Source organism: Paenilisteria portnoyi (assembly GCF_014322795.1).
In the GTDB taxonomy this organism is placed as follows: domain Bacteria; phylum Bacillota; class Bacilli; order Lactobacillales; family Listeriaceae; genus Listeria_A; species Listeria_A portnoyi.
Genome location: NZ_JAASTT010000004.1, coordinates 113,600 through 171,270 on the forward strand (window position 1 = coordinate 113,600; position 57,671 = coordinate 171,270).

General features: G+C 42.7%; 47 protein-coding genes, 1 CRISPR repeat array and 1 other annotated feature (2 of these 49 running past the window's edge). Of the genes, 1 reads left to right on the forward strand and 46 read right to left on the reverse strand.

Annotated features, from left to right (window positions below):
* On the forward strand, positions 1–130 hold the end of the coding sequence (locus tag HCJ66_RS04585) for a polyprenyl synthetase family protein (RefSeq protein WP_187132074.1). 851 nt of this gene lie to the left of the window's left edge; the window shows 130 of its 981 coding nt (coding positions 852–981); the start codon falls outside the window, past its left edge; its stop codon occupies positions 128–130.
* A gap of 290 nt (positions 131–420) precedes the next feature.
* On the opposite strand, the gene tuf is transcribed toward HCJ66_RS04585, so the two are convergent.
* From tuf to HCJ66_RS04815, 46 genes are all read right to left on the reverse strand, one after another.
* Positions 421–1,608: an elongation factor Tu gene (gene tuf / locus HCJ66_RS04590; protein ID WP_187132075.1), complete on the reverse strand. Its 1,188-nt coding sequence runs from the start codon at positions 1,606–1,608 to the stop codon at positions 421–423.
* A gap of 353 nt (positions 1,609–1,961) precedes the next feature.
* A complete protein-coding gene (gene fusA, locus HCJ66_RS04595; RefSeq protein ID WP_187132076.1) occupies positions 1,962–4,052 on the reverse strand; it encodes an elongation factor G in 2,091 nt (696 codons plus the stop codon).
* A gap of 75 nt (positions 4,053–4,127) precedes the next feature.
* On the reverse strand, positions 4,128–4,598 hold the full coding sequence (gene rpsG, locus HCJ66_RS04600) for a 30S ribosomal protein S7 (protein ID WP_036065477.1): 471 nt from the start codon (positions 4,596–4,598) through the stop codon (positions 4,128–4,130).
* A 213-nt stretch (positions 4,599–4,811) separates the two neighbouring features.
* Entirely contained in the window at positions 4,812–5,225 is a 414-nt protein-coding gene (rpsL, locus tag HCJ66_RS04605) for a 30S ribosomal protein S12 (protein ID WP_036094375.1), read from the reverse strand.
* A 258-nt stretch (positions 5,226–5,483) separates the two neighbouring features.
* The gene (locus tag HCJ66_RS04610; RefSeq protein WP_187132077.1) at positions 5,484–7,124 is read right to left on the reverse strand and encodes a peptide ABC transporter substrate-binding protein; all 1,641 of its coding nucleotides are present in this window, start codon (positions 7,122–7,124) and stop codon (positions 5,484–5,486) included.
* 14 nt (positions 7,125–7,138) lie between these two features.
* Positions 7,139–7,918, reverse strand: coding sequence for a gamma-glutamyl-gamma-aminobutyrate hydrolase family protein (locus tag HCJ66_RS04615; RefSeq protein WP_187132078.1), 780 nt, complete (start codon positions 7,916–7,918; stop codon positions 7,139–7,141).
* 141 nt (positions 7,919–8,059) lie between these two features.
* Complete coding sequence (pbp4, locus tag HCJ66_RS04620) at positions 8,060–10,090, reverse strand: penicillin-binding protein PBP4(5) (RefSeq protein WP_343068958.1); 2,031 nt, start codon at positions 10,088–10,090, stop codon at positions 8,060–8,062.
* A gap of 60 nt (positions 10,091–10,150) precedes the next feature.
* Positions 10,151–11,137: an aromatic acid exporter family protein gene (locus tag HCJ66_RS04625; RefSeq protein ID WP_187132079.1), complete on the reverse strand. Its 987-nt coding sequence runs from the start codon at positions 11,135–11,137 to the stop codon at positions 10,151–10,153.
* A gap of 522 nt (positions 11,138–11,659) precedes the next feature.
* Positions 11,660–15,277, reverse strand: coding sequence for a DNA-directed RNA polymerase subunit beta' (gene rpoC / locus HCJ66_RS04630; protein WP_281368053.1), 3,618 nt, complete (start codon positions 15,275–15,277; stop codon positions 11,660–11,662).
* Positions 15,278–15,581: 304 nt separating this feature from the next.
* A complete protein-coding gene (gene rpoB, locus HCJ66_RS04635; protein WP_425489615.1) occupies positions 15,582–19,139 on the reverse strand; it encodes a DNA-directed RNA polymerase subunit beta in 3,558 nt (1,185 codons plus the stop codon).
* 329 nt (positions 19,140–19,468) lie between these two features.
* Positions 19,469–22,340: a CRISPR direct-repeat array (repeat unit 36 nt; unit sequence GTTTTACAGTAGCTAAAATTCTGAGAGTACTAAAAC).
* A gap of 72 nt (positions 22,341–22,412) precedes the next feature.
* Positions 22,413–23,474 carry a CRISPR-associated protein Csn2-St gene (gene csn2-St / locus HCJ66_RS04640; RefSeq protein WP_187132081.1) on the reverse strand — a complete coding sequence of 354 codons (1,062 nt, stop codon included), beginning with the start codon at positions 23,472–23,474 and terminating at the stop codon, positions 22,413–22,415.
* Entirely contained in the window at positions 23,471–23,779 is a 309-nt protein-coding gene (gene cas2, locus HCJ66_RS04645; RefSeq protein WP_222717407.1) for a CRISPR-associated endonuclease Cas2, read from the reverse strand. Before cas2 ends, csn2-St begins: the two co-directional genes overlap by 4 nt.
* Positions 23,780–23,783: 4 nt before the next feature.
* A complete protein-coding gene (gene cas1, locus HCJ66_RS04650) occupies positions 23,784–24,698 on the reverse strand; it encodes a type II CRISPR-associated endonuclease Cas1 (protein ID WP_187132082.1) in 915 nt (304 codons plus the stop codon).
* A gap of 173 nt (positions 24,699–24,871) precedes the next feature.
* Positions 24,872–28,141 (reverse strand): type II CRISPR RNA-guided endonuclease Cas9, encoded by a 3,270-nt coding sequence (gene cas9 / locus HCJ66_RS04655; RefSeq protein WP_187132083.1) that lies wholly within the window; start codon positions 28,139–28,141, stop codon positions 24,872–24,874.
* 151 nt (positions 28,142–28,292) lie between these two features.
* Positions 28,293–28,904, reverse strand: a complete 612-nt coding sequence (locus HCJ66_RS04660; protein WP_187132084.1) for a class I SAM-dependent methyltransferase — start codon at positions 28,902–28,904, stop codon at positions 28,293–28,295.
* Positions 28,905–29,135: 231 nt separating this feature from the next.
* Complete coding sequence (rplL, locus tag HCJ66_RS04665) at positions 29,136–29,504, reverse strand: 50S ribosomal protein L7/L12 (RefSeq protein WP_036088149.1); 369 nt, start codon at positions 29,502–29,504, stop codon at positions 29,136–29,138.
* 79 nt (positions 29,505–29,583) lie between these two features.
* Positions 29,584–30,084: a 50S ribosomal protein L10 gene (rplJ, locus tag HCJ66_RS04670; protein ID WP_187132085.1), complete on the reverse strand. Its 501-nt coding sequence runs from the start codon at positions 30,082–30,084 to the stop codon at positions 29,584–29,586.
* A gap of 49 nt (positions 30,085–30,133) precedes the next feature.
* Positions 30,134–30,278, reverse strand: a sequence feature (ribosomal protein L10 leader region).
* 61 nt (positions 30,279–30,339) lie between these two features.
* Positions 30,340–31,029, reverse strand: coding sequence for a 50S ribosomal protein L1 (gene rplA / locus HCJ66_RS04675; RefSeq protein ID WP_181677744.1), 690 nt, complete (start codon positions 31,027–31,029; stop codon positions 30,340–30,342).
* A gap of 175 nt (positions 31,030–31,204) precedes the next feature.
* Complete coding sequence (rplK, locus tag HCJ66_RS04680; protein ID WP_036060221.1) at positions 31,205–31,630, reverse strand: 50S ribosomal protein L11; 426 nt, start codon at positions 31,628–31,630, stop codon at positions 31,205–31,207.
* Positions 31,631–31,819: 189 nt separating this feature from the next.
* Entirely contained in the window at positions 31,820–32,389 is a 570-nt protein-coding gene (locus tag HCJ66_RS04685; RefSeq protein ID WP_187132086.1) for a hypothetical protein, read from the reverse strand.
* An 18-nt stretch (positions 32,390–32,407) separates the two neighbouring features.
* Positions 32,408–33,064 (reverse strand): hypothetical protein, encoded by a 657-nt coding sequence (locus HCJ66_RS04690; RefSeq protein ID WP_187132087.1) that lies wholly within the window; start codon positions 33,062–33,064, stop codon positions 32,408–32,410.
* Between the two features lie 396 nt (positions 33,065–33,460).
* On the reverse strand, positions 33,461–33,949 hold the full coding sequence (locus tag HCJ66_RS04695; protein ID WP_187132088.1) for an Imm63 family immunity protein: 489 nt from the start codon (positions 33,947–33,949) through the stop codon (positions 33,461–33,463).
* Positions 33,950–34,123: 174 nt separating this feature from the next.
* Entirely contained in the window at positions 34,124–34,657 is a 534-nt protein-coding gene (nusG, locus tag HCJ66_RS04700; protein WP_036094394.1) for a transcription termination/antitermination protein NusG, read from the reverse strand.
* Between the two features lie 151 nt (positions 34,658–34,808).
* A complete protein-coding gene (secE, locus tag HCJ66_RS04705) occupies positions 34,809–34,988 on the reverse strand; it encodes a preprotein translocase subunit SecE (protein WP_036071365.1) in 180 nt (59 codons plus the stop codon).
* Between the two features lie 20 nt (positions 34,989–35,008).
* Positions 35,009–35,158: a 50S ribosomal protein L33 gene (gene rpmG / locus HCJ66_RS04710; RefSeq protein ID WP_077912489.1), complete on the reverse strand. Its 150-nt coding sequence runs from the start codon at positions 35,156–35,158 to the stop codon at positions 35,009–35,011.
* A 156-nt stretch (positions 35,159–35,314) separates the two neighbouring features.
* A complete protein-coding gene (locus tag HCJ66_RS04715) occupies positions 35,315–35,935 on the reverse strand; it encodes an RNA polymerase factor sigma-70 (RefSeq protein WP_281384387.1) in 621 nt (206 codons plus the stop codon).
* Between the two features lie 86 nt (positions 35,936–36,021).
* Positions 36,022–36,534 carry an NYN domain-containing protein gene (locus HCJ66_RS04720; RefSeq protein ID WP_187132089.1) on the reverse strand — a complete coding sequence of 171 codons (513 nt, stop codon included), beginning with the start codon at positions 36,532–36,534 and terminating at the stop codon, positions 36,022–36,024.
* A gap of 2 nt (positions 36,535–36,536) precedes the next feature.
* On the reverse strand, positions 36,537–37,286 hold the full coding sequence (gene rlmB, locus HCJ66_RS04725) for a 23S rRNA (guanosine(2251)-2'-O)-methyltransferase RlmB (protein ID WP_187132090.1): 750 nt from the start codon (positions 37,284–37,286) through the stop codon (positions 36,537–36,539).
* Positions 37,287–37,301: 15 nt separating this feature from the next.
* Complete coding sequence (locus HCJ66_RS04730; protein ID WP_181677740.1) at positions 37,302–37,700, reverse strand: Mini-ribonuclease 3; 399 nt, start codon at positions 37,698–37,700, stop codon at positions 37,302–37,304.
* 3 nt (positions 37,701–37,703) lie between these two features.
* Complete coding sequence (gene cysS, locus HCJ66_RS04735; protein WP_187132091.1) at positions 37,704–39,122, reverse strand: cysteine--tRNA ligase; 1,419 nt, start codon at positions 39,120–39,122, stop codon at positions 37,704–37,706.
* Positions 39,119–39,751 (reverse strand): serine O-acetyltransferase, encoded by a 633-nt coding sequence (gene cysE / locus HCJ66_RS04740; protein WP_187132092.1) that lies wholly within the window; start codon positions 39,749–39,751, stop codon positions 39,119–39,121. Before cysE ends, cysS begins: the two co-directional genes overlap by 4 nt.
* 528 nt (positions 39,752–40,279) lie before the next feature.
* Positions 40,280–40,918 carry an ABC transporter ATP-binding protein gene (locus HCJ66_RS04745; RefSeq protein ID WP_187132093.1) on the reverse strand — a complete coding sequence of 213 codons (639 nt, stop codon included), beginning with the start codon at positions 40,916–40,918 and terminating at the stop codon, positions 40,280–40,282.
* Between the two features lie 12 nt (positions 40,919–40,930).
* A complete protein-coding gene (locus HCJ66_RS04750) occupies positions 40,931–42,385 on the reverse strand; it encodes a hypothetical protein (RefSeq protein ID WP_187132094.1) in 1,455 nt (484 codons plus the stop codon).
* Entirely contained in the window at positions 42,382–43,188 is an 807-nt protein-coding gene (locus tag HCJ66_RS04755) for a hypothetical protein (RefSeq protein ID WP_187132095.1), read from the reverse strand. Before HCJ66_RS04755 ends, HCJ66_RS04750 begins: the two co-directional genes overlap by 4 nt.
* A 74-nt stretch (positions 43,189–43,262) precedes the next feature.
* Positions 43,263–43,646, reverse strand: coding sequence for a hypothetical protein (locus HCJ66_RS04760; protein WP_187132096.1), 384 nt, complete (start codon positions 43,644–43,646; stop codon positions 43,263–43,265).
* 120 nt (positions 43,647–43,766) lie between these two features.
* Complete coding sequence (locus HCJ66_RS04765) at positions 43,767–44,249, reverse strand: GNAT family N-acetyltransferase (protein WP_187132097.1); 483 nt, start codon at positions 44,247–44,249, stop codon at positions 43,767–43,769.
* A gap of 119 nt (positions 44,250–44,368) precedes the next feature.
* Positions 44,369–45,841 carry a glutamate--tRNA ligase gene (gltX, locus tag HCJ66_RS04770; RefSeq protein WP_187132098.1) on the reverse strand — a complete coding sequence of 491 codons (1,473 nt, stop codon included), beginning with the start codon at positions 45,839–45,841 and terminating at the stop codon, positions 44,369–44,371.
* A gap of 13 nt (positions 45,842–45,854) precedes the next feature.
* A complete protein-coding gene (ispF, locus tag HCJ66_RS04775) occupies positions 45,855–46,328 on the reverse strand; it encodes a 2-C-methyl-D-erythritol 2,4-cyclodiphosphate synthase (protein WP_036060199.1) in 474 nt (157 codons plus the stop codon).
* A complete protein-coding gene (gene ispD, locus HCJ66_RS04780; protein ID WP_187132099.1) occupies positions 46,325–47,020 on the reverse strand; it encodes a 2-C-methyl-D-erythritol 4-phosphate cytidylyltransferase in 696 nt (231 codons plus the stop codon). Before ispD ends, ispF begins: the two co-directional genes overlap by 4 nt.
* 24 nt (positions 47,021–47,044) lie before the next feature.
* A complete protein-coding gene (locus HCJ66_RS04785; protein ID WP_187132100.1) occupies positions 47,045–48,118 on the reverse strand; it encodes a PIN/TRAM domain-containing protein in 1,074 nt (357 codons plus the stop codon).
* A 120-nt stretch (positions 48,119–48,238) separates the two neighbouring features.
* Positions 48,239–49,612, reverse strand: coding sequence for a DNA repair protein RadA (gene radA, locus HCJ66_RS04790; protein ID WP_187132101.1), 1,374 nt, complete (start codon positions 49,610–49,612; stop codon positions 48,239–48,241).
* 145 nt (positions 49,613–49,757) lie between these two features.
* Positions 49,758–52,358 (reverse strand): phosphoenolpyruvate synthase, encoded by a 2,601-nt coding sequence (gene ppsA / locus HCJ66_RS04795; RefSeq protein ID WP_187132102.1) that lies wholly within the window; start codon positions 52,356–52,358, stop codon positions 49,758–49,760.
* A gap of 109 nt (positions 52,359–52,467) precedes the next feature.
* Positions 52,468–53,472 (reverse strand): aldo/keto reductase, encoded by a 1,005-nt coding sequence (locus HCJ66_RS04800; RefSeq protein WP_187132103.1) that lies wholly within the window; start codon positions 53,470–53,472, stop codon positions 52,468–52,470.
* A 132-nt stretch (positions 53,473–53,604) separates the two neighbouring features.
* On the reverse strand, positions 53,605–56,121 hold the full coding sequence (locus HCJ66_RS04805; RefSeq protein WP_187132104.1) for an ATP-dependent Clp protease ATP-binding subunit: 2,517 nt from the start codon (positions 56,119–56,121) through the stop codon (positions 53,605–53,607).
* A gap of 27 nt (positions 56,122–56,148) precedes the next feature.
* Positions 56,149–57,177 (reverse strand): protein arginine kinase, encoded by a 1,029-nt coding sequence (locus HCJ66_RS04810; protein ID WP_036060191.1) that lies wholly within the window; start codon positions 57,175–57,177, stop codon positions 56,149–56,151.
* Positions 57,167–57,671: the 3' portion of a UvrB/UvrC motif-containing protein gene (locus HCJ66_RS04815; protein WP_187132105.1), read on the reverse strand. 5 nt of this gene lie beyond the right edge of the window; 505 of the gene's 510 nt are visible here — the last part of the coding sequence; the start codon falls outside the window, past its right edge — the gene reads right to left on this strand; its stop codon occupies positions 57,167–57,169. The genes HCJ66_RS04810 and HCJ66_RS04815 overlap by 11 nt, the downstream gene beginning before the upstream one ends.

Sequence of the window (57,671 nt, forward strand, 5' to 3'; positions counted from 1 at the left end):
AGAGCAAGCTTTCACATTAGCCGACAAGTATACAAAAAAAGCGTTACGCGAAATCAAAAAACTCCCAGCAGGCGCTTATCGCGATCAAATGTACGAACTCACATCCTCAATTTTAAAAAGAGGAGGTTGAGACAAAACTCAAGACAAAGCTAAAGCGCTCTTCCATTTCTTCGGGTAGGACGAACATTCTGCTTTACACAAATCGAGCGAAAGCGTTTGTATTCAGGGGATTTGGTGGAAGCCGGAAGCGGAGCATACTGGTGTATGTGAGACCCGGAAGTCCGCCAAATCCCCTGAATGCGAGCGCTTGACGCCGATTTATCTGGGTTATGTCCCGAATTCCTCTTTTTCGTAAATTTGATTCCCACATACTAAAAAATCCGATTCCCCATAAAGAGGAACCGGATTTTTAAGTTGAAATTATTTAGAGATAGTCGCTACTACTCCAGCGCCTACAGTACGTCCACCCTCACGGATAGAGAATTTAGTACCTTCTTCAATCGCAACTGGTGCGATTAGCTCAACAGAAACCTCAACGTTATCGCCAGGCATAACCATTTCAGTACCTTCTGGAAGTGTAACAATACCTGTTACGTCAGTAGTACGGAAATAGAATTGTGGACGGTAGTTGTTGAAGAATGGAGTGTGACGTCCACCTTCTTCTTTTGATAAAACATACGTTTCAGCTTTAAATGTAGTATGTGGAGTGATCGAACCTGGCTTAGCTAATACTTGGCCACGTTGGATATCTTCACGAGCTACACCACGTAAAAGTGCACCGATGTTGTCGCCTGCTTCAGCGTAATCAAGTAACTTACGGAACATTTCTACTCCAGTTACAACGATTTTCTTAGTGTCTTCAACAAGACCGATAACTTCAACTTCGTCACCGACTTTAACTTGTCCACGTTCAACACGTCCTGTAGCAACAGTTCCACGACCAGTGATTGAGAATACATCCTCAACTGGCATCATGAATGGTTTGTCAGTGTCACGAGTTGGAGTTGGGATATAGCTATCCACAGCGTCCATAAGTTCGTTAACTTTTTCTTCCCATTCCGCTTCACCTTGAAGAGCTTTAAGAGCAGAACCTTTAATTACAGGAATGTCATCGCCAGGGAATTCGTATTCAGTTAATAGATCACGGATTTCCATTTCAACTAATTCTAGTAATTCTTCGTCATCTACCATGTCACATTTGTTCATGAAGACAACAAGGTAAGGAACACCAACTTGACGTGAAAGCAAGATATGCTCACGAGTTTGTGGCATTGGACCATCAGCAGCAGATACTACTAAGATACCACCATCCATTTGCGCAGCACCAGTGATCATGTTTTTAACATAATCGGCATGTCCTGGGCAATCTACGTGTGCGTAGTGACGGTTTTCAGTTTCATACTCAACGTGAGCAGTAGAGATTGTGATACCACGTTCTCTTTCTTCTGGAGCACCATCGATTTGGTCGTATGCAGAAGCTTCTGCAAAACCTTTTTTAGATAGTACAGTAGTGATTGCAGCTGTTAAAGTAGTTTTACCATGATCGACGTGTCCGATAGTACCAACGTTAACATGGGGTTTTGAGCGGTCAAATTTTTCTTTAGCCATTTTAATATTTCCTCCTTAATGTTTACAAAAATTATTGATAACACGCGGACTATGCCGCGCGAATCTCGTTACTATAGTTATACAGGATACAACAAAAGTTTGCAATCAATAGCGTTTCGAACCGTTCTCTTTCCGCCTAACTCGACCGCGCCTCCGAGCCTCAGTGTGCCGACGAATGCTTAGATTCTAGGCAATACCGAGTACCGGAGCGGAATGTACGACTGTACATCAACTGAAAACAGGGAGGGAGTCTTATCCCCGACCATGTGAGAAGTTATGCGTAGCTCTTCTGCGAAGAAGAGCACCGTAACGCAGGGATTAACGACGAAGATGAGTGTTCGTCGGCACACTGATTAGTCTTCTTTGTTGTTGCCGCCATTGGCTTTAATAATTTCTTCACCAACGGATTTTGGAACTTCTTCATAGTGATCAAACTGCATAGTGTAAACTCCGCGACCTTGCGTACTTGAACGTAGGTACGTAGCGTAACCAAACATGTTTGCAAGTGGAACGAATGCACGAACAACTTGAGCGTTACCGCGTGCTTCCATACCATCTACACGACCACGACGAGATGTGATGTTACCCATAATGTCTCCAAGGTAATCCTCAGGTACAATTACTTCAACATTCATCATTGGTTCCAAGATGACAGGATTACATTTCTTAGCCGCGTTACGAAGAGCCATAGAAGCAGCCACTTTAAAGGCCATTTCATTGGAATCGACATCATGGTAAGATCCGTCATAAAGTTTTGCTTTAATATCGATTAGCGGGAATCCTGCAAGTACACCATTACCTAGCGCGCCTTCAAGACCTGCTTGAACTGCTGGGATGTATTCACGTGGAACAACACCACCGACAATAGCGTTCTCGAATTCAAAGCCTTTTCCTTCTTCGTTAGGACCAAATTCGATCCAAACGTGACCATATTGACCCCGACCACCTGATTGACGAACAAATTTACCTTCGACTTGGGCAGATTGGCGGAATGTTTCACGGTAAGAAACTTGTGGATCACCCACGTTAGCTTCTACCTTGAACTCACGACGCATACGGTCAACAAGGATATCTAAGTGAAGCTCACCCATACCAGAGATGATTGTTTGACCAGTTTCTTGGTCAGTCTCTGTACGGAATGTTGGATCTTCTTCTGCAAGTTTTGCAAGAGCTTGACCCATTTTATCTTGATCGGCTTTTGATTTAGGCTCAATAGCAACCGAGATAACTGGTTCTGGGAATTCCATGGACTCCAAGATGATTTGTTGCTTTTCATCACATAGCGTGTCCCCAGTAGTTGTGTCTTTCAAACCAACAGCAGCAGCGATATCACCACAATATACGATCGAAATCTCTTCACGGTGATTAGCGTGCATTTGAAGGATACGTCCAACACGTTCACGTTTACCTTTAGATGAGTTTTGAACGTAAGAACCTGAGTTCAAAGTACCTGAGTAAACGCGGAAGAAAGTAAGACGACCAACATAAGGGTCAGTCATAACTTTAAACGCAAGAGAAGAGAATGGTTCATTATCATCAGGATGACGTTCCGCTTCTTCTTCTGTATCTGGTAAAATACCTTTAATAGCAGCAACATCAGTTGGCGCTGGAAGGTAATCTAGTACTGCATCAAGCATCGGTTGAACACCTTTGTTTTTGAATGCTGTACCACATACAACAGGGTAGAATTCAACAGCAAGTGTTCCTTTACGGATACCCGCTTTCAATTCTTCTTTTGTAGGCTCTTCACCTTCAAGGTATTTCATCATTAGTTCTTCATCTAAATCAGCAACAGCCTCAACAAGTTTGCCACGGTATTCGTCAGCAAGCTCTTGAAGATCAGCTGGGATTTCACGAATTTCAGGATCATTTCCTACATCATCAAGATAATACAAAGCGTTCATCTCAACTAAGTCAATGATACCTTCAAAAGTATCTTCCGCACCGATTGGTAATTGGATTGGGTGTGCGTTTGCATCTAGACGGTCATGTAATGTTCCGACAGAGTACAAGAAGTCAGCACCGATTTTATCCATTTTGTTTACAAATACTACACGAGGAACCCCGTAAGTAGTTGCTTGGCGCCAAACTGTTTCGGTTTGTGGTTCAACACCTGATTGTGCATCTAGAACAGCAACAGCACCATCTAATACACGAAGGGAACGTTCAACTTCAACAGTGAAATCTACGTGTCCTGGTGTATCGATAATATTTACGCGGTGACCTTTCCATTGCGCAGTTGTCGCAGCGGATGTGATCGTGATACCACGTTCTTGTTCTTGTTCCATCCAGTCCATTTGTGATGCACCTTCATGTGTTTCACCAATTTTATGAATACGCCCTGTATAGAAAAGGATACGCTCTGTAGTAGTGGTTTTACCAGCATCAATATGAGCCATAATACCAATATTACGCGTCTTTTCTAAGGAGAACTCTCTAGCCATGGGTATTTCTCCTTCCATTATTAACGATTTAGTTAGGCAACAAGCGTTGACCTAGTCGCGCGGATAAGACGAATCTTACCAGCGATAGTGAGCGAATGCTCTGTTTGCATCTGCCATTTTATGTGTATCTTCACGTTTCTTAACGGAAGCTCCAGCATTGTTAGATGCATCCAAGATTTCGTGTGCAAGACGTTCTACCATAGTTTTCTCTCCACGTAGACGTGAATAGTTAACTAACCAACGTAGACCTAGAGTTGTACGACGATCAGCACGAACTTCAATCGGAACTTGATAGTTAGCACCACCGACACGGCGAGCTTTTACTTCAAGAACTGGCATGATGTTTTTGATTGCTTCGTCAAATACTTCCATAGGGTCTTTTCCACTTTCTTGCGCGATGATATCAAAAGCAGAATAAATGATAGTTTGTGCTTTTCCGCGTTTACCATCAATCATAAGTTTATTGATTAGACGAGTTACCAATTTCGAATTGTACATCGGATCTGGTAATACGTCACGTTTAGCAACAGGACCTTTACGAGGCATTGGATATCCTCCTTTCAAAGAGTAAGATTTTTTATTCGTGCGCTGACAAACGCTCATTTCCGTCGTTAAAATCTCCGCTCCGATGCTCACGTACACTAGTACGCTCCGCTTCCGTGCTCGACTTTGCCTAGGAACTAAGCATTTGTCAACACACTGGGTTTGGCGATAAATCACGATAATGACTGTTTTTCAGCATTCTTGCTAAAGTTTTTATTATTTTTTAGGTTTTTTCGTTCCGTATTTAGAACGGCTTTGTCCTCTATTTTCAACACCAGCTGTATCTAGAGCACCACGTACGATATGATAACGTACCCCCGGTAAATCTTTCACACGTCCTCCGCGAATAAGTACAACACTATGTTCTTGTAGGTTATGTCCGATACCTGGGATATAAGCAGTTACTTCAAGGCCGTTAGTCAGACGTACACGAGCGTACTTACGAAGCGCCGAGTTAGGTTTCTTCGGAGTCATTGTACCAACACGAGTACATACACCACGTTTCTGTGGAGATGATACGTCTGTTAATGATCTTCTGAAAGTATTTAGGCCTTTGTTAAGTGCTGGAGAATCAGATTTCTTTGATTTAGATTGACGCGGTTTGCGAACTAATTGATTAATTGTAGGCATTTTTTGGTTTCCTCCTTCCGATTTTTCTAGAGCCACACATCCAGGTGGTTCATTTTTTCTTTAAAATAAAATTGCTGACAGGATATTTCCTAGCAACAGTTTCTATTCTCTATACCTCGTCACGAAGGAAGAGGCACCTTGGATATAATACCATTCTTCTTAGTGGATTGTCAAGCATTTCGACTATGTTTGTTGAGATAGAAAAAACAAGCGACAAACAGCGCTTTAATCGGCGTTTGTCGCTCGTCTTGATATAGGTTATTCGTCAACGTATGCGAGTCTATAGGAGATGTTTCTGCCAAATGGGTAGATTTGTACTCCTTTGACTGTTGGATCAAGTAGATACGCTGAGGCTCCTTGATAAAATGGTGCAATAACGGCGTCTGTTTGAATCAATTGTTTTTCGAGTTTGAGCATCTCATTCCAACGTTTTGCAGGAGCCGTTGCATAGGTGCTCTTGGCGTTATTTAATCCGGCATCATAGGTTGCACTGTCATACTTCGAAAAATTTAAACCACCATCCGATTGGTACACTTCTAAAAAGTTGATCGGATCGCTGTAGTCTGGTGACCACGTTCCGTAGAAAATGTCGTAATCTCCTGCGGTTGTCAGAACTAGCCTATTTTTTAATGGCACGCTTTTTAGTTTGATTGTGATGTCTGGGAGGTTCTGTTGGATTTCATTTTGTAGAAATTCGACGGTTTTCTTAGAGACTTCAGTGTCAGAAGATAGAACCTCCAAAGTGAGTTTGTCAACGCCGAGTTCTTTTTTTGCTGTTGCCCATTCTGATTTTGCTTTGTCAGGGTCGAATGTGACAAGGTCTCCGTTTTCGGTGCGGAAGTCTTTGTCGTTGCTTGGGTCTTTTGCAAAACCTGATGGGATGTAGCCATTTAGTGCTTTGGAACCGTCGCCGAGAATCGTGTCTGTGTATGCTTCTTTGTCAAATGCCATCGAGAGGGCTTTGCGTAAATGGATGTTAGATGTTGTTTTGCCGTCTTCGTTAAATCCTAGGTAGCCGATGAGTGATTTTTCTTTGGAATGGTAGGCTTGGTTGGCTTGGTATTGTCGGGCGAACTCGTCGGTGAGTGCGGTGTATTGGGCATCGCCTGTTTGGTAAAGATTGACCCCTGCGCCGGTGTCTTTGGCTACTTGGACGTCTACTTTGTTTAATGTTACATTATCTGCATCCCAGTAGTCTTTATTTTTGACGTAGGTCCATGATGTGCGGATTCCTGACCAGTTTTTTAGTAGGAATGGACCGTTTGATAGGACTGTATCGGCGGATGTGCCGTATTTGGAACCTGCTGCTTTCACGAATTTTTCGTTTTGTGGCAGGAATGGTGTGCCCGTGAGTAGTTTTGGTAAGTATGGAATTGGGTTTTCTAAGGTGATTTCGAGCGTTTTGTCATCGATTGCTTTGACGCCTAGCGTGTCTGGTGATGCTTTCTCGTTGCGGATTTGATTGGCGTTTTTGATGACGTCGAGTTGGTTCGAGCTTGGTGATGCGGTTTTTGGATCGACTACTTTTTGAAATGCAAAAACGAAATCGGCGGCTGTGACTGGATCGCCATTCGACCATTTGGCGTCGTCGCGAAGTTGGAACGTGTAGACTTTTTTGTCAGCGCTCACGGTTGGTTCTGCTTTGGCAATGCCTAGTTCCGCGTCGTTGTCTGGATTAACGCGGTACAGTCCTTCTGAAATTTGACCGATGGCGTCTGAGCTGAACGTGTCGCTGTACAGCGCGCTATCGAGTGTTGCGATTTCACCGGCCGATGTGACTTTGATTGCTTGTTTCGCGCCGTCATTTGCCAACTGCTCGTTTGCCTTGTCTCCTCCACCACATGCTGCAATGACAACACCGATGAGTGCTATTATCGTGATAAGTATCCCCGTTTTCATGTTGTTTCCCCCTTTTAACGTGATGTCGCTATTTTTTTAAGCTTGGCAGGTGCATTGTAAACCTGCTTTAATGCGCCCAGTTCAGCGTTTCTCACAAATTCTTGAAAAAGGCGTTGCATCGAGGCGTCGGTTTCCGAGATTAATTCGGGATGCCACTGAACGCCGACAACGAATGGTGCGCCTTCTTTTTCTATCGCTTCCACAACGCCGTCTGGAGCTGTTGCCGTGATTTTTAGACCAGTTCCTACTATATTAACTGCTTGATGATGAAATGAATTGACTTGGGCGGTGTTTCCGAGAATGCTCGCGAGTCTGGAACCTCTTTCGATTCGGATTCCATGTGTCGCTCTCGTCGCGCAATCTTGTTGCATATGTGATAAATTCGCGGTTTCGATGTAGCTCGTGTCTTGGTGCAGCGTTCCGCCAAGCGCGATATTGAGTAGCTGTGCACCGCGGCAAATTGCCAAAATCGGTTTCTTTTGAGCTAGCGTTTCTTTTAAAAGTGCCAGTTCGAAGTCGTCGCGAATAGCGCATGTATCGCCGAGTTCTGCTTGTGGCGTCGTGCCATATAGAGCTGGTGAAACGTCCTGACCACCGGATAAAATGAGGCCGTCCATCTGATCCACAAAAGTCGCGATAAGACGTGTGTCTGTCACAGGAATTACGAGTGGTGCCCCCCCGCTATTAGCAACGACGGATATGTAATCACCGCCGACATACGTGCCATTGCGTGAGATTGTGTTCGGGACTTGCACTGTCAATTGCGCCGCCGATATTCCAATAATTGCAGTCATTCGCTTCACCCACCTTTTCTAATTCGCATCTTTTTACTCGGAATTAATATTTTATTTATTATACCGTGATTGAAATGGAAAGTAAAGTGATTACACAAAAAAGCCTGAAAAGTCATACAGACCTCTCAAGCTCTCCGGAGTTTATTTATAAAACGATTCAATTACTGGTTTCATCTTGTCAATCACGAGTCCACTGCCACCGCGACCGTTAACGCCATCGATCATCGCAAGCACGAGATAATCCGGTTTATCGCTATCGAACGCAAGTAGGAATCCATTCTCAAGACCACTTTCGCCTTGTTTTTGTTTCAGTTCCGCGGTTCCTGTTTTCCCAGCAATATTATGCCCTGCAATTTGGAGTTTGTGCACGGTTCCTTCTGGTTTAGAGACTGCCTGCACGAGCGCTGATTTGACGGTATTTGCTGTCGCTGCACTCATCGAATCTTTCGCGGCTTTCGTCTCTTCGGTTGCTGTCAATTTCGGATAAACCATCTTACCATTGTTCGCGAATGGCGTGTAGGCAACGGCTTGCTGGATTGGCGACATCAGTAGTTCACCTTGTCCATATGCCGTATCCGCTAGCAAAATATCTGATTTAATGCCATCGTTGGAAACTTGTGCTGGCTCCATGTTGAACGGTAAATCAAATTCCTCGCCGAAATCGAATTTTTTCAAGCCGTCTTGGAATTTCGTTGCACCCATCGCCAAGCCTTCTTGCGCAAAATAAATATTATCGGAGTTCACAAGTGCATCAACCATGTTCACTTTTGGAATATCATGGACACGCGTCACGAAATACTTGCCCCATGATTTATCTTTTTGCCATTGTAAACCAGAGATTTCGCGTACTTTATCTGGTTTTGTCGTGCCATTTTCCAACCCAACTGCCGCCGTAATTGTTTTAAAAGTCGAACCTGGTGCGTAGCGTGTCGCGTAACGAGCGAGGAATGGGAGTTTTTTATCGTCGGTGTATTTCTTGTAATCTTCACTCGAAATCCCCGCTACCATTTGGTTCGTATCATAGGATGGTGAGCTGACTAGCGCTGTTAGATTGCCGTTTGTCGGATTGATAACCGTCACGGAGCCGACCTCGCCTTTTAGCGCGTTGAAAGCGTCTTGCTGCACTTGACTGTCGATTGTAAGCTTAATCGTGTCGCCGTCCTTCTTCACATTTTGTTGCAGAACGGTTTCTTCTTTCGTTTCGTCATTTACAATCAGGATACGACCGCCGTTCACGCCGCGCAATGCTTTATCATAATAACGCTCTAAACCGGCTTTTCCGATTAAGTCGCCCGCGTTTAGTAGTTTATTTTTCTCGATATCCTCCGCGCTCACTTCACCAACATAACCGATTAAGTGCGCCGCCGCCTGACTTAGCGGGTAATAACGCGTTTCAATCGTCGCATAACTAACACCCGTCATCTGCACCGGCGAACCAGTCGTCAGAACTTTAATTGGCACAAACGTATCCGGATGCACCCAACTTTGCGACAATTTCTTCTCCAAATCAGCAACTGGAATATCGAATTCTTTACTAATTGCCGCCAAATTCGTCGTCTTCGCTGCGCCCTCACCAAGATCATTCGGAACAATCCCAGCCTCACTCACATTTTTATTAATCGCGAGCCCCTTGCCGTTCACGTCCTGAATTTGGCCACGTTTCGCCTCATCCGTCGTCAAGCGAACCTTATCCGATTTCACCATCCCTGGAAAAATTAAATTCGGCTGCCAATCCACTTTCCAAGCATCATCCTCACTTGAAATCGTCGCCGTATATTTCTGCTTAGCCATCTTACCAAGCGTCGTCGTCATCTCCAGACTATACGCCAATTTATAGTTATTATCCCCATCATTTGGCGTCACTTTTAAGTCGGAAACCTTGATATCACGCGCATCGATGCCATTATAAACAGTCTCATACTTAGCTTCCATTTCCTTCGCCGTGAAACCACTTTTCTTCAGCGATTCCTTCGTCACATCGTCCGAAAGCTCCGTAAATTTCTGGTTCTTAATATTCGTCGTGAAATTCTCCGCGGCCTCGTTGGCCATTTTCTCATGCTTCGCGCTACTATACATAAAATAGTAAACCGCGCCCCCTCCAATAGCAAGAACTAAAACAACGATAAGACTAATCCAAATCCATTTCTTATTACTCTTCTTTTGTCTACGCACCTTGTTCCCTCCAGTTTTGTTTCACGTTTTCACTGCCTCTTTATTATAGCAAAGGATGCCTCAACCAGCACTAATCTTTACTAATTCTTTACCTTTTTCAAATTGCTTCGTGAAATCGCGTTTCAATTCTAGCAAATAACGCAAATCATTGAGAAACTGGAAAAGCAACGCCCGCCCTTCAAATTCCTCCCGCGTCTTCGGCAACTCACTTTTGCGAAAATCAGCCAGCATCACATTCACATCCACAATCAAGTCCTCCGCCGGGTTCGCCTCTGACAGCGATAAAGCCGTTTTCTCAACCAAGCTCGCCATTTGCCCCGCATGATCCGTCAAAATTCCAATCTGGCGCACCGACAAATTCATCTGCCTAATCACGCGCAATTGCACCGTCCGCATATCGATATATTTAATATAATACCGCGAATCCGCAAATAACTGGTTATCAAAATGACGCCGCGACTGATCATTGGCCTCCGTCAAGTACTCCGCCAACTGCTTAATCAGCTTCTTCTCATCCAAATAAACCGGCTCACGTTTCAAATCCTGCGCGAAACAAAAGAAAATTTGGCGCATCACCGACTCAATTTTTTGGCGTTGCTGCTTCATTTCCGTGTCCATTTTTGGCATGTATAAGTTCAGCAGAATCCCGATTCCCGCGCCGACCGTCATGAGTAGCATCTCGTTTGTAAACCAAAATAGCGAGAGCGACTGCTCCACTAAAATATGCGTCACGAGTACCGAGCTGACCACGATGCCGTCCGTTACTTTGAGTCGGACCGCGATTGGGATGAATACTAGGAGATAAAAGCCGAATGCAATCGCGTTAAAGCCTAGTAACATGAAAAATATGGCCGAGATTGTTAGCGCGATTACTGTCGAATATACGCGCTGCATCGCGAGTTGTATCGAGCCTTTTTTCGTGTTTTGAATGCTGAGAACTGTGATTAAACCTGCTGAAACGGCGTATTCGAGACCCCACCATTCGGCGATGAGGATCGCGAGCGTCGCGCCAACAGCTGTTTTCACTGTACGCAATCCAATTTTCAAAGTTTTTCACCTCTTTTTTCTATTCTTTTTTATTTTACACTATTTTATGGGGATAAAACAGTTTTTTGGGGAGGGACTGGGTATGTATTTTGGGTGTTTTATAATTAAAAAGTCACCTGCGAAACTTTTGGTTTCGCGGGTGACTTCTGTGTTCTTTATCGAGTTTCGCGTGCCAGGACTTCGGAACTTTCACCCCCTACGCAAAAATCAAAAGAGGATTTTCACTGCGGCGGCTCCAAGTTCTTTCAGTCCTGACGGGCACGCTCAACATCTAAGTTTCAATCGAGCTTCGCGTGCCAGGACTTCGAAGTTTTCTCCCCCTACGCAAAAATCAAAAACAGATTTTCACTGCGGCGGCTCCAAACTTTTTCAGTCCTAGCGGACACGCTTAGCATCTAGGTTTATCAAGCTTCTCGCGCCAACCCTTCGGAGCTTTCACCCCCTCCACAAAAGTCAAAGGAGGACTTTTATTGCGGCGGCTCCAAGCTCTGTCAGGGCTGAACGGGCGCGTTCAGCATCTAATTAAATATGCTTCGTTTCTTCCAAATCTGCAACTTCTTGCTCTTTACCTAGTACGGATGATTTCAGCTTGCGGTAATGGTGGATACCGGTACCGGCTGGGATCAGTTTACCTAGGATTACGTTTTCTTTCAAGCCGAGCAATTCATCGGTTTTACCTTTGATTGCTGCATCTGTAAGAACTCGTGTTGTTTCTTGGAAGGATGCGGCGGACAGGAAGGAATCTGTTTCAAGGGATGCTTTTGTAATACCTAGCAATACTGGGCGTCCAGTTGCTGGTTGTTTGCCGGCAAGTAGTGCGTCACGGTTAGACTCGGTAAATGTGTGCACATCCATTAATGTTCCTGGCAAGATATTTGTATCACCAGTGTCCATTACGCGGATTTTACGCAACATTTGACGAACCATAACTTCAACGTGTTTATCGCCGATTTCAACCCCTTGCATCCGGTAAACTTTTTGTACCTCAGCAAGTAGATATTCTTGTACGGAAAGAACGTCGCGAACGCGAATCAATGCTTTCGGATCAATCGAACCTTCTGTTAGGGCTTCCCCACGGTCAACAATGTCTCCGATTTTAACGCGCAGGCGGGCAGTATAAGGAATACTGTAGCTACGACGGTCTTCATCTTTACCTTGTATCACGATTTCTTGTTGACGATCGCGTGCTTCTTCAATAGAAACAACTTCACCCTCAACTTCGGTAATAATCGCTTGACCTTTAGGATTACGTGCTTCAAAAATCTCTTGGATACGTGGAAGACCTTGCGTGATATCGTCTCCGGCTACCCCACCTGTATGGAACGTACGCATTGTAAGCTGTGTACCTGGTTCCCCGATGGATTGCGCGGCGATAATACCAACGGCTTCTCCGACTTCGACTTCTGTTCCTGTTGCCAAGTTTTTACCATAACATTTCTTACATACACCGTGTCGTGTGTTACATGTGAACGCAGAACGGATAGTTACTTTTTCAATACCAGCTTCGATAACAAGACGTGATTTAGCCTCTGTAATCAAGTCATTTTCAGCAACGATAACTTCGCCTGTTTCTGGGTGTCTGATCGATTTACGAGCATAACGACCTTCCAAACGTTCTTCCAAAGGCTCGATAATCTCCGTACCCTCGCGGATAGCTTCAATTTCAAGACCGCGGTCAGTGCCACAATCGTATTCACGAATGATAACATCTTGCGCCACGTCAACCAAACGACGAGTAAGGTAACCTGAATCGGCTGTTTTAAGGGCTGTATCGGTAAGACCTTTACGCGCACCATGGGTTGAGATAAAGTATTCCAAGACAGTTAGTCCCTCACGGAAGTTCGATGTGATTGGAAGTTCTACGATACGTCCAGATGGATCGGCCATCAGACCACGCATACCTGCAAGCTGTGTAAAGTTGGAGATGTTACCACGAGCTCCTGAATCTTGCATCATGAAGATCGGGTTTAAGCGATCCAAACTCAAGATCAGTTTGCCTTGGATAACGTCTTTCGCTTCATTCCAGACAGCAATAACACGTTCGTATCTTTCGTCATCGGTAATCAAACCACGACGGAATGTTTTCGTAATTTTCTCTACTTTATCATGCGCTTCTTCAAGAATGTCATGCTTTTCTTCCAGCGTCAAGATGTCGGCGATACCAACTGTCATACCAGCTTTTGTAGAGATTTTGAAACCTAGATCTTTCATGCGATCGAGCATACGAGAAGTTTCAGTGATATGGAACTTTTTGAAAACTTCCGCGATGATGTTTCCTAGGATTTTTTTCTTGAATGGGTCAACGATTTCTTGTTCTTGGATGAATTTTTTCACATCTGTGTTCGTATCCACGAAATATTTCTTAGGCGTTTCAACTTCAAGATTGTAATCTGTCGGTTCGTTAATATATGGGAATGTCGTTGGTAAAATTGTATTGAAAATTAGTTTACCAACTGTCGTAATTAATAATTGTTTGCGTTGCTCATCGGTAAATCTTTCGTTGTCAATCGATCCTGCAACAACGGCGATACGCGAATGCAAATGAACATAACCGTTTTGGTATGCTAATTGCGCTTCGTTAATATCCGTGAAGACTGTACCTTCCCCAACTGTACCTTCCCGTTCAAGCGTCAAGTAGTAGTTACCTAGTACCATATCTTGAGAAGGCGTTACAACCGGTTTACCATCTTTCGGGTTCAAAATGTTTTGGGCAGCGAGCATCAAAATACGCGCTTCTGCTTGTGCTTCTGCGGATAGTGGGACATGGACAGCCATTTGGTCACCATCAAAATCGGCGTTATAAGCTGTACATACTAGCGGATGCAGACGAATCGCACGGCCTTCAACAAGTGTAGGTTCGAAAGCTTGGATACCTAGTCTATGCAAAGTAGGCGCGCGGTTAAGAAGTACTGGATGCTCACGAATAACTTCTTCTAATACATCCCAAATTTCAGGTGAAGAACGTTCGATTTTGCGTTTTGCACTCTTAATGTTATGCGCAAGGCCACGACCAACCAATTCTTTCATCACGAAAGGCTTGAATAGTTCGAGTGCCATTTCTTTCGGAAGTCCACATTGGTACATCTTAAGGTTCGGACCAACTACGATAACGGAACGACCAGAATAATCGACACGTTTACCTAGTAAGTTTTGACGGAAACGACCTTGTTTACCTTTCAGCATGTGAGACAGTGATTTCAGTGGGCGGTTACCTGGTCCTGTTACCGGACGGCCACGACGACCATTATCAATCAAAGCATCGACTGCTTCTTGGAGCATCCGTTTTTCATTTTGCACGATGATGTTAGGCGCTCCTAAATCAAGCAAGCGTTTCAGACGGTTATTCCGGTTAATAACACGGCGATAAAGGTCATTCAAATCACTTGTCGCAAAACGTCCACCTTCAAGTTGAACCATTGGGCGGATTTCCGGCGGGATAACTGGAAGCACGTCAAGAACCATCCAACTTGGATCATTGCCGGAATGACGGAATGCTTCTAGAACTTCTAAACGACGAATCGCACGAGTTCTACGTTGTCCTTGTGCCGATTTCAATTCTTCTTTCAAGCCATTTACTTCTTTTTCAAGTTGAATGTCTGCAAGAAGTTTTTTGATTGCTTCAGCGCCCATCCCAGCTTGGAACGATTGGCTATATTTCTCACGGTAAACGCGGTACTCTTTTTCAGAAAGCAATTGTTTCTTTTCAAGCGGTGTATCGCCTGGTTCTGTTACAACATAGGAAGCAAAATAGATAACTTCTTCTAAAGCACGCGGTGACATGTCAAGAGCAAGTCCCATACGGCTCGGAATACCTTTAAAGTACCAAATATGTGTTACTGGTGCAGCTAGTTCAATGTGTCCCATACGTTCACGACGAACTTTGGACTTCGTAACTTCAACGCCACAGCGGTCACAAACTACGCCTTTATAGCGAACACGTTTGTATTTCCCACAAGAACATTCCCAGTCTTTCATTGGTCCGAAGATTCTTTCGCAGAACAAACCATCACGCTCAGGTTTCAGCGTACGATAGTTGATTGTTTCTGGTTTTTTAACTTCTCCGTGTGACCATGAACGAATTTTATCTGGAGACGCAAGACCTATTTTCATATACTCAAAATTTTTCACATCTAAAACCAATGGTCTACCTCCTATATTTGACGAGTGGCATATCCCAAGTAAATCGGCGGCAAGCGATCGCATTCTGCCACTTTTGCGGACTTCCGGTTCTCACATACGCAAGTATGCTCCGCTTCCGGCTTCCACAAAACTGACAGAATACAATCGCTTTCGCTCGATTTGTGTAAAGCAGAATGTACGTCTTACCCAGCAGTTCAAAAGCTGATTTGGCGCTTTTCACTCGTCTAACGTTTTTGTTATTCCTGTTCTATTTTAGCTTCGCGCATTTAGTTCTCTAGAAAATTAAATGCGCTTGGCTTATATATTATTGATTCGAGTCGATTATACCTGCTGGCTTCGTTGGTTCGGAGACGATGTTGAAAGCGTCGTTTTGGGCGCCGAATTCTTCGTCTTCTAGGTCGCGTAATTCGATTTCTTCTTTGTCTGCGGAGAGGATTTTTACGTCCATTCCTAGACTTTGAAGCTCTTTAATTAGTACCTTGAAGGATTCTGGTACGCCTGGTTCTGGGATGCTTTCGCCTTTGACAATGGCTTCGTATGTTTTCACACGGCCTACCACGTCATCGGATTTGATCGTCAGGATTTCTTGAAGCGTGTAAGCGGCACCGTATGCTTCTAGTGCCCATACTTCCATCTCTCCAAAACGTTGTCCACCGAACTGTGCTTTACCGCCTAGTGGTTGTTGTGTTACTAGTGAGTAAGGTCCAGTTGAACGAGCATGTAATTTATCATCAACCATGTGGGCTAGTTTAATCATATACATAATACCGACAGAAATACGGTTATCAAAAGGTTCACCTGTACGTCCATCATAAAGCGTGGTTTTCGCATCTGGTGCCATACCGGATTCAGCAACTGTGCTCCATACGTCGTCATCGTTCGCGCCATCAAATACTGGTGTCGCGATGTGAATGCCGAGGTAACGAGCTGCCATACCTAAATGAAGCTCAAGTACTTGTCCGATGTTCATCCGTGATGGTACACCTAGTGGGTTAAGCATGATATCAACTGGCGTTCCGTCTGGCATAAATGGCATATCTTCTTCTGGTAAAATACGAGAGATAACCCCTTTATTTCCGTGACGTCCGGCCATTTTATCGCCTTCATGAATTTTACGTTTTTGAACGATATAAACACGAACGAGTTGGTTAACGCCTGGTGGTAACTCATCGCCAGCTTCACGTGTAAAGATTTTCACGTCAAGGACAATGCCGTCGCCGCCATGTGGTACGCGTAGAGATGTATCGCGAACTTCACGGGCTTTTTCACCGAAGATTGCGTGTAGTAAACGTTCTTCTGCTGTCAGCTCGGTTACACCTTTTGGCGTTACTTTACCAACGAGCAAGTCGCCGTCTTTTACTTCTGCTCCGACACGGATAACGCCACGTTCGTCAAGATCGCGCAATGCGTCTTCCCCAACGTTTGGAATATCACGAGTCATTTCCTCAGGTCCGAGTTTCGTATCACGAGCTTCTGATTCAAATTCTTCAATATGAATCGACGTGTAAACATCATCTTTTACAAGACGTTCACTCATGATAATCGCATCCTCATAGTTATAACCGTCCCAAGTCATGAATGCTACAAGAACATTACGACCTAGAGCAAGCTCACCAGAGTCCATCGAAGGACCGTTACCAAGGATTTCGCCTTTTGTTACGCGGTCTCCTTCTGCAACGTTTGGCGATTGGTTATAACACGTACCATGATTCGAACGAACAAATTTGCGCAGTGTATATTTATCAATACCACCGCTAACTTCTTTGCCATCCACTTCAGAAATACGGCGAACCCAGATTTCTTTGGCTTCCACGTGTTCCACAAGTCCATCATGCTTACATACAACAGCAGCACCAGAGTCACGGGCAGAAACGTGTTCCATACCTGTTCCAATGATTGGCGCTTCTGGATTTAAAAGTGGAACCGCTTGACGTTGCATGTTGGCTCCCATTAACGCACGGTTGGAGTCATCATTTTCAAGGAACGGGATACATGCCGTCGCAACCGAAACAACTTGTTTTGGCGATACGTCCATGTAATCGATACGTTCTTTTTCAACAGCTAAATTGGCAGAACGGAAACGCGCCATAACTTCTTCTTCTGTAAAAGTACCGAGCTCATCTAATTTCGAGTTCGCTTGGGCCACTACATAGTTATCCTCTTCGTCCGCAGTCAGATAATCAATCGTATCTGTTACGCGGTTCGTTTCAGGATCAACGCGACGATATGGTGTTTCGATAAAGCCAAACTTGTTCACTTTTGCAAAGGAAGACAAGGAGTTAATCAGTCCAATATTCGGTCCCTCAGGCGTTTCAATCGGACACATACGACCATAGTGGGAATAATGCACGTCACGTACTTCATAACCAGCACGTTCACGCGTCAAACCACCGGGTCCAAGCGCTGAAAGACGACGTTTATGCGTCAATTCGGCAAGCGGGTTCGTTTGATCCATAAACTGTGATAACTGCGAGCTACCAAAGAATTCTTTTATGGATGCCACAACTGGACGAATATTAATCAATTGTTGCGGTGTCACGGTGCTCATGTCTTGAATCGACATACGCTCACGAACGACACGCTCCATACGGGACAAACCGATACGGAATTGATTTTGTAAAAGCTCTCCAACTGAACGCAAACGACGGTTACCAAGATGGTCAATATCGTCCGTGTCGCCTACTCCGTGAAGTAGGTTGAAGAAATAACTGATAGAAGAAATAATATCGGCTGGCGTAATGTGTTTCACGCTCGCATCAATATAAGCATTACCAATAACATTGATAATTTTTTCTTCTTCGCTGTTTGGTGCGTAAATTTTGATAGATTGAACAACAACGCTGTCTTCCATAACGCCATCAGTTGGACGGAGTGTTCGGAATCCGACGCCATTTTCAAGATTCTCAATAATAGAATCCAATTTACGACGATCTAAAATCTCACCTTTAGACGCGATAATTTCACCAGTTTCTGGATCAACTAACGTTTCTGCCAGTGTTTGGTTAAATAGACGGTTTTTCAGATGCACTTTTTTGTTGATTTTGTAACGACCAACATTCGCTAAATCATAACGTTTTGGATCGAAAAAGCGCGATACTAGCAAGCTCTTCGCATTTTCAACTGTCGGTGGTTCACCAGGACGCAAGCGCTCATAAATTTCAAGCAATGCTTTGTCCGCATTATCGGTATTATCTTTCTCAAGTGTGTTGCGTAAGTAGTCATTCTCCCCGATTAACTCCAAGATTTCGCTATCGGAGCCAAATCCAAGCGCACGTAAAAGAACAGTAACTGGTAATTTACGCGTCCGGTCGATTCTTACATGAACAACATCTTTCGCGTCTGTTTCATACTCAAGCCACGCCCCACGGTTAGGGATGACAGTAGAACCAAAACCTTTTTTACCGTTTTTGTCGAGTTTTCCGTTAAAATAAACACCTGGAGAACGCACTAATTGCGATACAATAACACGCTCGGCGCCATTGATAACAAACGTCCCCATCTCGGTCATAAGCGGGAAATCACCCATAAATACTTCTTGGTCTTTCACTTCACCCGTCTCTTTATTAATAAGACGTAACTTCACGCGCAATGGTGCTGCATAATTAGCATCGCGGTTTTTCGACTCTTCTACTGAATATTTCGGATCTCCCAAATTGTAGTCGATAAATTCTAGTGACAAATTCCCAGCAAAATCCTCAATTGGAGAAATATCGCGGAACATTTCACGTAATCCCTCATCCAAAAACCATTGGTAGGACTTCGATTGAATCTCGATTAAGTTTGGTAACTCCAACACTTCACTAATACGAGCGAAACTTCTACGTTGGCGATGTCTTCCGTACTGAACTAGTTGACCTGACAACTCATTCACCCTCTCAAATAAACTAAATTTATTAAGCACATTGCAGCAAAAATAGTACAATGGAACTTGGCAAAAATACCTAAAAAAGACAAAAAGAAAGCGGGTTCCTCAAAGAAAACCACTATTTTCTTGCTATGTGAACCAAACAGGCTAAAACTGCAATTCCTCGCGTACGCACCGCTAAATATGGTGATATCGATTCTTTTGGCATCTTACTATAATAGCATAGCGAAAAGACAGAGTCAACGATTAGGACTCCATCTTTTTTGATTTGTTATAAAGTTCTGAGAGTACTAAAACCGGACGCAAGCATGGCGTGACTTGCGGACGTTTTACAGTAGCTAAAATTCTGAGAGTACTAAAACAACACCATTGTGTTAATCCCGAACAATCAAGTTTTACAGTAGCTAAAATTCTGAGAGTACTAAAACGCAAATAATTCTTCATAAATCCTGTGTTCGGTTTTACAGTAGCTAAAATTCTGAGAGTACTAAAACTATTCAGATGCAGTTTTCTTTTGAGTGAAAGTTTTACAGTAGCTAAAATTCTGAGAGTACTAAAACATCATTTACGATTACTGATTCTGATACGATGTTTTACAGTAGCTAAAATTCTGAGAGTACTAAAACAGAATATCAAAAAGGCAAGGTAACAGCCGCGTTTTACAGTAGCTAAAATTCTGAGAGTACTAAAACATGTCACTTAAAAGTTCTTTTATACGTGGCGTTTTACAGTAGCTAAAATTCTGAGAGTACTAAAACAGTATGTGGTTAATTGTCCGTCTGATACGTGTTTTACAGTAGCTAAAATTCTGAGAGTACTAAAACAGTAGCGTAATTGCGGATTTAGTGAGAGAGGTTTTACAGTAGCTAAAATTCTGAGAGTACTAAAACCGACGGAACCTATATACCGCTCACCGTGAAGTTTTACAGTAGCTAAAATTCTGAGAGTACTAAAACACAGAGAGCAGTACGCAGAACCCGCTAAATGTTTTACAGTAGCTAAAATTCTGAGAGTACTAAAACTATAGTTGTAGCCAGCCACTCGCACTAGAAGTTTTACAGTAGCTAAAATTCTGAGAGTACTAAAACTAGCCGCACGTCCTATTAAAGCAAGACCAAAGTTTTACAGTAGCTAAAATTCTGAGAGTACTAAAACAGAATGTTACGAACGCACTTCCCAACGCCGGTTTTACAGTAGCTAAAATTCTGAGAGTACTAAAACTGCAGGTTATTTGTTAAAAGCGATGAATCAGTTTTACAGTAGCTAAAATTCTGAGAGTACTAAAACAGATACGTCTGTTGCTGAAAACGTGAGCTAGTTTTACAGTAGCTAAAATTCTGAGAGTACTAAAACAACGATACCGTTCTGATGTGATCCAACGTAGTTTTACAGTAGCTAAAATTCTGAGAGTACTAAAACCAGGTATCTGGCAATCGCTCCACTTGAAAGTTTTACAGTAGCTAAAATTCTGAGAGTACTAAAACTGCGCTATAGGCTTTCTCTAGTTGTTGTTCGTTTTACAGTAGCTAAAATTCTGAGAGTACTAAAACCCTATGTTTGGGCTAGATATTATCAATGTAGTTTTACAGTAGCTAAAATTCTGAGAGTACTAAAACGATGGTGCCTGCGCTTGGCTTTATCATTCGGTTTTACAGTAGCTAAAATTCTGAGAGTACTAAAACATTTATTTGTTCAAGATTATACGCAGCTCAGTTTTACAGTAGCTAAAATTCTGAGAGTACTAAAACGTCAAAAAAAAGGCGGACGAAGTAACAGCTGTTTTACAGTAGCTAAAATTCTGAGAGTACTAAAACTAGAGATAGCGTTAATAGCGCGTAACTGGAGTTTTACAGTAGCTAAAATTCTGAGAGTACTAAAACGAATCAACGTCCTTTGGGCGTTACAGGCTTGTTTTACAGTAGCTAAAATTCTGAGAGTACTAAAACAAGTGTTAGTGATGGCAAAGTTTCGAGGGAAGTTTTACAGTAGCTAAAATTCTGAGAGTACTAAAACGCATTCGCAGAAAGCGATAAATTGAATGTTGTTTTACAGTAGCTAAAATTCTGAGAGTACTAAAACGAAGTTTCATTACAATTCACCTTCCTCACCGTTTTACAGTAGCTAAAATTCTGAGAGTACTAAAACGCAAGTACATCCTTTTTCCGAATAACATCAGTTTTACAGTAGCTAAAATTCTGAGAGTACTAAAACCCGTATCCTTTGGAACCACGAATGTTAAGGTTTTACAGTAGCTAAAATTCTGAGAGTACTAAAACGCCGTTAATTATCAACGCAGGCATACAAATGTTTTACAGTAGCTAAAATTCTGAGAGTACTAAAACATTCAAGTGATCCCTCAGAGACATATTTCTGTTTTACAGTAGCTAAAATTCTGAGAGTACTAAAACCATAACCTGTCAATTCTATCACCTACCTTTGTTTTACAGTAGCTAAAATTCTGAGAGTACTAAAACGTAGAACAAAGGGAGATGCAGATACTCTAAGTTTTACAGTAGCTAAAATTCTGAGAGTACTAAAACGATATGGGGTAGGCTTATTATCGGTGCTGGGTTTTACAGTAGCTAAAATTCTGAGAGTACTAAAACAATAGCGATATTTTGCCATGCTCCACCGTCGTTTTACAGTAGCTAAAATTCTGAGAGTACTAAAACATATTCTTAATCGTGTTCTTAAGAAGATTTGTTTTACAGTAGCTAAAATTCTGAGAGTACTAAAACATGGACGTGAAGAGGGAAGCGGGAAAGCTTGTTTTACAGTAGCTAAAATTCTGAGAGTACTAAAACACCGTACCTACCACTAGCCCGCAAAACGAGTTTTACAGTAGCTAAAATTCTGAGAGTACTAAAACCAGTTGACGGCAATCAATTTCAAGAACGATGTTTTACAGTAGCTAAAATTCTGAGAGTACTAAAACCGCGACATCTCAAGAGTTGTACTAGAAAGTGTTTTACAGTAGCTAAAATTCTGAGAGTACTAAAACTAAGGTAGAAGGCAACATCTTTAGCTTGCTGTTTTACAGTAGCTAAAATTCTGAGAGTACTAAAACGTATATCTACCGCCACGCTGTTGCACATAAGTTTTACAGTAGCTAAAATTCTGAGAGTACTAAAACTTGTAGTGGTGTTTCTTACTACTCTCTTAGTTTTACAGTAGCTAAAATTCTGAGAGTACTAAAACCTCAAATCACACTAAGGTTCCTAGTAAAAACTACTGCTCCTTCATTATAACACAGGCTTCAACATCCTGCTATTACTCACTATACAGGAATTCATACTCCAATTGTGTATACGTATCGATCATTCCTGCCTCAAAATCATAATAGCAAAACAGCTCATTTATAATCTTAATCAAGACCAGCTCCCGTAGAGACATTTGAATACTTTGTTTTTTATTTGTAAACAGATACGGTGCCACTGTCTTCAAGTAGTTCATAAAATCAACATAGCTCGGCACAGACATGTCAGGATAATTATTACACACCCGCTCATACAGAACTTCACTTTCAACAAGCGCATGAACTTCCCGTCCAGCCACTAAAATATTCTCAATATACCGCTCACTCACATAGACATAGCCAATCTGACTGGGAAATATAATACTAAAAAAATGCGGATGTCTCTCTGTTAAAATCTCTATTTGCCTCATAATCTTTTCGTATTCATCATAATGCAACGTATCATCAATATTTTTTATCATGAGTAAGATAGGTTGCGCAGAGTTCTCTAAATTAATATTAAGAATTTCCAACAATAACAAATACTTCGAATAGCCATCAATATATTCAATTGCATAACTCAAATCTTGAAACTCCGGTAACATCGAAACATTTTTTTGTAATAGATTGAGGGCATTAATTTCTTCAACCAAAATTCCCCACTCAATATTTTGTCCACTATTAATTTGCTCCAACGCCCCATCAGCATTCATTTTTCTAGCGATTTCATCTAGCTGATAATTAATCGCCTCAATATTTTTAGTTATATCGAGATTTTGAATGATTCGATTCATCATTTCGAAAATCGGCGTTCCTTTTTTCACATTCAATAAATCATGAATATCCGTTACCGACTCAATGATTAACGTCTGGAATTTATTCCTTGATAAACTCTGCCCATCTTCAAAAATTTCAGGCTCTTTATATTGAAGTATGCTAAGTTCCGCCTCCGTGTATTTATGTTTACTCAAGAACCAAGATAAATTCTGCCATAACTGCTGTTTCAATTCACTGTTATCCCCAACAACCTGCATTAACTGACCAAAATTCATCTCTATTTGAGCCAGCTTCGGATGTGAAAAAGTCCACAAATTCATATAACCACCATCCTATTAGCACCAATTTTATCTTCGTGACGCGCTTTTTTACCGACAATCAATACCATATCCTCAAATTGTTTCTCCGTCACCATCAGCAACCGAATATGTCCCTCCTCCGGTGCCTGAACACTGATTCGCTTATAATATTTTTTAGCAAAAACGCGATTTGGGCAAGTTCTAACATACACAGAGTATTGAAGCATTTCAAATCCATTCTTTAATAATAACTTACGAAAATGACGATACCGCCTTTTTTGCGTACTCGTCTCCACCGGCAAATCAAAAAAGCATACTACTCTCATAATGTCATACCTCACTTTTTGCACCTTCAAAGCTCTTTAAAACAGGATTATTGAGTTTACTGAAATCGCCTGTTTCCATAAATTGAATGAAATCAATGATATATTTCTCCATAATCACTCCTAACGTATAGTTTCCTTTTTTGTATACCGCTCTTTTATTTAGCAAATCTACCAATGCCACGCGATTTTCAAATGTAAGAAATTTGGCATCTCGCATATTTTGGAATACCCAAGAATCAACAAATGGTCGAAAAGGCTCCATTAAATCATCTACCAAATTGAATTGATTATACTCGCTTTTATGAAATACACCAATCATCGGCACTAAGCCATAAGCAACCGTTAATCTGGCAAATTGCGCGCGTACGATAGAGTATCCGTAGTTCAAAGCGGCATTGATAGCAAAGTCATCATTTTGCCGACTAAATTCATTACCAAATAATGCATTAAAATATACTTTGGCAGCGTGCCCTTCACGATTGGTATTGTCATAATGCTGAATTTCTTGTATATAGGTACGAAGCTTTTCAACGGCTTCTGGGCTCGCTTCATTCAAACGCAAAACCTCTAGTTGGTTCTTTATTTTATGTTTTATTATTTCAGCCCAAATAACTCCTTTTACACCATCATCCCACAACAACTGTTTTTGCAGCATTTTACTTGCTCGTGAATGCCCATTGTACGCATGATAGATTCCCACCGGCGTGTGCGTATGATCGCAAATAACCAAACTAATATTATATTTAGTCAACGCAGACAGTAATCTCGTTGTCAAAGTAGTTTGCAAACCTTCCAAAACAATAATCGAAATGTCACTTAACGGAATAACATATTCATAATCTTCTTTAAAAATAACTACATTATCTAGTTTTAACTTCAGGTATTCCCCATCTTTTATTAAGACCGTTCGCCAGCTCATATCCAACTCTCCTTAACGAAATAGATTAAAAAAGCTCTCCCAATTAATTGGGAGAGCTGATTTCGGCATAAAGCCTTATTTCAGTAGGTTCTCAGAATTTTAGCTACTGTAGCAAGCGTCCTTGCTAACCATATTATACCTCCCACAATATAATACGTCAATAGTTTATTGTTTTATTTTTCACGTGGATCTTTTTCATGTTTTGCTAAATATATATTCCCTAGAATATCGGTTGTGTATTTGTTGAAAATACTTGTCTTTCTTGTTATCGTCTTTAGCCCAATTGCTTGTTTTTCATAATTTGGAATATCGATTGGTTTTACTTCTATCCGATTCTTCCCACTTTCATTCCTTGACCAAAAACGATATTTTTGAACGGTATTTTCATCACCAAACTCAATAATATCCCCGCGATATAAGGAAAATAAGAACTTATGATTTGCACCAATTTTTTCAGCCTTAAGTAATTTCCCATATACTTCTTGATTAATACTATAGCCCTCTCGACTGCCAAAATCAAAAGCCGCATACTTTACTCCAACTACATCAAATTGCTTCTTCTCTTCATCAAAAAAGACATCTGCTCGATACGGCGCGATTGACAACAATACTACTTTTTTATCTTTAGGCACCGCTACTTTATTTTTGTCACTTACATCAATATGTTGCCCCAACGTACCGTCAATATACTTTAAATCATAGATTGCCGGCCCCGTCCCTTTCTTACTATATTTCTGAATAGCTCCATATTCTTTCTTATATGCTGCGAAAGGATTTTTAACATCTGGATAGGTGGTCATCACTTCTTCTAAAATCGCAAATGTTCGACGGTCATGCTGATACATCAAAAATTGCTCCTTATTTTTATCGTAACGCTTCTTAAATTGCGAGTATGAGGTATCATCGTATATATTCTTAATCTTTCCCACAACCATCTCTTTATTATCGACACTCCGCGTAGAATAGATTGTCGCATCGCTTATTTTACGATTTGACTTCTTACTAACCATATGCGAATACTTAATTTTCGCCTTTATATTTTGAAGCTGGTTTTTAAAATTATCCACTGGCGGAGCGCTGGTCAACTCCAAGAATTCTTCTTCCTTGAGTTTTGGTAAAATTTCTCCTGTCTCCATATCAACTGCATATCCGGCTTGCGTCACAGTATAAAATGATGCTTTTTCCCACAGTTTCATTCGATCCGTTGCCGCAATCACCAGAGCGTCCAATGCATGGTGTGAATAGCTCTCATTTCGGTCCTTGTGAATATTCCATTTGCGTCTTTGTTGTGCCGTAAATTTCCCACGAACAACTTTTACTTTTGTATTGCGTCCATGAGCCTCAAAGAAATCCTCCAAGCTATTCAAAACCACTCGCGAAGCATAGCGTGTATCGACTAGATTGCGCGCTATGAAACCACGGCGAACTTCCCACTTATTAATGTCATCTTCCATTAGCAATAATTCTTTTTTGGTCCGGCTAATCGTTCCTCTTCCATCCTTGTATAACTCCAGAACAAACTGTTTAAATTGCAGGAATTCCCATCCCCCACTTTTGTTTTTGTAGTATTGAAATGGTGAACGCTGGCCTTTCTGTTGGTTTTCATCTTTATAGCAAAGCACTTTATTATTTAAGCCGTCATCAAGAGATATGGATTGCGGAATAACATGATCGATTTCAAAGAGACTAGGCTTCTGCACTAAATCGACAACAGAAATAGTTTTTCCACTATAAATACAGCGCTGTTGCTGCTGGTACCATAATCGTAATTTCGTCGCCAGTTCTTTATGATTATGAAAAACACTTTCCTTGAAACTATAATCCATTTGCGCTCGCATTATCGCATTTTTCTTTTCATCTTCATTTTTCTTTTGCATTTTTTGCAGCTCTTTTTTCTCTTCATCACTTGAAATATAGTCACGTGGTAATTCGACTACAATAGATGAGAATTCACCGTATGTTTTTAAAGTTTTGTTTACGATGTTTAAAGATTGGCGAATGGAACGCTTCGCAATAGGGTTATAAATATCTTCCAAAATTTTTTCCACAGGGATGTACTTATGATCCGCAAAATGCGCTTTCTTATCTTGATGAAGACCGCGTTCATGAATAATCTGCATCTGATTTTTCGAGGTAGCATACAATTCTGGAATCATTTCATTCATCGCTTTTAACGAGAGTGCGTGCCATTTGGTAGAGAAGCTCCCTTTCTTTTTCAACGCAATACAAACTTCCATCATTTCCTCGCTTATTTCAAGCCCACCATCTTTTATTTGATTGCGAATTTCAGATGCTTCTGTATTTAATGTCAAAATGTGCGCTAATTTATCATACGTTTCTCGCGAGAGCTGTTGATCCACGATTCCAGCTGTTAGTGCTGCTTTTTGGATTTTACGATATATCTCAAATGTATGGAATTCCGGCTTTTCTTTTTTATCAATCCGATACCCTTTTATGTCGCTTTCAGGGCAGCTAGCAACTTTCGCAATTAGTTTCATCATTTTTGCAGATCCAAAATCTTTACTGTCTAAAACTTCAGAAATAATCTCTTCTTTTTGCTCCTTATTTAACCGTTCATCTTCCAAACTACTGATTCGTAGGTTATTCAAATCGTTCAACACATTGAATTCTTGCGCAGTGTAAGAAGCTCTTGCTGCTCGTAATTCCTCTGGGTAAACACTGCACTTTCCAATCAGTATTTCAAAAAGATTTTTCAATGTCGTTCCATCTGTTTTAAAACGTCCATAGTCTGTTCTGGAGTTCTCACTACCCGGTCCGTCATAATATTTCCGCTTGCCAGTCAAGATACTCGTATATTCTTGCCGAAATTCCGCATTCAATTTCGGATAAAATTCAGCTTGCTTAGCTATGATTGTTCGCGCTTCCATTTCGTATGCTGATGTCGTGAAAATATTAACAAGAGTCTGTGATGTTTCTGCGCCATCCTCGCTAGGAACTTCGATAAGCCCCCGTACTTTTCCATATGTCAGAAAACGTTCCAACTGAATTTCACACGGATGCTGTTCTTTTAATAAATCTGCATTAATTTTCAAATTGCCTTTTACTTCGCTCTCATCAACATCATCCAGGTAAGAAATTCCACGACGCTTCGCTAAGTGAAACAGCGCGACATACAATTCTTCTGGACTGAGACGTTCTTGCAAACCCTTCACCCTCAGTGCATAAGGATTATAATCATCACGAATAATCGGTTCCTTTATTCCTGCACCAACTAGCAATTTAGCAATCCGCTCACGACGATGTTTTTTTCTTCTAGTTAGGCGCCTTGCTCCTCTTGCATCTCTACGCTCTTCATTTTGCGACGCTGCTGCACTATTAAATAAACGTACCCCTGCATCAACAATTTCTCCATTGCTACCATCAATAATTCCCCAACCCACTGAAGCGATACCAATATCTAATCCTAATATTAAATCTGCCATATGTAAGTTCTCCTTATTCCGTTAATTTTTAACTGCCATTCATCCTGTTAATTGTATCACATTTGAATCTATTTCACCATAATATTCCTTGTAGTATATTAAAATCCATAAAAAAAGCCGCCATCTTTTTCAAAATAGTAGCTTCGCCGAACTAGTATACTTCTTTCACACTCCGATAAATAAAATATCCCTTATCCTTCGCAACCACTTCCACATTCCCGAAAACCTCTTCCATTTTCGCAGCAGCAGAAGGTCCGCCTTGTTTTTTCTGAATCACAATCCATAAGCTTCCACCAGTTTTCAATCGCTCGAAGCTTCCAGACAGAATCTCATGAACTATTTTTTTGCCTGCACGAATGGGAGGATTACTAATAATATCCGTATAATCGCGATCTACCACGCCGTCATACACCGAGCTCTCAAACACACGAACATTCGCCAAGCCATTATTCGCCGCATTCTCTGCTGATAGTTCCAAAGCGCGGTCGTTCACATCAATCATATCAATTCGCGCCTCGGGATAACTCTTCGCAAAAGCAAGACCAATTGGACCATAGCCGCAACCAACATCGAGCATTTTTCCAGATGGATTACTTGCTTCAAAACTCTCGATCAAGAGACGCGAACCGAAATCAACCGTTGTTTTGGAGAAAACGCCAGAGTCGCTGATGAATTTGATTGAGTTTCCTCGTAGTTCGAAACTCCAGGTTTTGCGATTATGATTGAGATCGCTATTTTTCGTATAATAGTGTTTGTTGCTCATATTTCTGCCACCTTTCTATGTATAAAAAAACGAAGAGCGCCAAGATCAGCGTAAGGCTAATTTGGTGCTCTCCGTGTCTAGTTCCATACGCTAGCCTCTCGGAAATTTGTTGTGGTTCTTTGGAAGCGTTTTGTGATTCCTTAGAACCTCAATATGAGTTGTGGATGAAATGAACATTCAATCATTACTCTAACAAATTCTGTCAAGGCTGACGGGCACGTTCAACTTTTCTTACTTAACAGCTACGTTAGCGCCAACTTCTTCAAGTTTAGCAACGATTTCGTCTGCTTCTTCTTTAGTAACGCCTTCTTTAAGAGCTTTAGGAGCGTTATCTACAACTTCTTTAGCTTCTTTCAAGCCAAGACCAGTGATTTCACGAACCACTTTGATAACTTTGATTTTTTGATCTCCAGCAGAAGCTAGTTCTACTGTGAATTCAGTTTGCTCTTCAGCAGCAGCGCCACCAGCAGCAGCACCAGCAGCTACAGGAGCAGCAGCAGTTACGCCAAATTCTTCTTCGATTGCTTTTACTAAGTCATTTAATTCTAGTACAGTTGCTTCTTTTACGGAAGCAATGATTTCTTCAATGTTTAAAGCCATTTTGAAATTCCTCCATTATAATATAATTTTTTCGGTCTATGCCGATTTGGTTGTTGGTGAAAATTCACCGGGTTGAAAATTAAGCGCCTTGTTCTTCTTTTTGAGTTGCAACAGCTTTTGTTGCAAGTGCCAAGTTACGAACTGGAGCTTGAAGTACGCTAAGCAGCATAGAAAGTAGGCCTTCGCGTGATGGTAGAGAAGCAAGAGCTTTAACATCTTCAACAGAAGATACTTTACCTTCGATGATACCAGCTTTAATTTCTAGTGCTTCATGTTTCTCTGCAAATTCATTAATGATTTTAGCAGGAGCAACAACGTCTTCATTACTGAAAGCGATAGCGCTAGGACCTGTCAATACTTCGTTCAAGCCTTCCAAGCCAGCAGCTTCAGCAGCACGACGCATTAACGAGTTCTTGTATACTTTAAAATCAATACCAGCTTCACGTAATTGTTTACGTAATTCGGTGATTTCAGCAACTGTTAAACCGCGATAGTCAACGATTACTGTAGAAGCACTGTCTTTGAATTTCGTAGTGATTTCATTAACAGCACCTTGTTTCAATTCTAAAATTGTACTCATCTTTGTTTTCCACCTCCATCATGATTGTTTTAAGCCGAAAAAACGACTCAAAGCATATAAGAAACCCCTCACACCGTAGACGTGAGGGGTTCACAAGTCAGCTTCACAATGGAACTAACTTTACAAAATCCTCGGCGGGCGAATTTAAGCGTACAAGACGCGCCTGCTGTCTACGGTTAGGATATTCTGTTTTGTTTCGACTTTGTTATTCTACCAAAATAGCACAACGCCGTCAAGTTCATTTCTAAGAAAAACTTAGAATGAAGATGGATCTACTTTGACACCAGGACCAAATGTAGTTGTAACGGTTACGTTTTTTACATATACTCCTTTAGCCGCAGCAGGTTTCGCTTTTTGAAGAACATCGTTAATAGTACGGAAGTTCTCAACCAGCTTAGCAGCATCAAATGATACTTTACCAATCGCAGTGTGGACATTACCAGACTTGTCAACGCGGTATTCTACTTTACCAGCTTTGATTTCGTTCACTGCTTTTGTTACGTCCATTGTTACTGTTCCTGTTTTAGGGTTTGGCATTAAACCTTTTGGTCCTAAGACACGGCCTAATTTACCAACTTCACCCATCATATCAGGTGTTGCAACGATAACGTCAAAATCAAACCAACCTTGATTAATTTTAGTTACGTAATCGCCTTCTCCAACGAAATCAGCGCCAGCAGCCTCAGCTTCTTTTGCTTTTTCGCCTTTCGCAAATACTAATACGCGTTGTGTTTTACCTGTTCCATTCGGAAGTACAACAGCGCCGCGGATTTGTTGATCTGCTTTTTTAGGGTCAACGCCTAAACGAAATGCTACTTCAACAGTTGCATCGAATTTAGCGAAGTCTGCTTTTTGAGCAAGTTCGACAGCTTCTTCAACGGAATAAGCTTTCTCAGTATCGATAAGCTTTACAGCATCTTGATACTTTTTACCTTTCTTAGCCATTCTTTTTTCCTCCTATTCTGTGGTTATATCGGAATTTCCTCCCACGTAAATCAGACCGAAATCTGATTTGAAATAAGAAAAGATGAACGTATTACTCTAATATGATAAACGGTTCGACCCGCTTCGTTCAGTTGTTCTTTTTCTTATTCCTGATACGCGTAATACATGATTGGTATTAGTCTTCGATCGTAATACCCATGCTGCGCGCAGTACCTTCAACCATACGCATTGCAGATTCAACACTTGCTGCGTTTAGATCTGGCATTTTTAGTTCAGCGATTTCTTGTACTTGAGCACGTTTCACAACCGCAACTTTATTACGGTTCGGTTCACCTGATCCTTTTTCAACTTTAGCTGCTTTTTTAAGCAAGACTGCTGCTGGCGGAGTTTTAGTGATGAATGTGAAAGAACGATCTTCATACACAGAAATCACAACAGGAATAATTAGACCAGCTTGATCGCTTGTGCGCGCATTGAATTCCTTACAGAATCCCATAATGTTAACACCCGCTTGACCTAGTGCTGGACCAACTGGTGGAGCTGGATTAGCTTTACCTGCTGGAATTTGCAATTTTACCTCTTTGATTACTTTTTTAGCCACGAGACACACCTCCTTAAGTCCGTGATGTGGTTTAATGGGGTTAATCATTTCCCCTCCCACGTTAAAAAGTACAAATTGTACCTCATATAGAATAACACTAAGCGCGAGGGATTGCAAGATTTTTTTGTGTTTTTTCAAATCCTTCGCAATATAAAAAGTCAGCATGCTTTTATGCTGACTTCAGACTTCTCACTCTTCAGACCAAATCATCGTTTCTAAATCATTCCATTCAGATAATGACCCCGCTTCATTTGCCAGTTGAATCGCGTTGTTCAAGCGTTTCTGTGATTCTTTCTTAAAATCAGGAGCAGCAAAGCCAGCATATTCATTTTCATTAAAATAGGACAACATCTGCGTGTCTAGCGCCCCTTCTAAGTACATTTCTGATTTGCTCACTGTGGAATTCATAAAGGCAGCTGTTCCCTTATCAGCAAATCCTATAAATACTATTGGAAGGTCCAGATTTTTCAAAAAGGCTCGTAATTTTTCTATATCTACATTCTTAAAAAAATCTGCAGTAATAAACAAGGCATCATACTTTTCTATCTTTTGCTTACTACTCTCACCAAACTTTAAGTAATCATAATCAAAGTATGCCGAGTTCGAAACATCACTACCCAAAACTGCAATATCTGTTTTCGGCAAATTCGTCTCTGCAGATGCTTCTATAGGTTTTTCGGTTGCCGCATTTGGAACAACCATCAAAATAAGACATACCAAAATACATAGTTTAAATACTCGGAAGTAACTCTTCTTCATTCAAACCCCTCCAAAAATTTACTGGGCATAAAAGTGTCCATATGTATAAACATATTTATACGCTGCGGATGCCTTTGAAACTGTATGACTAATGGAAGCTACTGACCCAACATTGAGTGTGACTGATGTCGATGTACTGGTAGTACCCTTATCATAAAAATCTCCGTTAATACTCCAATACACATTGTTTTTGTTGATAAATTTCACCGTGAATTTACCACTAAATTGTTTGGTTACCCCCATCCATGAACGTACCAAATTATAATCAATCACTTTATTAAATTGTCTAAATGAACCTTGCGACCACATTTGCACGTAAACATCCACCTTAGGCTTCCATAGTCCGCCTATACTCACCTCTTTGGTTAGATGTTTGTAGGAATACGGTGAAGCCTTTAACAGTCTAACGCTCCCAGTTTCCGGCGTAATAACCTCCGTTACATCACTCTCGTTTACATTCTCTCTCTTTGCAATGGCTTGAACCATTTCATTGTAAGTAACTGTTTCAACAACTGCCCCGTCCTCCGTTACAAACTCATCTTGAGCCCAGTCAACATTTCCTAAGTCAGTATTTTGTTCAACGCCAACCTCATCACTTACCTCTGCCGCACCTACTTGTATTGGTGAAATAAACAAACCCAAAACTAATAACAATGCAAGATACCCTTTTTTCATAAATATCATCTCCACTCTTATGTAGTAAGCGCTCACTTAAGTTCACCTTATCACAAGGGAAGTAAAAAAACAACATATATTACAAAATAGTTGAATGGATTTAAATTACGTTATTAACAGTTATCTCTGTGAGTACTGCTATTTCAAAATAATTTGATTCAGCAAGCAAAAGTTACATTTCTACCTCGCTATAATATTGTAATTAAAACTACATTTCTATAAACTTCTCCAGCACTTCTAAAAAAACACTGTATAGGTTATCGCTTTTTCATTCACAATTAACAGCACAAATATCCATCGCTATTATTGATAATAACTTTTCTCGCACATCCTCCACTTGATATATTCTTTTAGACCCCATCTAATTTACCATTTGCTTCTTTGTCCAGCTAACCTTTAAAACTTCTTTGTAATAAATGTTCCAGTCTCAAAATCATACGTAACGTTCTTTTCAGTGCGCCACATGTTGAGATATTCCGTGTAATGTAGCGCGGCTTTCGCTGCCCAATCGTTATCCATCGTCGCTAGAAGCCTGATCGTTTCTTCAAACGCTACTTTCCTAGTGTCGCCTTGTAAATCGTCTTCGTTTTTGCGAATGTAGCTGAGGTCGCGGTGTTTTAATTCATATTCTAAACCCATTCGAAAAGCTAGATGGAGAAAAACTTCATATTTAAAGGTGTCGAAATCCTGCGTTTTAAACAAACTAAGCCTTTCACCGCGTTCGTCGCCGTATAAAAGGTAGCCGTCCACGTCATTCCAATCCATGCAAAGCTCTCCAAATCCGCCTGAACTTTTGAAGTAGAGGTGAAAATCAATATCATAAAGCGATGCGATGCTTTTTAGTTGTAGGTAGATTGACTTGGCGTATTCCTCATTGACCGACATTCGCGAAAACCTCCTTTAGACAAAGAAAGACCTGGACGCGTTTGATCCAAGTCTCTCTTGATTATTTTTTTAATGCGCGCCATATGATGGAACCGCAAATAAACATTGCGATAATTCCGATGACTACGATAAGAGCTGAAACAATGGCAGCAGTTAGACTGAAACTCATTTGTTTTACAGTCTTTCGATTTGGTCGAAATCAACTTCAACCGGTGTTTCGCGTCCGAACATGTTAACCATGACTTTCGCTTTTGCTTTATCGTTGTCGATTTCTTCTACTTTACCGGAGAATTCAGCAAATGGCCCTTCTTTGACCATCACTGTTTCGCCAAGCTCGAAGTCCGCTTCTTGACGTCGTTCGTTCATGCCCATGCTCTTCAGAATCCGATCTGCTTCTTCTGGAAGTAGGGCTGTCGGTTTTGAGCCAGCCCCTGCTGAACCAACGAAACCAGTTACCCCCGGCGTGTTTCGGACCACATACCAAGAGTCATCCGTCATAATAATTTCAACTAACACGTAACCCGGAAAAACTTTACGCTTCAATGTTTTTGTTTTACCGTTCTTCACTTCCGTTTCTTCTTCTTCGGGAACCATAACGCGGAAAATTTTGTCCGACATCCCCATTGATTCCACACGTTTCTCAAGGTTTGCTTTGACTTTATTTTCATAGCCAGAATAAGTGTGTACAACATACCAACTTTTATCCATTTGTCTCATTTGACCGCCACCAAATTGGGGTCATCCTCCTTTTGATATTAATTTCAGATACAAAAACTATCCAAAATAAAAAACCCGAAAAACGTCTCGGGTTCTATCTCAATAATTGTATTATAGCATTCTTTGTTAAAAAAGCCTAGTATTATAGCATAAACTGAATAAGCATCTCGATTAAAAAGTCCACAACCATGAAGAACACAGCCATACAAGCTACGGCAATGATTACAGTGATTGTATACGTTCTTAACTCTTTACCAGTTGGCCATGTAACCTTGCTCATTTCAGACTTTACGTTACGGAAAAACCTTGAAACTGCTGACATCTTATACCCCTCCAAACCCACTATTTTGTTTCGCGATGAAGTGTATGCTTATTACAGTGTCTGCAAAATTTCTTCACTTCTAACCGTTCTGTTCGCGCTGTACCGCCGACACCAATGGAATAGTTTCGTGATCCACACTCTGAACAGGCAAGTGATGTTTTCTTTTTCATAATCACAATCAACTCCGCTTATTTCTATGCTTTTAGCGCCGAACTCTCCATTCAACACTTTACATCTATAATAATATACCATTAAATGCTGATTCGAGTCAAGACCGAAAAAAATGCCTACATCATCCTGATTTGGTGATCAACCTCTCCACAGAATCACAATGACTCATCCACTTGCTTCATCATCTTTTTCTTTACCCGCTGAATCGCATTATCAATCGCTTTTTCTTTTTTATTAAAGTACGCGGCCATTTCTTGATAGCTTTTTCCTTCTAAATATTGATAGAGGACTTCTCGCTCGAACTCACTTGTTACTTTTTCCAGTTTTTTCGCAACGCCCGCTAAATTCTCATTCTGAATCAGGAAATCTTCTGGGGTCATAGCTTCTTTTTCTGAAATAACATCGAGTAGTGTCCAGTCAATCGCATCACCGTCTTCTACTGGTGTATCAATGGAAACCGAGCTATTGAGCGCATAATTCTTCTGACGCATCGAACGCTTCACCGCTGATAATATTTGCCGATTAATGCAAATCTCCGCAAACGAACGAAATGAAGCTTCCCGATCTTCTTTATAATCCCGAATCGCTTTGAACAGACCAATCATCCCCTCCTGAATCAGGTCATCACGCTCTGCCCCTTGCAAAAAATACTGTGTAGCTTTCCAATAAATGATAGACTGATATGCCTTAAAAAAATGTTCAATGGCCTCTGTATCGCCCGATCTAGCAAGCTGCAACATTTTCATCTCTGCTTGTTTACTGTCATTTGTTTTCAATGGAACTATCAGAAAGCCTCCTTTGTCACGCTTCGTACTTCCTTGTAAATCCCATTATACAAGGGTTAGCGAGCGCTAGTCAATGACTATTTTCGGCCTCTTCGTAGCTTTTCTAAGGCCTGAATTGTCTCAAAATCGATATTTAGACCTGTTTTAGGCTGATTTTCTTGGATTTGCTTCACTTTGCGGGTAACTTGATGGGCCATTTCCTTAATTTCAAAAACTAATTCACGCGCCGAAATCCGTAAAGCTCCTTGCCCAAAAATCGCCCATTGTTCCGTATAATCACTCGTCGCAACCATGACTTGCGTTTTGACATTTTTGTATTCGATTGCTTTTTGTTCAATATATTCGTCTGCCGTTTCATCTTCTTTTGTAAACACAATCTCAACTTTATTTTTCTTATATTTGCGTTCTTTAGCACGGACGTATTGAGCGTCAAACACAACAACCACTCGGTATCCAGTGTAACTCTGGTATTCCGCCATCCACTCCACCAGTTGATTGCGCGCTGACTCTAAATCTCCAGCTTTCAAACGCGCTAGTTCAGGCCATGCCCCAATAACATTGTACCCATCCACTAGCAAAACGCGATTCATCTCTATTCACCGAGCGGCAGACGTTTGCGATAAATCTCGTACATTAATACGCTCGCCGCGACCGATGCATTTAGCGAAGTTACCGCGCCACGCATTGGTAAATGGACAAGAAAATCACATTTTTCGCGAACAAGACGGCTCATTCCAAAACCTTCGCTACCAATCACTAAAGCAAGAGGCATATTCGCGTCCATCGTCCGGTAATCACTGCTACCACTCGCATCCGTACCAAAAATCCACAATCCACGCTTCTGCAAATCTTCCATTGTACGGGTAATATTCGTCACACGCACCACCGGAATATGCTCGATTGCACCCGTTGAAGCCTTCGCAACCGTTTGTGTCAGGCCAACCGCGCGTCGTTTCGGTATAATAATTCCGTGCGCCCCAACCGCATCCGCCGTACGCATGATAGATCCCAAATTATGCGGATCCTCCAACTCATCTAAAATCATGAAAAATGGCATTTCTGCGCGTTCTTCCGCCTTCGCAAACAGATCATCTAATTCTGCATACTGATAAGCCGCCACTTGCGCCGCTACCCCTTGATGCGAGCCCTCTACTAATTTATCGATTTTTGATTTCGGCACGATTTGCACTTGAATTTTGCGTTCCTTTGCCGCGCCAATAATCTGTTGCATACTTCCCTTTTGCGAACCTTCCGCGATGAGAATTTTATGGATATCACGCTCTGATTTCAATACTTCACTCACTGGATTTCGCCCAGCAATCCACTCTTGATCTTGCTCCATTTTGCCATTTCCTCCTTATTTTGCTTTAATAATTTCTGTCGCCAAATCCAGCCACTCGTTCAAGCGCTCCGATTCGCCACCCAAATATAAATAACCAATCACCGCTTCAAAAGCCGATGACAAACTGTATGTCTGCAAATCCGTATTTTTCGGCACACTATGAGACTTCGCATTCCGGCCGCGCTTTGCAATCCGGTCCTCTTCCTCCGTCAAAAAGCCATCCGCATACATCGCCTGTAAAATATAAGCCTGCGCTTTCGCCGAAACGTATTGCGTCGCCGTTTTGTGTAGCTGATTCGGCTTCGTCTTACCTTCCGCCAGCAGCAACTCGCGAATATGACGTTCATACACCGAGTCACCCATATAAGCAAGCGCCAGGCCATTTAGCTGTTTATAATCCTTCACAATCGCCATCCATTAACCCCTTTTCCAGCGCGTACCTTGAGCCGTATCTTCCAAAATAATCTGCTTTTCCTTCAACATATCACGAATCTCATCCGATCTCGCAAAATCACGCTCATTCCGCGCCTGAATCCGCTCCTCAATCAAATCCTCAACCTCTCCCTCCGTCAAACTATGATCCGCCGCATCCACATCCAACTTAAATCCAAGCACATCCGCGAACAACGTCATCATCCCTAAAAACTCACGCAAAACCGTAATCGAAATCCGCTCATTCGTCAAATAGATATTCGCCCGTTTTGCCAATTCGAAAAAGACCGATATCGCGTTCGCCGTATTAAAATCATCATCCATCTCGTCCTCAAACTGATGCATCAACTCCGTCAATTGCTCCAGCCAATCATCCTCTTCCGGCGTCCCAGAATAATCCTCTTCCGCCACCTGAATCCGATGATCCACATTTTGATACGCCGTCCGCAGCCGATCCAAACCATTTTCCGCATCCAGAAGCAACGCCTCACTATAAGAAATCGGTCGACGATAATGCACAGACAGCATGAAAAACCGCACCACATTCGCATTATGCTTTTCCAAAACCTCATGCAACGTAATAAAATTCCCCAGCGACTTCGACATTTTTTCTCCATCAATATTCATATAACCATTATGCATCCAGTAATTCGCAAACGGCTTGCCCGTAAGCGCCTCCGACTGCGCAATCTCATCCTCATGATGCGGGAAAATCAAATCTTGCCCACCCGCATGAATATCAATCGTGTCTCCAAGGTATTTACGAGCCATCGCCGAACATTCAATATGCCAGCCCGGACGCCCCGCTCCCCAAGGACTTTCCCACGAAATCTCACCAGGTTTAGCCGCCTTCCACAACGTGAAATCAAGCTGATCCTCCTTGCGATCATTCGCCTCCACACGAATCCCATGCTGCAATTCATCCAACGGTTGCTGCGACAATTTGCCATACTCCTTAAACCGCTTCGTACGGAAATACACGTCGCCCGCCGATTCATACGCATAATCCTTCTCAATCAGTGCATTAATAAACGCAATAATATCATCCATATCCTGCGTCACACGAGGGTGCACATTCGCATCCCGGACATTCAACTGATGCACATCCTCAAAATAAGCCCCAATAAAGCGCTCCGCAACCTCAGGCACCGTAAGCTCCAACTCATGCGCCGCGCGAATCAACTTATCATCCACATCCGTAAAATTCGACACAAAATTCACATCAAATCCGCGATATGTCAAATAACGACGCACCGTATCAAACACAATAATCGGCCGCGCATTCCCAATATGAATATAGTTATAAACAGTCGGCCCACAAACATACATCTTGATCTTCCCATCTTCCAGCGGCGTGAATGCCTCCTTCTCACGAGACAATGTATTAAAAATTTGCAAAGTCATTGTTCATCTTCTCCTTTTTGTGTATTATTTTTCAATTTCTCCAATGCCACTTCTATTTCAGAAAGCCTGCGCTTGAGATCCGCGACTTGCGGCTCCGTATGCTGCGTCACACGCCCATTCAAGCGCACCACTTTTGCAGGAACACCAACAACCGTTGCGCCCAGCGGTACATCCTTGATAACCACCGCACCAGCACCAACTTTAGCATTCTCACAAATCGTGATTGGCCCAAGAATTTTCGCGCCCGCCGAAATCAGCGCCCCATTTTTCACCGTAGGATGGCGTTTCCCCTTATGTTTCCCCGTTCCACCAAGCGTCACCCCATGAAAAAGTACCACATCATCGCCAATCTCCGCCGTTTCACCGATTACAATCCCAGCCCCATGATCGATAAATAAACGCCGTCCAATCGTTGCCCCCGGATGAATCTCCACATTCGTCAAAAACCGAGCCACCTGCGACAACCACTTCGAAAAAACAACCATCCCGTGCCTGTAAAAAAATTTCGCAAATCGATGCCACCAAATCGCGTGCAATCCCGGATAATTCAAAAACGCATCCACATACCCGCGCGCCGCCGGATCATTCTCCAACACCGACTTCATATCCTCTTTCATGCGACTAGCCATTGTAATCCCCCCTTATCTACTCCGAATTAAAACGCAAAAAAAGACCCCTCAACAGAGACGTCTTCACGTGGTTCCACTCTGATTCAGATTTAGCGGTCCATTCCTAGTAATCGGCGACAAGCGTTCGCATTGTTGGTACTGTTCGAAATGTAATGAGTTACAGTACCAATATAAGCGCGAACAAGGTGAGCGGTTAATCCACTCAAACGCTTTCGCTCGATTCGCGTGAAAACACCAGCCGGCGCTCCCTTCCTTTTAAAGAAGTCGGGCGTGCCATTCATATCTCACGTTAAGAACCTATCACTAAACCTATCTCAATTGAATAACGGTCAGTCACCGCTTTGCGATACTCCAATTTTCCCGCAAAGATTCCGAGATGCATTTCAGAATACGCGCGCTAAGCCACTTCCAGCCTTCGTAGCTCTCTCTATTAAGCCGCCATATTTCCTACTTCTTCTCATCAACATTTTAACTTATTAAGAGCCATTATACCACATAAGCACGCCCACCGTCATTAAAAATATCCCACTAAATCCTAGGAATAATTTTATACTGATCAATCAAAAAAACAGCATCACAAAGAATATCCAAATCCTCTTTATTATGACTCGTTAAAATAATCGTCTTTCCCCGTTTCTTCAAACCCAATAAAATAGCGCGCACCGTCTCCACACCAGAAATATCCAATCCATTAAAAGGCTCATCTAAAATCAATACCGACTGATCTTCCATAATGGCTTGTGCGATACTAATCTTTTGCTTCATACCAAGAGAGTAATTTTTCATTTTCTGTTTTAAATTAGGATCAAGATTCACTTGTCTCATTACCTCTTCAATTTTATCGTCAGAAATATCATTTTTGATACTTGCTAGTTCTTTTAAATTCTCAAATCCAGTCTTATTCGGAATATAACCTGGACGGTCAATGATGATACCGAAATCCTTAGGAAATCTGGCCTTACTATCCAAAAATCTCGAGTCAATCGAAACCTCACCTACATCTGGTTTAACAAACTGGCACATCATCTTGAACAGAACCGATTTCCCAGAACCATTTGGCCCCATAATACCGTAACACTTGCCTTCTTCAAACGCCACACTGACATCATCAAAAATCGTATACCCCTTAAATGTTTTCGATACATTCTTTAGCTCAATCAAACTCATCATCATATCTCCTCAAAATTTAATGTCCTTCTTTATTAATAGGCAAAGAATAATTATAAATTCCACAACTACATATATACCTAACTTCAACGTAATCATGAAAATATTGAGCCCTTCCACCAAATAACCTACCGAATTCAATCCAAAAGGCATCCAGTAACCTATATTAAAAATCGGCAAAACAAACGCCAAAATAATTCCCAATCCGGCTAAAGTATTGTTAATATTGCCCGCATACCAATAGATGATAAATAGCAATAACATATATACCAACACTTGAAGAAAACCATTGACCACTACTTGATACGAAATAGAAAAAGAAATCACATCCCATTTTCCATTCATTATAAAGTACGCCAAATAACTAACTACTAAAAGTCCTGACATTGTCCCAAAAACTAACACAACATACGGTCGAAAAAATTTGACGAACCACTTTATCAAACCTGTATGCCGAATTATTCGATAATATGTTTGTTTTTCAAATATTTCTTCCCAACGTAACAACATCAAATACAGCAAACCCAAGAACACAATCACATAATAAGAATATGACATCATTGTGAATCCCTCTTTTGAAACTCCCCAGAAAATCATCATCACATACTCATTTAATGAGCTAGCTTGAGAAATACCAGGAAATAAAAACAGGCCTAGCAAAACTAGTATTACATATAAAATAAATGGCACACATCTACTTGAAATACGAATCGATTTTCTATCAAATAACATCAGCAGAACCGTACAAGCCGTAACAACGCCTATCATGACGAGCAACGGAACTACCAAATGCGGATAACTAGCTACCGAATGATATAAAAACACATAGTTACTCAAATTAACAATTCCCCATGATGCGGGCAACAGTTTAAAACCGATTCCCATGTAAAGAAGAAGGAACAGCATTACACTCGAAATCACCCATTTCTTCTCAAAAAAAGCAAAGCAAGTCGCTAATACAAAAGCAGTAATTGAAAAAAATATCCAGTAAAATATCAATTGTCCCATTAGCGCTAGAAATGGATAATTAACAAATTCCATTAGTGAAAAAATAATCTCACCACTCCGAACAGAAGTGACGTCCACACGCCAATAAAGAGAAAAAACACTCGTCAATGACGTACTTATTCCTGCCAGTAACAAAAGAAACACCAAACAAACAGTATATACTTGCGAACGTCTCACAATATCCAACGCCCAGCTTAGACTACTTTCCCATCTGATAATATATTCTGGATATTTTTTAGTCAGAAGCATTTTATAAAACAAAAACAACCAAACGGGAAAAATAAAATAAAGAAACAAGTACGGATCACTTACAATCGTCACCACGGTCTCAAAAAAGCTTTCCATCTGTAGCAAGGGCAATATCAATCTAACATAATACGCGTAGGCAACCATCACCACGAAAATAACTATGTATTTCCACGTTAAAAAATCTTTCTGAATCTCCTTAAAAATTGTCATAACAAGCTATCCATTCTACTTACATTCTTATGAACATAAAGCACCATCCCCGTAACTACTGCCACAAGAATCACAAACGGAACAAATGGGTCCCAAAAGGAAAGTTGACCAATATTAAAAGGGAAAATCGCTATCATAGATGAATACTGTGGAAAGCCTAGCATAGCACAAACAAAATTCATAACTTCATAAACAACAAACGGAATAGAAATGCCTAGAAAAACATTATTTAAAATCAGCGTTAAGTAAAAAGTTACTAGCGACCACAATACACCGTTAATAGCTACCCAAATGGAGTAAACAAAACCATAAAAAAACGGCGAAACCCCAATAAGCTGCGTAAAAGCGTACTGATCAATTTGAGCTTTCAAAATATCAGCAGCTGTAAACAAATAAGAATTTTCAGGAACATACTTAATTATTCCCAAAATAGGTTCTATGTATACATAAAAAATAAAAGGTATAAACATCATTAGAAAAACAACACTAAAAACGAGGCACACATTTGTAATTATACTTATTTTAACAGTCTTTTTAATATCACGCCTTGTTCGAGTATAGACAATAAATCTTTTAGATAACTTTTCATGAAAATAAATAAGATATAAAAATGACACAATTAGAGGAAATAGTAATGCTAAAATCCCACCTACAGTATTGGCGTACACACTTAGCCAATCAGAATAATCATATTTTTTTAAATTTACAAAAGTATATATCATAGGAACAAAAATTAGTATCCCTGATATTATTATTATTTTTTTATCCAGACTTTTCTTCATCTCTGTTAAAATCAACTTCATTATTGTCTGCTCCCATCAGATTAAGAAAACTTATTGATATTATAATCAATAAGTTTTCATTCATATTATAATTATTAATTTGAACGCCAGCTACCGCTAGCCTGAACATTTACAGTGGTAGTAATATCATTACTAAATTGTAATCTCACATTAGTCCCTTTATTATGACTGTTGGATAATTGTCTTGTCGTAGCATTATTAACATCTCTCGACCAAGTTCCATTCGACCCCGAAGAAGTCGTTCTCACATCTACGTTATAATTCCCAGTTTTTAAAGAGTAAAGATCTGCTTTTGTACCCGCCGTTGTTTTTGCTTGATAGCCAGTATAACCGCTTCCATTAAGTTTCCCAACCGTGGTACTGTAGTTCACCTTAGTTGTTCCAGCATTTACAAAACCTGAAACAGTAAACACCCCTAGAAAACCAAGTACTAAAGTTGCTGCAATCATTTTCTTCATTGTTAATCTTCCCTATTCCTCTGTATTTATCTTTCATTAAAATAATACTATGTAATCTAATAAATGTCAATCGAATTCCATTAAAATGAATAAACAAGTCAAATAGACCATCTTTTTACTTCATTTCGCCAATTCAACAAGCGTATCCCCAGCAACCCGATACACCGTCCAATCCTCCATCGGCTCCGCGCCCATCGCCAAATAAAAATCAATGCTCGACTGATTCCAATCCAAGCACCACCATTCCAAACGGCCACACCCACGCTCCACCGCAATCTCCGCCAACCGCTTCAAAAACGCCTTCCCAAATCCCTTCCCGCGCACAGCTGGCCGAACATACAAGTCCTCCAAATAAATACCCGCTCGACCAAGAAATGTCGAAAAATTGTGGAAAAACAGCGTAAACCCAACCGCTTCCCCATCATATTCCCCAATAATAACCTCTGCCTTCGCCTTTTCAAAAAGCCATTCCCGCAGCAACTCTTCCGTAGCCACTACCTGATCCAGCATCTCCTCATATTCCGCCAATTCCCTAATAAACGCCAAAACAAGCGGCACATCTTCCTCCACCGCATACCTAAACTGCAATACCTTCTCCGTCATCTTCCTACCCCCAACGCTGATTTTCTATCCTTCTGAATATTCCTATTATACAACATTCCCAACCAATTCATCGAAAAAAAGACCTACCCACAAAAATGGATAAGCCTCTCTCAAAAATACTATTTAGCTTCCTTCAAACGATTTTCTAAACGGTTCACGACTTTTTCGCGTCCTAAAACTTCAATTGATTGCGGTAATTCCGGACCGTGCATCTCGCCAGTAACAGCAATACGAATTGGCATAAACAAACCCTTACCTTTCGCGCCTGTCGCTTTTTGCACACGTTTAATCGCAGCCTTCACTTCATCCGCAGCAAACGGCTCAATCGTCGCCATCTCTTCCTTAAACGCCGCTAGAACCTCAGGAACCTGCTCTCCCGCAAGAACTTCCTTCTCTTCCGCATCAAACGCCACGTCATCCGTAAAGAACATCGCCGAAAGTTCCACGATTTCCGCGCCATAACTCATTTGCTCGTGATAAAGCGCTACAAGTTTACGAACCCAAGCTAGCTCATCCGCGTCAGCCGTAGCCGAAACAACGCCTGCTTTCACTAAATGCGGTAAGCTCAAATTCACCACTTGATCCAAATCTAATTTCTTCACGTATTGGTTATTCACCCACGTCAACTTATGCGTATCAAACAACGCCGGCGATTTCGACAACCGCTTCGGATCGAAAATTTTGATAAACTCGTCTTTCGAGAAAATCTCCTCTTCGCCCTCCGGTGACCAACCAAGCATCGCCACAAAGTTAAACAACGCATCTGGTAAATAGCCTAAATCTTTATACTGCTCAATAAACTGAATAATCGACTCATCACGCTTACTCAATTTACGCTTGCTTTCATTCACAATCAGCGTCATATGTCCAAATACAGGCGGCTCCCAACCAAACGCTTCATAAATCATCAACTGCTTCGGCGTATTCGAAATATGATCGTCACCACGCAACACATGCGTCATTTCCATCAAATAATCATCAATCGCTACTGCAAAATTATACGTCGGAATTCCGTCTTTTTTCACGATAACAAAGTCACCAATACCATCTGATTCAAACGATACATCGCCTTTTACCATATCATTAAATGTATACGTCTTGCCCGGTTGTACCGCATAACGAATACTTGGCTCAAGACCTTGCGCCTCTTTCTCCGCGCGCTGTTCATTCGTTAAATGACGACATTTCCCGCTATAACGAGGCATCATGCTGTTCGCTTTTTGCTCCTCGCGCTCCGCTTCCAGCTCCTCAGCCGTACAATAACACTTATACGCCTTGCCTTCCGCCACAATTTGCTCAATCAGCGGGTTGTATAAATCTTGACGTTCACTTTGGCGATACGGACCATATTTACCGCCCTTATCCACGCCTTCATCCCAATCCATACCAAGCCACGCCAAATTCTCAAGCTGGCTCGACTCCCCGTTCTCGATGTTTCTTTTCAAATCCGTATCCTCAATGCGAATCACGAAATCCCCATCATTATGTCTTGCAAACAAATAATTAAATAACGCCGTACGCGCATTCCCAATATGCAAATGCCCCGTCGGACTTGGCGCATAACGAACGCGCACCTTTTTAGCTTCACTCATATTTACCACTCCTTTATTTTTCTAAAAGTACAACAGCAAGGCTTGCAATACCCTCGCCACGACCTGTAAATCCTAATTTTTCCGATGTCGTCGCCTTCACGTTCACCTGTTCTGGCGTCGCGTGCAAAAGCTCCGCAATTCGAACTTTCATCGCGTCCACATAAGGCGCCATCTTCGGTTTTTCCGCTATAATCGTGCAATCAATATTGCCCAACTTATAGCCATCCGCCTCAATCTCCGCCCAAACAACACGCAACAACTCCGCCGAATCCGCATCCTTATAAGCCATATCCGTATCCGGAAAAAAATGACCAATATCACGTTTACCAACAGCACCAATCACCGCGTCCGTCACCGTATGCAACAACACGTCCGCGTCACTGTGTCCCAGCAAACCTTTCTCATACGGAATCTCAATCCCGCCAATAATCAACTTGCGGCCTTCCACTAATTGGTGCACATCGTACCCTTGCCCCACTCGAATCATACCCGATTCCTCCATTTCTCCTGCAAAATCGCTTCCGCAAAAGCAACATCCTCAGGCGTCGTTACCTTGATATTATTGTAACTGCCCTCAACCATATGAACCGTCACACCAAGCCGTTCCACAAGACTCGCCTCATCCGTGCCAAGAAAATCCGCCTCGTGTGCAACCTTGTGTGCCCGTTTCAAAATCTCCGTCCGAAAAGCCTGCGGTGTCTGCACTTGCCATAACACCGAGCGATCAATCGTCTCTTCCACCATGCCATCACGCACCCGTTTCATCGTATCCTTCACAGGCATCCCACAAATCGTCGCGCCGTGCACAGCAATGTCATCCAACAACCGATCAATCATCCCCTGATCCACAAAAGGACGCGCCCCATCATGCACCAACACAACATCCGCCATTTGACCACATTCCGCGAGCCCCTTCGCCACACTATACTGCCGCTCCGAGCCTCCCATCACAATCAAAATCTCCTTTTCCACATGAAGCGCATCAATCATCGCCTGCACATACGCAAGCTCATCTTCCTTGACCACAACCACAATTCGGCAACAAGCATCATCCTCTAAAAACGTCCGAATCGTATGCAAAAACAAAACATGCCCCGAAAGTTCCAACCACATTTTATTCCGTCCCAATTCCATCCGTTTTCCCTGACCCGCGGCCAAAAGAATCAATTCATATTTCATCAAGCATTACTCCTAAAGTCCAAATTAAGCCGGTTTTGCAAAAATCATCCGACCAGCAGAAGTCTGCAACACACTCGTTACCTCCACCTGAATCGTATCATTAATAAACTTGCGACCATCCTCAACAACAATCATCGTTCCATCATCCAAGTAAGCCACACCTTGATTGTGCTCCTTACCATCCTTCACAACGAGAACCGTCATCTTCTCACCTGGTAACACGACAGGTTTCACCGCATTCGCCAAGTCATTAATATTTAAAACCGCGACATTCTGAAATTCACAAACTTTATTCAGATTATAATCATTCGTCACGACTTTTCCTTGCATCACTTTTGCCAATTTCACAAGCTTGCTATCCACTTCCGAAATCTCCTCAAAATCGCCCTCATACATCTCGACCTTGATCGATTCCTCTTTCTGCAATCGGTTCAAAATATCCAATCCACGACGACCACGCGTCCGCTTCAAAGTATCCGACGAATCCGCAATATGCTGCAACTCCGCCAAAACAAACAACGGAATCACAATCGTCCCATCAAGAAAACCCGTCGCTAAAATATCCGCAATACGACCATCGATAATCACACTCGTATCCAAAATCTTATACTCACGCGCTGCCGTAGCCTCATCCTTCACTTCTTCCGGCGTCTTCTTCTTCACACCACGAGTCGCAAAAAAATTGCCCCAGTCCGCACGCCTACTAATCCCCACCCGAAAGCCCAGATACCCAAGCACCAGCGTCAGAATTATCGGCACAACCGAATTCAAAAGTGGAATTTTTGTCTGCGTCAATGCATTTCCCGCAAAAAAAGCAAGCACTAAACCAATCATAAGCCCCAGACCGCCATAAATAATCACTGTGTTAGAAGTGCTCGTAAGCCCGTTTTCCAACCAGTTCAGAGCAGCAACAACATACTTCACCGCCCAAAAAGTAATAAGATAAAATATAAGTGCACCAACCAAAGCGTCTGTATAAGGATTATTAATGACAAAAATATCAGCTACACCAACAGCTTCCCAAAGTTCAGGCAAACTAATCACGCCGATCGTACCGCCAATAATCATAAAACAAATTCTAATGACCCATTTCAGCATTATCTCTCCTCCTTTCCCATCTTTTTAATTATGTTCATACCTCTTCATTCTACACTACTTAAAGGCTCTACGGCAATTAAAACGGGACTGTTTCAAACAAATAACAGCCCCACATCAAAATTATTTCGGCAACGCCTTGTTCAGCGCATCTCCAAGCGTCGTCACCCCAATAATACTAACATCTTTCGGAATCTTCCACTCCCCTTGATTATTCGCCGGAATGAAAATCCGTTTAAAGCCTAATTTCGCAGCCTCTTGCACACGCTGTTCAATCCGCGAAACCCGTCTAATCTCACCAGTCAAGCCAATCTCACCGATAAAACAGTCTGTACTTTTCGTAGGCTTATCATTATAACTCGACGCAATACTCACAGCCACCGCCAAATCAATCGCCGGCTCATCCAGCTTCACACCACCAGCCGCCTTCAAATAAGCATCCTGATTTTGCAACAACAATCCGACCCGCTTCTCAAGCACCGCCATAATCAGCGACACCTTATTGTGATCCATCCCCGTCGCCATCCGTTTCGCATTCCCGAACATCGTCGGCGAAATCAACGCCTGAATCTCAACTAGAATCGGCCGCGTGCCCTCCATCGAAACAACCACCGTCGAGCCCGAAGCCCCGTCCAGCCGTTCCTCTAAGAAAACCTCCGACGGATTCGCGACTTCCACTAACCCAATATCGCGCATTTCAAAAATCCCGATTTCATTCGTCGACCCAAACCGGTTCTTCACCGCCCGCAAAATTCGGTACGCATGATGGCGCTCGCCTTCAAAATAAAGCACCGTATCCACCATATGTTCGAGCATCCGAGGCCCAGCAATCGCGCCTTCCTTCGTCACATGCCCCACGATAAACACCGCAATATTGCCGCCCTTCGCGATCCGCATCAACTCCGCCGTACACTCCCGAACCTGCGACACACTTCCCGCCGCACTCGTCACATCCGGATGATACACCGTCTGAATCGAATCAATAATCACGAAATCCGGCTTCACATGCTGAATCGTCTGCTGAATCGCCTCCAAATTCGTCTCCGCATACACATACAAATTGTCCCCCGTCACAAGCAACCGTTCCGCCCGCAACTTCGTCTGTTTCACCGATTCCTCACCAGAAATATAAAGCACCCGTTTCCCCGTCGTCGTCAGTTGCGCCGAAACTTGTAACAACAACGTCGATTTCCCGATTCCCGGATCCCCACCAACGAGCACCATCGAGCCCTGCACAACTCCGCCGCCAAGCACCCGATTCAGCTCCGGCATCTGCGTCAAAAACCGCGGTTCATTGTCACTCGTAATTTTCGTAATAGGCACAGCCGCAGAAGGTTCCTCCGTATGCGTAAACGATGACCGTCCCTTTTTCGTCGGCTCAAGCATTTCCACCATCTGATTCCACGCCCCACAATTCGGGCATTTCCCCATCCATTTCGGCGACTCATATCCACATTCCTGACACATAAATTTCACACTACGCTTCGCTTTCGCCATGCTAAAAATCACCTTCCAATTTTCATATCTGTCCCTATTTTACCACACTTCCCGCCACAAAAATCACCCAACATCAAAATTCCATTTTCAAGCCTGATTCTCCCGTTTTCACGCAAAAAAAGAAGGCAATCACGCCCTCCAATTTTCACAAAATTTCTATATAACCTTCCGTTCCATGAACACGAATCCGCTGGCCATCTTGAATCAATTTCGTAGCGCCTTCCACACCGACAATTGCAGGCAAGCCATACTCACGCGCAATCACCGCACCATGCGTCATGACCCCACCAACTTCCGTCACCAAGCCTTTAATCGATACAAAAAGCGGCGTCCAACTCGGATCCGTGAAAGCCGTCACCAAAATATCGCCAGCCTCCAAATCCGCATCCGCCATATCCAAAATAACCCGCGCGCGCCCCTCAACCGTTCCCGCTGAAACAGGCAAGCCAACAATCGCCTCATCCGGAATATTCTCACGCGTATAACTACCCGAAATAATCTCCCCATCCGACGTAATAATCCGCGGCGGCGTCAATTTTTCATACAACTCATACGCATCCTTCCGCTCCTCAATAACCCGATAATCCACTTTCCCCGTCACAACCACATCACGAAACTCCTCAAAATGAAGATAAAACGCATCCTCTTTTTCCCGAAGAACGCCCAATTCCACTAACTTCTGTGCCTCGCGCAATAATCCCTGCTTATATATGAAGTAACGATTAATCATCGCATATTTCGGATACTCGCGATAGCCAATAAAATTCCGAGTCAGCCCAATCACACGCTCCGTTTCATCCGCCTTCCGATCACCATCCGCCAAAGACCGCAACTGCTCTAAAACGTCCTGCTCTTTCGCCAAAGCCTCGCGTCTCCCTTGCTCAAATTTCTCCGCACTCGCACCAGCCTCGAAATTTTTAATATTACTCAAAATCATCGGAATCAGAATCGTCGGTTTTTCCATCCAGCGCGCTTTCGTCACATCAATCTCCCCCGCACAACGCATCCCATACTTACGAAGATAATCCTGAATCGCTGCCACAGCCTCTTTCCCGCCATCAAAACGACCCAACTCAGACAAAAAATCCTCCTCCGTCACATCTCGCAAATACGCAATAATCTCCGGATAAGGCCGAATCAAATCCGCAACATCCAACAATTCCAATCCCATTTCCGAAGTAATATTGTTCGGCACCGACTGAGAAATCAGATCCGCAACATTCTTCTCACCTAGCCACGCTTCCATTTTTTCATTCAGCCAAACCGAAGCCTCCATTGCCGTCATGAAAACAGCACTACTCCGCGGATCCATCAAATACTTTTTCAAAACCTGAAAATCCGCCACAATAAAATCAAAGACATCCAATCCAGATTTCTTCTCCATCTCACGCGCAGCTTCCGCAATCGAAGCCTGACTATCTCGTATCAACGCCGCAGGAATCTCCGGATCATTCTCCATCCGCGCCTCAAAAATATCAGAAGACGTAGCATCCACACTCGGCGCACGCTCATCGCCCGGCACAGTCTTAATAAAATCACGCGCTATAATCGTCTCAAACGCATCTTTCATCAAAGGATCCGACTGGCCCAAATTATTCACTAAATTATCGCGCCCAGCCGAAGTCGCCAACATCCCCGAAATATCAACAAACAACCTCCCGCCAGCAACACGCATCGGCGCCGGCGTCGTCATCAAATAAAAATCCGAACCAAGCGGCTTCATCGCATCCGTCATCATTTGCTGATGCCCAACCGACACGTACACATGATTCCCTTGATCCCCCGCCTCTGGAATCGGATACAGCGTCGTAATCGCACGACTTTGCACAATATAAAACGCCCCATCCACTAAACACCACTCAATATCCTGCGGTCGTCCAAAATAAGCCTCAACCAGCCGTCCAATCCGCGCCAGCTCCAAGATTTGCGCCTCCGTCAACGTCTGCATCCGTTGCTGCGCCACATCAATTCCCCGCGTTTCTGTCCCGCCAGCTTCCAGCCCATAAATCGCCAGTTTCTTCGTCGCGATCACCTTCTCAACAACTTCACCATCTCGCACCCGATAAGAATCCGCCGACACCAAGCCAGAAACCAGCGCCTCACCCAATCCAAAACTCGCATCAATAGAAAGCACTTTTCGGTTAGCAGTAATCGGATCCGCTGTAAACAAAATCCCCGATGCCTCAGGAAAAACCATTCTTTGAACGACCACCGACAAATAAACATGGCGATGATCAAACCCATTTTGCATCCGATAAATCACCGCACGCTCCGTAAATAAAGACGCCCAACACCTACTAATATGTCGCAAAATCGCGTCCACACCAACAACATTCAAATACGTATCCTGCTGCCCCGCAAAAGAAGCAGAAGGCAAATCCTCCGCCGTCGCACTAGAACGAACCGCATAAGCATGTTCCGCGCCCAATTTAGAAATGTAATCCGTCACAGCCTGCACCAAATCACGAGGAATCTCTAACCCCATAATCAACTCCCGAATCTGCTCACTGATCTCACTAACCTGATCCCGGTCCTCCACACCTAAAAAATCCAGCCGCTTAAGCAAAGCCTGATACCCATCATTCTGCTCGATAACCCGTTGATATCCCACTGTCGTCACACAAAAACCTTCCGGCACACGCACTCCATCCATTTTTTCTAACTTGCTCAGATTCAACCCTTTTCCACCAACTAAAAAAAGCTGCGACTCCTCTATCTCCTGAAAACCGAGAACCAAATCACCCATCGTACATCTCTCCTCGCCATTACTATACGCTTCATTCTAGCAGTAATTTTTAGGAATAAACAGTCTATATTATTACTTTTTTTCATGCTATAATTAAATTAAGGAGAGATCACAAAACACTTTTCGGGTCTGGAATCAGCCCAACTACAGGATGCGGTACATACAATTCTTCCAAATAACGCATCTCAGCAAGCGTCAACTCTACATCAAGCGCTGCAACTGCACTCTCCAAATGACTCTCTTTCTGCGCCCCAATAATCGGTGACACCACTTGATCCTTATTCAACAACCAAGCAAGCGCAATCTTATCCCGCGTCACACCATGGTTCACCGCAACCTCCGCCAACCGCTCCACAATCAAACGATCCGCCTCCATCATGCCATCATATTTCGAATGTTGCACCTGATCCGTCTCCGAACGAAGACTCGTTTCCGACCAATCACGCGTCAAACGACCAGAAGCAAGCGGACTATACGGCGTCAGCGCAATTTTCTCATCCCGACAAAACGGCACCATCTCACGCTCCTCCTCCCGATAAATCATATTATAATGATTCTGCATCGAAACGAATTTCGTCCAACCGTTGCGCTCCGCCACACGCTGCGCCTTCTGGAATTGCCACGCATACATCGCACTCGCCCCAATATACCGCACCTTCCCAGACTTCACCACATCATGTAGCGCCTCCATCGTCTCCTCAATTGGCGTATCATAATCCCAACGATGAATAATATACAAATCCACATAATCCATCCCCAACCGCTCCAAACTATGATCAATCTCCGTCAAAATCGCCTTACGCGAAAGCCCACCACTATTAGGCTGCCCAGGACGCATATCCCCGTGAACCTTCGTTGCCAGCACAATATCATCCCGCTTCGCATAATCCTTCAAAGCCTTTCCAAGAACCCGTTCACTCTCGCCCAAAGAATAAATATTCGCCGTATCAAAAAAATTAATCCCCAAATCAAGCGCTTTCTTAATTACAGGACGACTACCCTCATCATTCAAAACCCACTTATGCACCCATTTTTCTGGATCCCCAAATCCCATCGCACCTAAACAAATCCGCGAAACATCCATACCCGTATTACCAAATTTCATATATTCCATATCCTCGTCCTCCTTCAAATTCATACAATCTCAGTATAAACCTTAAACCCCACTCCAACACAAGCAATAACCCTAAAATAAAAAAGTGATAGCAATCCAGTTTCAGATTCCCATCACTTTTCAACTATCTAATTACTCCGATTTAGCAGGCTTCGCTTTAGGTTTCGCCTTCGCTTTTGCCTTCGTAGCCGTTGTCGTCGTTTTCTTCTTAGCTACAGGAGCTTTCTTCTTCGCCTTCACCGTAACCGTCAACTCGCCAGCTTTAGTCCCAATAACGACCGTATCGCCAACCTTAACCGTTCCACGCAGCAACTCTTCCGACAAACGATCCTCCACATTTTTCTGGATTGCCCGTTTCAACGGACGCGCACCATACTCCGGATCATAACCGTCCTTCGCAATTTTAGCCTTCGCACTCTCCGTCAAAGTCACATGGATATTACGTTCGCCAAGACGCTTCGTCAACTGTTCCGTAAGCAACGTCACGATTTCTTTCAATTCCTTCTCATTTAGCGAATGGAAAACAATCGATTCATCAATCCGGTTAATAAACTCAGGACGGAACGCCTTTTTCAACTCTTGAAGCATCCGGTGTTGCATCGCCTTATGATCCTTCGTCATATCAGAAACGTTGAAGCCAACCGATTTATCATCCTTCAACTCTTGCGCACCGATATTCGACGTCATAATAATAACCGTATTTCGGAAATCAACAACCCGACCTTTAGAATCCGTCAAACGCCCGTCATCTAGCACTTGCAACAACATATTAAACACATCAGGATGCGCTTTTTCAATCTCATCTAAAAGTAGAACCGAGTAAGGTTTTTGGCGAATTTTCTCCGTCAACTGGCCGCCCTCTTCATAACCAACATAGCCTGGTGGAGCCCCAACAAGACGCGCCGTCGAGAATTTCTCCATATACTCCGACATATCAATCCGGATCATCGCTTCCTCGTCACCAAACATCGATTCGGCAACCGCACGCGCCAATTCCGTTTTACCAACACCAGTAGGTCCCAAGAAGATAAACGAACCAATCGGGCGCTTCGGATCCTTAAGCCCCGCACGCGCACGTCTCACAGCCAGAGAAACCGCCTTAACAGCTTCCTCTTGTCCAATCACACGCTTATGAAGAAGCGACTCCATATTCAGCAATTTATCCGTCTCGGTCTCACCCAGTTTCGTAACCGGAATCCCCGTCCAACTCGCCACAACCTCAGCAACAATCTCTTCCGTCACTTCACTATTATCCTGACCTTGTTTCGCATGCCAGTCCTTCTTCTTCTCCGTCAACTCACGTCTTAATCGCTGTTCCTTATCACGCAATGAAGCCGCCTTCTCAAACTCTTGACCTTGAACCGCCGCATCCTTCTCTTTTTTCAATTCCGCCAAATTCGATTCCATTTCCTTCACATTCGCAGGCGTCGTATAAGCCTTCAAACGTACCTTCGAACCCGCCTCATCAATCACGTCAATCGCTTTATCAGGCAAGAATCGATCCGAAATATACCGATCCGACAATCTAACTGCAGCCTCAACCGCAGCATCCGTAATCGCAACCCGGTGATGCGCCTCATAACGATCCCGAAGTCCCCGCAAAATTTGAATCGACTCATCCACAGTTGGCTCCTCCACACGAATCGGTTGGAAACGTCTTTCAAGCGCAGCATCCTTTTCAATATACTTCCGATACTCATCAAGCGTTGTCGCACCAATACATTGCAACTCACCACGAGCAAGCGACGGTTTCAAAATGTTCGATGCATCAATCGCACCTTCCGCGCCACCCGCACCAATCAACGTATGCAATTCATCAATAAACAAAATAACATTTCCAGCTTGGCGAATCTCATCCATTACTTTTTTCAACCGATCCTCAAATTCACCACGGTATTTCGTTCCAGCGACAACCGTCCCCATATCAAGCGTCATCACACGTTTTCCACGCAACGTTTCCGGCACCTCATTATGCACAATTTGTTGCGCCAAACCTTCCGCAATCGCCGTTTTACCAACACCAGGCTCCCCAATCAAAACTGGGTTATTCTTCGTCCGGCGACTAAGCACCTCAATCACACGTTGAATCTCCTTCGAACGCCCAATCACAGGATCCAAATTCTCTTCCCGCGCAATCACTGTCAAGTCCCGCGCCAAGCTATCCAAAGTCGGCGTCGCTTGCGTATTCGTCGAACGACCAGAAGCCGCACCGTCCCCGCCACCAAGCAATTGCAAGACCTGCTGACGCGCCTTATTCAAGCTCACACCAAGATTTCCAAGCACACGAGCCGCAATTCCCTCACCTTCACGAATCAGGCCAAGCAAGATATGCTCCGTCCCAACATACGTATGGCCAAGCTTACGCGCCTCATCCATCGATAACTCAATTACTTTTTTCGCACGCGGCGTATATTGAATCGTTTGAACAGCAGTTTCGCCCTCACCGATCAAAGTCTCTACTTCCTTTTGCACCTTGTCCGAACTAATTCCAAGCTCATATAACGCCTTCGCAGCGATACCCTCACCCTCACGAACCAATCCCAACAAAATATGTTCCGTTCCCAAATTGCTATGCTTCAATCTCATAGCCTCTTCCTGTGACAAAGCCAATACCTTCTGCGCTCTTTGCGTAAATCTTCCAAACATCATGGTAGTTTCCTCCTCCAATTTTCGTAGCTAGTATGTATCCAAAATTTCTCGGATAGCCGCAGCCCGAATCACTTTTTCTTCCAATTCATTCATATCCCGCTGCGCAAACTTTCGCAAAAAAGCTGGTTGCGAAAATAATATCAGTTCATTGACCTTTTGACTAGGTATATGCTCAACATATCCCATCTGCACACCCAGCCGCAAATCAGAAATAGCGTCCGCAGCCTCTTTCTGCGCCAATATCCGACTATGTTTCAACATCCCATATGCTCTGAAAATTCTGTCCTCCATCACAATATGAAATTTTTGTTTCAATTTGGTTCGGCAAACCCGCTCCTGCATAATTACCTGCTCCATCACATCCGACAAATCCTGTACAATCTCAAGCTCCGTCTTCCCTAATGTCACCTGATTTGAGATTTGAAAAATATTGCTCGCAGGCCGACTTCCCTCCCCATACATTCCTCTTACCACAAAACCGTACCTTCTAATCGCTTCTATCGTTTTTTGTAACTGCTTTGTTGCAACCAATCCCGGCAAATGCACCATCACAGAAGCCCTGAGACCCGTCCCAACATTCGTCACACACGTCGTCAAATACCCCAACCGCTTATCAAAAGCATAAGGCATCTTCCTCTCAAACGCATCATCCAATTTGAAAGCCTCATCCAACACCTGCTCCAACTGCAAGCCCGGCGCCAAACACTGAATCCGAATATGATCCTCCTCATTAAACATCACACTCGCCTTTTCATCCCCACTAATCATCACCGCACCAAACTCATGCCGGCGCATCATCTCAGGACTAATCAAGTGACGTTCCACCAACATCCCGCGCTGCAACAACGACAAGTCCCCCATCTCAAGAAGCGGAAACTCCTCATCACCAAACACCTCACGAACCCGCTCCAGCAACTCCAATCCCGCACCAGAAAAGTTCCAGTCCTTAAAGTTCCGAGCCAACCTCACCCGCGAACTAATCACAACATCACTCTCCGGCCCATCCTTCATCAACCAAGAACTAAGCACCGGTTCAAACAAATTCTCATTCCTCATCCAAACCAGCCCCATCCTCTTTCAAAGCCTTAATCTGATCCCGAACAACCGCCGCCTCCTCAAAAGCCTCCTCAGCCACCAAAAGCACAATCCGGTCCTGCAATACCCGCAACTGCTCCTCCACCGCCAAAACTTCCTTCTCAGCCAGCGGAACCTTTCCGACGTGTCCCTTATTCCCATTCTGAGCCCGCTCCACCATCTGCATCACATTTTCCGCAAACTTATCATAACAATGCTCACAGCCCAATTTAGACGAATCCATCACCGCCTGCAAAGACATCCCACAATACTCACATTCCAGCATCTCCACATCTTTTTCCGGCGACCGCTGCAACAAACTCAGAAAATCCACACTATTCTCAGCAACCTGCTCCTCCATATAAGCCATGCTCTGCCCCTCCGCACACCCCTTACACAAAAATACCGAGAAAGTCTGGTCATTAAACTCATGCCTAATTTCAATATTCGCCTCATTTTCACCGCAACTCTGACAA

What these genes read in the sequence shown, in the direction of transcription:
- tuf (WP_187132075.1), bottom strand. Translation starts at nt 1,608, where the DNA reads ATGGCTAAAGAAAAATTTGACCGCTCAAAACCCCATGTTAACGTTGGT.
- fusA (WP_187132076.1), bottom strand. Translation starts at nt 4,052, where the DNA reads ATGGCTAGAGAGTTCTCCTTAGAAAAGACGCGTAATATTGGTATTATG.
- rpsG (WP_036065477.1), bottom strand. Translation starts at nt 4,598, where the DNA reads ATGCCTCGTAAAGGTCCTGTTGCTAAACGTGACGTATTACCAGATCCG.
- rpsL (WP_036094375.1), bottom strand. Translation starts at nt 5,225, where the DNA reads ATGCCTACAATTAATCAATTAGTTCGCAAACCGCGTCAATCTAAATCA.
- HCJ66_RS04610 (WP_187132077.1), bottom strand. Translation starts at nt 7,124, where the DNA reads ATGAAAACGGGGATACTTATCACGATAATAGCACTCATCGGTGTTGTC.
- HCJ66_RS04615 (WP_187132078.1), bottom strand. Translation starts at nt 7,918, where the DNA reads ATGACTGCAATTATTGGAATATCGGCGGCGCAATTGACAGTGCAAGTC.
- csn2-St (WP_187132081.1), bottom strand. Translation starts at nt 23,474, where the DNA reads ATGAATTTGTGGACTTTTTCACATCCGAAGCTGGCTCAAATAGAGATG.
- cas2 (WP_222717407.1), bottom strand. Translation starts at nt 23,779, where the DNA reads ATGAGAGTAGTATGCTTTTTTGATTTGCCGGTGGAGACGAGTACGCAA.
- cas1 (WP_187132082.1), bottom strand. Translation starts at nt 24,698, where the DNA reads ATGAGCTGGCGAACGGTCTTAATAAAAGATGGGGAATACCTGAAGTTA.
- cas9 (WP_187132083.1), bottom strand. Translation starts at nt 28,141, where the DNA reads ATGGCAGATTTAATATTAGGATTAGATATTGGTATCGCTTCAGTGGGT.
- HCJ66_RS04660 (WP_187132084.1), bottom strand. Translation starts at nt 28,904, where the DNA reads ATGAGCAACAAACACTATTATACGAAAAATAGCGATCTCAATCATAAT.
- rplL (WP_036088149.1), bottom strand. Translation starts at nt 29,504, where the DNA reads ATGGCTTTAAACATTGAAGAAATCATTGCTTCCGTAAAAGAAGCAACT.
- rplJ (WP_187132085.1), bottom strand. Translation starts at nt 30,084, where the DNA reads ATGAGTACAATTTTAGAATTGAAACAAGGTGCTGTTAATGAAATCACT.
- rplA (WP_181677744.1), bottom strand. Translation starts at nt 31,029, where the DNA reads ATGGCTAAGAAAGGTAAAAAGTATCAAGATGCTGTAAAGCTTATCGAT.
- HCJ66_RS04685 (WP_187132086.1), bottom strand. Translation starts at nt 32,389, where the DNA reads ATGAAGAAGAGTTACTTCCGAGTATTTAAACTATGTATTTTGGTATGT.
- HCJ66_RS04690 (WP_187132087.1), bottom strand. Translation starts at nt 33,064, where the DNA reads ATGAAAAAAGGGTATCTTGCATTGTTATTAGTTTTGGGTTTGTTTATT.
- HCJ66_RS04695 (WP_187132088.1), bottom strand. Translation starts at nt 33,949, where the DNA reads ATGTCGGTCAATGAGGAATACGCCAAGTCAATCTACCTACAACTAAAA.
- nusG (WP_036094394.1), bottom strand. Translation starts at nt 34,657, where the DNA reads ATGGATAAAAGTTGGTATGTTGTACACACTTATTCTGGCTATGAAAAT.
- secE (WP_036071365.1), bottom strand. Translation starts at nt 34,988, where the DNA reads ATGTCAGCAGTTTCAAGGTTTTTCCGTAACGTAAAGTCTGAAATGAGC.
- rpmG (WP_077912489.1), bottom strand. Translation starts at nt 35,158, where the DNA reads ATGAAAAAGAAAACATCACTTGCCTGTTCAGAGTGTGGATCACGAAAC.
- HCJ66_RS04720 (WP_187132089.1), bottom strand. Translation starts at nt 36,534, where the DNA reads ATGAATCGCGTTTTGCTAGTGGATGGGTACAATGTTATTGGGGCATGG.
- rlmB (WP_187132090.1), bottom strand. Translation starts at nt 37,286, where the DNA reads ATGGAGCAAGATCAAGAGTGGATTGCTGGGCGAAATCCAGTGAGTGAA.
- HCJ66_RS04730 (WP_181677740.1), bottom strand. Translation starts at nt 37,700, where the DNA reads ATGGCGATTGTGAAGGATTATAAACAGCTAAATGGCCTGGCGCTTGCT.
- cysS (WP_187132091.1), bottom strand. Translation starts at nt 39,122, where the DNA reads ATGACTTTGCAAATTTTTAATACATTGTCTCGTGAGAAGGAGGCATTC.
- cysE (WP_187132092.1), bottom strand. Translation starts at nt 39,751, where the DNA reads ATGGCTAGTCGCATGAAAGAGGATATGAAGTCGGTGTTGGAGAATGAT.
- HCJ66_RS04745 (WP_187132093.1), bottom strand. Translation starts at nt 40,918, where the DNA reads ATGAGTTTGATTGAGCTAAAGAATGTATCGAAAACATTTAAGGGGTAT.
- HCJ66_RS04750 (WP_187132094.1), bottom strand. Translation starts at nt 42,385, where the DNA reads ATGACAATTTTTAAGGAGATTCAGAAAGATTTTTTAACGTGGAAATAC.
- HCJ66_RS04755 (WP_187132095.1), bottom strand. Translation starts at nt 43,188, where the DNA reads ATGAAGTTGATTTTAACAGAGATGAAGAAAAGTCTGGATAAAAAAATA.
- HCJ66_RS04760 (WP_187132096.1), bottom strand. Translation starts at nt 43,646, where the DNA reads ATGAAGAAAATGATTGCAGCAACTTTAGTACTTGGTTTTCTAGGGGTG.
- HCJ66_RS04765 (WP_187132097.1), bottom strand. Translation starts at nt 44,249, where the DNA reads ATGACGGAGAAGGTATTGCAGTTTAGGTATGCGGTGGAGGAAGATGTG.
- gltX (WP_187132098.1), bottom strand. Translation starts at nt 45,841, where the DNA reads ATGAGTGAAGCTAAAAAGGTGCGCGTTCGTTATGCGCCAAGTCCGACG.
- ispF (WP_036060199.1), bottom strand. Translation starts at nt 46,328, where the DNA reads ATGATTCGAGTGGGGCAAGGGTACGATGTGCACCAATTAGTGGAAGGC.
- ispD (WP_187132099.1), bottom strand. Translation starts at nt 47,020, where the DNA reads ATGAAATATGAATTGATTCTTTTGGCCGCGGGTCAGGGAAAACGGATG.
- HCJ66_RS04785 (WP_187132100.1), bottom strand. Translation starts at nt 48,118, where the DNA reads ATGCTGAAATGGGTCATTAGAATTTGTTTTATGATTATTGGCGGTACG.
- radA (WP_187132101.1), bottom strand. Translation starts at nt 49,612, where the DNA reads ATGGCGAAAGCGAAGCGTAGTGTGAAATTTATGTGTCAGGAATGTGGA.
- ppsA (WP_187132102.1), bottom strand. Translation starts at nt 52,358, where the DNA reads ATGGGTGATTTGGTTCTCGGTTTTCAGGAGATAGAGGAGTCGCAGCTT.
- HCJ66_RS04800 (WP_187132103.1), bottom strand. Translation starts at nt 53,472, where the DNA reads ATGGAATATATGAAATTTGGTAATACGGGTATGGATGTTTCGCGGATT.
- HCJ66_RS04805 (WP_187132104.1), bottom strand. Translation starts at nt 56,121, where the DNA reads ATGATGTTTGGAAGATTTACGCAAAGAGCGCAGAAGGTATTGGCTTTG.
- HCJ66_RS04810 (WP_036060191.1), bottom strand. Translation starts at nt 57,177, where the DNA reads ATGAGGAATGAGAATTTGTTTGAACCGGTGCTTAGTTCTTGGTTGATG.